Source organism: Alcanivorax hongdengensis A-11-3 (genome assembly GCF_000300995.1).
Lineage (GTDB): Bacteria > Pseudomonadota > Gammaproteobacteria > Pseudomonadales > Alcanivoracaceae > Alcanivorax > Alcanivorax hongdengensis.
The window spans coordinates 56,511-99,578 of record NZ_AMRJ01000013.1 but is presented as its reverse complement, the minus strand read 5'-3'; the positions used below and the strand labels follow the sequence as shown (position 1 = coordinate 99,578).

Genomic DNA, 43,068 nt, shown 5'->3' with positions numbered 1-43,068 from the left:
CAGATTCCCTCTAATCCGCGATGAACCTTTTTTTTGCCTGCTGTGCGGCGCAATGGGCTAACCTAAACGGTGACGGGTCGCTTCGGCATGCAGGGAGACGGTTGTTGCCGGGCAGGCTATCGACCAAACGGAATCAGCGAGACCAGGGAGAGAAGCATGAAAAGGGGTTGGATCGTTGCGGGGTTATGCGCGACCTGTCTGCCGGCCATGGCGGATCTGGGCAACAGTTACCGGGCCGAGCGGTGGGAAGGCAGCTTCCGCCTCAATGGCCTGCAAAGCGAATCCTTTGATGGCAAGAATGGCTCCAGCGCGGACATTGATGATGCGGTGGGCTTCGGTTTCGATTTTGCCTACAACCTGGATGAGAACCTGGCGCTGGGCATGGCGCTGGAATGGGTGGATACGGATTTCGAAACCACCAGCCGGGAAGTCGGCGGCAGCCAGAGCTATTCGGGCAAGGGGGATCTGGAAATGACCACCCTGAATGTGAACGGCACCTATTACTTTTTGCCCAAGGTGATTACCCCCTATGTGCATGCATCACTGGGCGCCACCTATCTGGATACGGATGTGCCCACCGGGCCGCCGGTACCGGTGTGCTGGTGGGACCCGTGGTGGGGCTACTACTGTGGCCTGGATACGCCGACCCTGTCGGAAAGCGCCTTCAGTTACGAAGTGGGCGCCGGGGTCCGCTGGGAAGTGAACGACGCCTTCTTTGTCCGTGGCGGCTACAGCCAGCAATGGCTGGACGTGGGCAAGGGCGCCGGCACCGTGGACGTGGGCCTGTACCGGCTGGGACTCGGCTTCTATTTCCAGTGATGCGTTAAACCGTTTATGAATTTCAAAAGCATGGCCTATGGTCATGCTTTTTTTTTGGATTTTCAGCGATGGCTATCAGTCGCTTCTGTCCTGCCAGCCGGGCTCTATGATGGACACCTTGCGTTGATCGTGCCTGAAGCGACGCCGGTCGGATGGGGGGCATTTTTCCTGCTTTGAGAGTTCATGAACAGAATTCGTCCTGATACAGTGATACAAAATAATAAACTTGTATCAAGGAGAGATGATGATGAAAAAAGCAGTCCTGTTCCCCGCTTGTGTTGGCCTGTTTTGGAGCTCCCAGTTGATGGCGTCAGGTTATGCGGTCAGCGAGCAGTCCACGTCGTCGCTGGGCAGTAGTTATGCGGGCTCAGCGGTGGTGGCAGAGAATGCCTCCAACCAGTGGTTCAACCCGGCAACCCTGGCGTCATTGCACGACAGGGAATTCAGTGTGGCGCTACATCAGGTTTTTGTGGATGTGACCTTCGATTCCGGTCAGCCCACGGGGCCTGGAAACTTCGAGGATTTCAACAGCACCATCGGTAGCCTTTACCTGGCGTTGCCGCTGAATGACACCATGACCTTCGGGCTGGGTTTCACCGCCCCCTACGGCACCAAGTTCGAATACGAAGAAAACTGGGGGAATGTGGCCAGTGATCCGCTGGCGCCTTTATCTCCGACCACCGGTGACCGTTACGCCACTTATTCGGAGTTGAAGGTGCTCAATCTTAATCCGGCACTGGGGATAGCCCTGACGGACAGGCTGAATCTGGGCCTGGGGGTCAGCTATGCCACCATCGAGACCGATATTCGTAGCTCTTTGCTGCGCATGGAAGGGGATGATGACGCCTACGGCTGGAACCTGGGCCTGACCTACCAGGCCGATGACAATAACCACTTCGGTCTGAGCTATCGTTCAGCGGTGCGCTACAAGGACATGGATACCAAGGTGACCATCAGCCAGGCCGGTTCCGCCGCGCTCAGCGCCGCCTTGATGCAGCCCATTGCGGCGGGTCACTACAAGACGTCCGCCAGCCTGGATACCCCCGCTTCCGCAACCCTCGGTTATGCCGGTGATCTGACCGACCGAACCCGCATCCTGCTCGGCGTGGAGTGGGTGGACTGGAGCACCCTGCAGACCCTGGATCTGAAGGGAGACAGTTTTACCCTGCCGGTGGAATTCGGCTGGCAGAACACCGTGCGCTATTCCTTGGGTGTGAACCACCGTCTGGCTAATGATGTGCTGTTGCGTGCTGGTCTGGCGAAGGAAGATTCCACCCAGAATTCGCAGAACCGGGCGCCGGCCTCGCCGGATGCCGAGCGCTACTGGCTGACCCTGGGCGCAGGTTTTTCACCGATGGACAACATGAATGTGGATCTGGGCTATGCGCACATCTTCGTCAAGGACGCGGATGTGAACCTCACTGATCGTGGCGTGCTTAATGGTAGCCTGGACAGTTCCCTGGATATCGTCGGTGCCCAGCTCAGCTATCGTTTTTGAGCCTTTGCGCAGACCTCGGTGGCCGCCCGGAGCGACCACCAAGGCCCTCCGCTTCAGTGTCTTTGAGACGTTGCCAGCCGCTGGCTAACGGCGGCGGCCAGGCAGCGGTAGCCTTCCGCGCTGGGATGATAGCCGTCCTCGGCCAGCAGGGCCGTGGCCCGCAAGGCCGGGTAGGCGAGATGGCGGATACGGCTGGGATGTTGCCGTGCCAGCCGTTGTATTTCCCGGTCGATCAGGCCGGCCCGGTGTCCCAGCAGGGCGCGTAACGGTTGTGGCAGGGCGGTGAAGTATTGCATTGGCGGTACGGCCATCAAATGCACCGGAATACCCGGATAACGATGGTCGAGTTGCGTTTGCAACTCGGTCAGTTGCTGGCGGAAGGCATGGCGACGGGTCAGTGCGGTGGTGTCGTTGACGCCGATACTGATGATCAGGGTGTCGATGCTGGCGGGTAGTGCCATGTCCGGCAGGGCCAGCAGCAGGTCGGCCAGCCGGGCGCCATTGATGCCACGGGTGTGCCAGGCCACGGTTTCATTATTGATGCGATGGCGCGAGCGGGCTAGCTGGCAGGCCAGGCCCTGCTGGTGGTCGGCAACGCCGACGCCGGCGGCCACGGAATCGCCCAGTACCAGCAGGCGCCGTTGGGCGGCGCCGCTGCCCCACTGGCCGTTGTCACTGCCGCAAGCCTCCGGCAGACGCAGGGCCGTGCGGCGGGTTCTTTTTGCCTGAGGCATGACTACCGGGCTCATGCAGGCAAGGCCGAACCAGAATGCGACGGACACGATTTCCCCTTTAACAGGATATTAAAAAACGCTGCGATGCTTTTTGTTCCGGGCCCCTTGCGGCAACCATGCGCAAGGATCGCCAGTCAGCAGCCGATTAACCCACAAAAATTTTCTTGGCCAGTGGCAGACCCTTCAAGCCGCTTACCGCAAGGGTTGTCAAAAGGCCGCCGATCATGGCGCCGACCACGCCGCAGGTCATGATGTCCTGGCCGGTCAGATACAGACCGGGAATGCGGGTTTTCGGACGTAGCCAGTCCTGCTCGAAGCGCTCTGGCGTGTGGTCCAGACCGTAGATTTCCCCCTTGCTGTAACGGCAGAAATAGTCCGTGGACAGCGGGGTGGACAGTTCGTAGTAATCCACCTTGCCGCGCAGGTGCGGCATTTTCTCGTAGAGCTTTTCCAGCAGCCGCAGGGCATAGGCGTCTTTTTTCGCCTGATAGTCCTCGCCGCGCTTGCCCCAGGGCTTGTCCGCCCAGTCGGCATACCATTCAAAGGGGCCGGGGGCGACGATTTCGATGGTGGCCCGGCCCGGGTAGCGCTCGGCAAAGCTGGGGTCCTTGGCGGACGGAAAGGAGATATAGGTAAGCGGGATGTCGTGCTGGTCCGGATTGGCCAGGAAAGCCTCCAGGCTGCTGCGGTAATCACTGTCCGGGTAGATCCAGAAGTTGGTTTTCGGCAGCTTCAGGTTTTCGGCGCTGTCCTGCAGGCCGATATAGAGGCAGACGCTGGCCATGGAGCGCTGTACCTGTTGTAGCTTGTCGGCGTAAAAGCGCTTGTGTGGCGCCTGTGCCGGCAGCAGCTGGCCAAAGGTGTTGAACACGCCGGCATTGCTGATCACCGCCGGGGCATGAATGTGCTGGCCGTCGGCCATGCGTACGCCCACCGCCTTGCCATTTTCGATCAGGATTTCCTGCACATCCGCATAGGTGAAGACCTCTCCGCCGCTCTGCTGAATCACCGGAATAATGGTTTTGGCCATTTCCGAGGCGCCGCCCACCGGGTAATAACCGCCATGGAGATAATGACGGGCGATCAGGGCGTGAATAATAAAGCTGGACTGATCCGGCGGCAGGCCGTTGTCGCCCCACTGGCCGGTGAGCGCGGCGATCAGCTCCTGATTGTCAGTCAGGGTTTCCAGTACGTCTTTGGTGGGGCGGTTGAGATAGTCCGGTGCACGTCGTTGGGTGAGCTTGCGCAGGGCACCGCTGGCCCAGCCTGGCACGATCTTGGCCAGGGTCACCCCGGGCATGGCTCGGGACACCTGGGCCAGATAATCCAGGTAGGTATCGATGGCCCGGGCCTCGTCGGGGAAGTGCTTTTTCAGTTCGTCAGCGAAGGCTTTCGGTCCGGCCACCAGGTCGATCTGGCGCCCGCCAATAAACAGCCTGTCGTAGTGATCATCCATGGGCGCCCAGCGCAGGCGTCCATCGGTGATGTAATCGAACAGGCGTTTGCCCATGGTGTGGTCGGCGCCCATGTCGCCGATGTAGTGCACCCCCACATCCCACTCGTAGCCGTTACGGTCGTAGCTGTGGGTGAAGCCGCCGGCGGTGTAGTGCTGTTCCAGCACCAGCACTTTCCTGCCCATCTTGCTCAGGCAGTCGGCGGTGGTCAGCCCGCCGATGCCGGAACCGATGACAATGGCATCATAGGGCCCTGCCAGCCGGTTGGCGCGGTAACGGCGGCCCACCCGGAGGGTGCTGGGTTGCAGATTGCTCATGGTGTCTCTCCTGTGGGGTGGGGGCGGCCGGTGTCAGGGCGGGTGTGGGTGCCGTCAATCAAAATGGCGCTCAGGGCGGTGGCCAGTTGCTCGTCCGGGTCGTCCAGGTGGCCGTCGATGATCAGTTGCGACAGGCCGTGGACCAGCGACCAGGCCGCGGCGGTGTAGACCGCCAGCGGCGCCGGTTTCAGATAGCCGTTCTGCTGGGCCCGGGCGACGGTGTTTTCCAGTACGCCGAAGGCGCCCAGGCCGGCGGCGTCCAGGCGCGGGTGACTGCCTTTTTCAAACAGGTGGCCACTGAACATCAGCCGGTAGAGGTTGGGCTCGTCGCGGGCAAAGCGTACATAGACCCGGCCGATGCCGATCAGGGCGTGGCGGTCGTTTCCCGTGGGCACGGCCAGCAACCTCTCGCGCAGCATCCGGAAGCCGTGGATGGCCAGCTCGGCGAGCAGGCTCTGCCGGTCAGTCACATGGCGATAGAGCGCGGTGGCGCTGACGCCCAGCTGGCTGGCCAGGGTGCGCAGGGTGATGGCGGCCTCCCCCTGCTCGCGCAGGGTGGCCAGCGCCCGCTGATGAATTTGCTGGGGGAGGTCACCATGATGATAGGCCGGTTTGGGCATGATGATTCCGCATTAAGTTAACGCCGTTAACATTGCACCTTAAAAAAGCGCCGGTCAAGCCGGCGCGGGGCTGGCGTGCGGCCGCTCAGGGCGCCGGGTAGGGGTAACGGGTATGAATGGCGTCCAGCGCCTTTTCCAGATCCCGGTCCCAGGGCAGCTGGATGCTCTCCAGGTTTTCCTGCAGCTGTGTGAGGTTGGTGGCGCCGATGATGTTGCTGGTCACAAAGGGGCGACGGGTGACGAACTGCAGGGCCAGCTGGGTGGGGCTGATGCCGCGTTCTTCCGCCAGCTGACAGTAGGCCTCGGTGGCGGCACTGGCCTGCTCGTTGGTATAGCGGGCAAAGTGCTTGAACAGGGTCAGGCGAGCCTTTTCCGGCCACTGGCCGTGGCGGTACTTGCCGCTGAGCATGCCGAAGGCCAGCGGGGAGTAGGCCAGCAGGCCGACCGCCTCACGATGGGCGATTTCCGCCAGGCCCACCTCGAAGCTGCGATTGAGCAGTGAGTAGGGGTTCTGGATGCTGGCCGGGGGTGCCAGGCCGATCTTCTCGGCTTCGCGCAGAAAGGTCATGGTGCCCCAGGGCGTCTCGTTGGACAGCCCCCAGTGGCGAATCTTGCCGGCATCCACCAGGGTTTTTATCGCTGCCACGGTCTCGCTGATGGCGATACCGTCCTCGCCGTCGCGGTGTTTGTAGCCCAGGCGGCCGAAATAGTTGGTGGTGCGTTCCGGCCAGTGCAGCTGGTACAGGTCGATGACATCGGTTTGCAGGCGCTTGAGGCTGCCTTCCACCGCTTGCTGCAGGTTGTTAGCATCGAAATGCGGGCCGCCGCGGATGTGCTTGACGTAATCACCGGGGCCGGCCGCCTTGGTGGCCAGGATCACCTTGTCGCGGTTGCCGGTACGGGCAAACCATTCGCCGATGATGGTTTCGGTCTTGAACGAGGTTTCCGGGCTGGCCGGCACCGCGTACATTTCCGCCGTGTCGAAGAAATTGACGCCGCGATCGAGGGCCATATCCATTTGGGCATGGCCTTCATCCCGGGTATTCTGGCTGCCCCAGGTCATGGTCCCCAGGCAGAGGGCGCTGACTTTCAAATCGGTACGTCCGAGTTGACGGTACTCCATTGCAGACTCCTGACGATGGAAGAATGCGGAAAAAGGCGCATAATGCGGCTCCGCAGCCGGGCAATCACACCATGAGCGCGGGCCGGGCTCAAGCCCGGCGGCCTGCTTCGCGGGGCCGGCGCTCAAATTAAGGCAGGCCGGCTCTTGTGTTATCTGGACTGCTTGGGTAGAATTCGCGCTCTCTTGCCCGGCGGACTGACGCCGGCGGGTTTTTGTTACCCGTAACGTATTGAATTTAGGGCAGAATTCCATGAAGACCTTCAGCGCAAAACCGGAAAGCGTAAAGCGCGACTGGTATGTGGTAGACGCCTCCGGCAAAACGCTGGGTCGGTTGGCTACAGAATTGGCCAGCCGTCTGCGCGGCAAACATAAGCCGGAGTACACTCCGCATGTTGATACCGGTGACTACATCGTTGTCGTGAATGCCGACAAGGTAGCTGTCACCGGCAACAAGACCGCCGACAAAATGTATTACCGTCACACCGGTTACCCGGGTGGCCTGAAAGAAGCCAATTTCGCCACGCTGCAGGCCGAGAAGCCTGAGCTGATCATCGAAAAGGCTGTCAAAGGCATGCTGCCGCGTACCCCGCTGGGTCGCGCCATGTTCCGCAAACTGAAAGTCTATGCCGGCACTGAGCATCCGCATACTGCTCAACAGCCGCAGCAGCTGGAAATCTAAAGGGGTTTGTCGATGGCAACTGTAGAAAACAACTACGGAACCGGTCGCCGCAAGACCTCTTCCGCTCGCGTTTTCCTGCGTCCGGGCAGCGGTAGCATTACCGTGAATGGCCGTCCGCTGGACGTATACTTCGGTCGTAAAACCAACCAGATGGTGGTTCGCCAGCCGCTGGAGCTGGTGGAAGCGACTGACAAGTTCGACGTTTATGTCACCGTCAGCGGCGGTGGTAACAACGGCCAGGCCGGTGCCATTCGCCACGGTATCACCCGTGCGCTGATGGAGTACGATGGTGAGCTGCGTGGTCAGCTGCGTCGTGCCGGTTACGTGACCCGTGACGCCCGTGAGGTGGAACGTAAGAAGATCGGTCTGCGTAAAGCCCGTCGTCGTCCGCAGTTCTCCAAGCGTTAATCACGTTTTACGTGGTTCGCCCGAAAAGCCCGGCTCCGCCGGGCTTTTTTGTGCCCGTCTGTTACCTAAGGGCCGTCTTCCGTAAGGCATAAAAACCGGTTACGGAATAACCGGTTGTCAGTTGTGGGCTTTTTCCTTTACCATTTTTTTCGCCACACTCCGCCCGTATCGAGAACGGAAAATTCCGTCTCGTACCACTCATTGTGGTCATGAAGGGGAGCATAATTAGATGAATAAAGACGGCGTAAACACCAGCCGCAGGACCTTTCTGATTGGCTTGACGTCGGCAATAGGAGCCGTGGGTGCGGTAGGCGCAGCAGTCCCTTTCGTCCAGTCCTGGCAGCCCAGTGCCAGAGCTCGCAATGCCGGGGCACCGGTAAAGATCGATATCAGCAAGCTGGATCTCGGCCAGCGTGTGGTCGAGGAATGGCGTGGCCAGCCGGTCTGGGTGGTGCGGCGCACCAACGACATGCTCAATGCCCTGCCCAAGCTCGATGGCACCCTCAAGGACCCGGATTCCAGCGTGGAGAGCCAGCAACCGGGCTATGCCCGTAACGAGTGGCGCTCCATCAAGAAGGAGTATCTGGTGCTGATCGGCACCTGTACCCACCTGGGCTGCTCCCCCAAATATGAAGAACAACCCACGGTTGACCTGAAGTTCGGCGGTTTCCTGTGTCCCTGCCACGGGTCCAAGTTCGATATGGCCGGCCGTGTCTACAAGGATGTGCCTGCGCCGACCAATCTGGTCGTGCCTCCACACTCCTACCTCAGTGACGCGGTGATCATCATCGGTTCGGAAGAAGGGGAGACCAAGGCATGATGGGAAGGGTGAATCGCTTGATCGACTGGGTGGATGCCCGCTTGCCGGTGGTGGATGCCTATCGCCGCCACATGTCCGAGTATTACGCCCCCAAGAACTTCAACTTCTGGTACTACTTCGGCGTGTTGTCGCTGGTGGTGCTGATCAATCAGCTGCTCACCGGCATCTGGTTGACCATGTTCTACACGCCCAGCGACGGTTTCGGTTCCGTTGCCTACATCATGAACGATGTGTCCTGGGGCTGGTTGATCCGTTACATGCATGCAGTGGGGGCTTCGGCGTTCTTCGCAGTGGTCTATATCCACATGTTCCGTGGCCTGATGTACGGCTCCTACAAGCCGCCCCGGGAGCTGGTGTGGGTGTTCGGCATGCTCATCTATCTGGCGCTGATGGCGGAAGGATTTCTGGGCTATGTGCTGCCCTGGGGCAACATGTCCTACTGGGGGGCCCAGGTGATTATTTCCCTGGCCGGTGCCATTCCCTTTGATGTGGTGCCTTTCATCAGTGCCAATGAAGCCAAGGAAATCGGTGATGCCCTGACCACCTGGGTGCGCGGGGACTACCTGCTGTCCACCGCTACCGTGAACAAGTTCTTTGCCCTGCATGTGGTGGCCATCCCCATTGTGCTGCTGGCGCTGGTGGTGCTGCATATCCTTGCCCTGCACGAGGTCGGCTCCAACAACCCGGATGGCGTCGACATCAAGGCCAACAAGGACGAAAACGGCATCCCCCGTGACGGCATTCCGTTCCATCCCTACTACACGGTCAAGGACCTGCCCGGTGTGATCGTCTTCCTGATGATCTTTGCGGTAGTGGTATTCTTCTTCCCGGATGGTGGTGGCTATTTGCTGGAAAAACCCAATTTCGAGCCGGCCAACGCGCTCAAGACCCCGGAGCATATTGCGCCGGTGTGGTACTACGGGCCCTATTACGCCATGTTGCGGGCCACCACCATCGAGTTTCTCGGTATGTCCTCCAAGGCCTGGGGGCTGATTGCCATGGCCGGAGCCATTGTGACGCTGTTCCTGCTGCCCTGGCTGGACCGTCATCCGGTGCGTTCGGTGCGTTACCGGGGCTGGCTGAGCAAGGCGTTCATGATGCTGTTCGCCGCGGATTTCCTGATGCTGGGCTGGCTCGGGACCGAGCCGGCGGAAGCCATCTACAAGACCATGGCCCAGTTCGGCACGGTCTATTACTTCGTTTATTTGTGGCTGATATTGCCACTGGTGCACCGTTTCGAGACATCCAGGCCGGTGCCTGAGCGGGTTACAGGGGGGCGCCACTGATGAGAAAATGGCTGCTTGTGTTTGCCTGTTGTCTGCCGGTACTGGCGCTGGCTTCCTCGGAGCAGGGCGAGCATTTGAAGGAGGCGCCGGTCAATCTGGAGGATACGGTCAGCCTGCAACGGGGAGCCCATCTGTTCGTCAACTACTGCATGGGCTGTCACAGCCTCAAGTATCTGCGGTACAATCGCATGGCCGCTGACCTTGAGATGCCGGAGGCGCTGGTGCAGAAGTATCTGAACTTCACCAGCGAGAAGCCCGGTGAGCCCATGCAGAATGGCCTGTCCCACGCGGACGGCAAGGCCTTCTTCGGCAAGGCACCGCCGGATCTCACCATGGAGACCCGGTTGCGGTCGCCGGACTGGGTCTACTCGTACCTGACCGGCTTCTACAAGGATGCCTCGCGACCCTTCGGATACAACAACCATGTGTACCCGAATGTCGGCATGCCCAACGTCATGGCCGGGCTGCAGGCGAGCATGAGCGAGGATGAGTTCCATCAGGCAATGGGTGATCTCACCAATTTCCTGACCTACTCGGCGGAACCGATTCGCCCGTTTCGCGAGCGGCTCGGTGTGTATGTGCTGGTGTTCCTGGGAATCTTGTTTGTCCCGGCCTACCTGCTCAAAAAGGAATACTGGAAAGACGTGCACTAGCGCGCCGTTTTCAGCCAAATTCAGCCATGAACAGGGTATCCGCCTGGCGGTTACCCTGTTTCTGTTATAGATCACTAGTGCGGGAGATAACTCGACAATGGGTGTGGTGACCAAGCGTTCCTCAATGACTTTCTTCTCTTCCCCGGAAGACCATTACAGCCACCGCGTGCGCATCGTGCTGGCGGAAAAAGGCGTGACGGTGGATATCGTTGATGTGGACGGCAACAACAAGCCGGAAGATCTGGCGTCGCTCAACCCGTACAACGAGGTGCCGACCCTGGTGGACCGCGAACTGACCCTGTATCAGTCCACCGTGATCATGGAGTACCTGGACGAGCGTTTTCCCCATCCACCGTTGCTGCCGGTATACCCGGTGGCCCGGGCCCAGAGCCGCCTGCTGATTCATCGTGTGGAGCGTGACTGGTGCGGCCATGTGGATGCCATCCTGGCCGGCGAAGAGAAAGAGGCCAGCCTCAACAAGCGTCGCAAGGAGCTGCGTGAGGCGATTATTGCCACGGCGCCGATCTTCAGCGAACTGCCGTATTTCATGAGCGAAGAGTTCACCCTGGTGGACTGCGTGGTGGCACCGATCCTGTGGCGGCTGCCGGCACTGGGCATTGAACTGCCGGCCAAGCAGGTCAAACCGCTGCTGGACTACGCCGAGCGTCTGTTCGACCGTGATGCCTTCCAGGCCAGCCTGACCGATGCCGAGCGCGAACTGCGCAACCCGCTGTAAGCCATGGCAGAGATGACATCCAACCGCCCCTACCTGATCCGGGCGACCCACGAGTGGATTTGCGATAACGGCCTGACCACGCATCTGGCCGTTAACGCCAACTACCCCGGGGTGGAAGTGCCGCAGGATTATGTGCAGGACGGGCAGATTGTTCTCAATATCGCGCCGCGGGCGGTGACCAATTTCGTGGCGGGCAACGAGGAGATTGTTTTCTCGGCCCGCTTTGGGGGTGTGCCGATGACCCTGCGGGTGCCGGTCAATGCGGTGGTTGCCGTGTTTGCCCGTGAAAACGGGCAGGGCATGGCGTTTGATCCCACCGAGCCGCCGGAACCGCCGACGCCGCCGGCGCCGGACAAGGCCGACAGCAAGGCCAAGGTCAGTCACCTGAAAGTGGTGAAATAAAAAAACCGGCGAAAGCCGGTTTTTTTATTGCCTGGTAAGTACCTTATCGCTGGCTGCAAGTGGCAGTGGGAGCGTGCTTGCACGCGAATCCGGCCTTGGCAGGTCGCGTTGACCGTTCAATCACGCTGGCCCCGGCTCGAGCGCCTGATGCCTCAGTCGATGTACTCGATGATCTTGACGATTTTCTGCACGCCGTAGACCTTCTGCACCTGGGCGACCACGGCATTCGCTTCTTCATGGGTCAGCAGCCCCATCAGATAGACCACGCCGTTTTCCGTGACGACCTTGGTGCGCCAGCCGGGGGCGTCGCCGTTGACCAGCAGGCGGCTTTTGACCTTGCTGGTCAGCCAGGTGTCGTTGGTGCGCGCCAGCATGGCGCTGTTGCCGGCCACATGCAGCTCGTTATGCACGTCGCGGACGTGGCGGATCTGGCGGGCAATGTTACCGGCCTGGCTTTTCAGATCATCACTGGCCACCTGGCCGGTGAGCAGAACAATGCCGTTGAAACTGACCACCACGATATGCGACTCGTCCAGCTCGGCGCTGGCGCGGGCCAGGTTGACGCTGATCTTGCGTTCGATCTGGCCGTCTTCCACAAAGGCACCGAAGGTGCGTGAACCGTGATCCTGGTCGGTGGGTTGCTCCGAGATCCCTTTCGAGAGCGATACACAGCCGCTGGTGAACAACAGCAGGCCCATCAGCAGTGCCGCAAACGCCTTTGCCATTTACTGGCCTCCAAACAGTTGCTGATCGATGTAATCACACAGGGCGTGGATGACCAGAAGATGCACTTCCTGGATACGTGCGGTGGAGCTTGCCGGCACGCGGATTTCGATATCCTGGGGCCCATAGAGGTTGACCATTTCGCCTCCTTCCTTGCCGGTCATGGCGACCACGCGCATGTCCCGGTCGTGGGCCGCCTGGATGGCCTGGATAACGTTGCCGGAGTTGCCGCTGGTAGAGATCGCCAGCAGGATGTCGCCACCGTTGCCCAGCGCACGTACCTGCTTGGAAAAGATCTCGTTATAGCTGTAGTCGTTGGCAATGGAGGTCAGCGTGGACGAATCCGTGGTCAGTGCCACCGCCGGCAGGGCCGGGCGCTCCATTTCAAAGCGGTTGAGCAGCTCCGAGGAGAAATGCTGCGCATCGCCGGCGGAACCGCCGTTGCCGCAGGTGAGGATCTTGCCGCCGTTGAGCAGGCACTCCACCATGGCCTGGCCGGCAGCTTCGATCACGGCGGGCAGGACTTCGCCGGCCTTGGCTTTGGTTTCAATGCTTTCGGCAAACAGTTGCCGGATGCGGTCCACGCTCATAAATAACCCCTTGGTCTTTTTTGGCCTGGCGGTGAGTTACTCGCCGTAAAAGGCATTCTGTATCCATTGATAGCGGACAGTGCCGCCATCATCCGGTTCCTGGCCCAGCACATCAAAACGGCAGGGGCGATGATGATGCTGGGGATGTCTGGCCAGGTAATGCTGGGCGGCCTTGATCAGCCGCTGTTGCTTGTGGTGATCCACCGAGGCCAGGGCGCCGCCAAAGTGGCGGCTGTTGCGCCAGCGTACCTCCACAAACACCAGGGTGTCCCGGTCCAGCATGACCAGATCGATTTCCCCCTGGCGGCACCGGAAGTTGCGGGTTTCCAGTGTCAGGCCCTGCTGGCAAAGCCACTGGCTGGCCCGCGCCTCCGCACGCTCGCCCCTATTATTGTTGATCCAGCGTCGCATGGTCGACCGCGGACGCGCTGATCGCACCGTCCGGTTGTTGCGCGACCTGCGGCAGGGCCCTGGCTTCGCCATTGACGAAGATGGCCCAGTTCAGGTGGCGGACAATACGGTGGTTATCCATGGTCAGGCGACCGGTGGCGCCGGGTAGCTCGCTGGTTGGCAGGGTGCTGAGCAGGTAAAGGCGCCCCTGCAGCCGGTAGGCATCGATGCCCATGGCGAACAGGCGCTCATACCTGGCATGGCCATCCGGCCACTGGGTGTCGGCGGCCTGGTGCAGCTCACTGTCGTGATCGCCAAGAATCCAGGGCATATCCACGAACCGCACGCCGTCCAGGTCATGGTCGCGGCGCGGGTTGGGTTCGCCGCTGTAAATCAGGGCGGTGGAGTAGACCGGCAGGTCTTTGGCGTAATGGAAGTTGAGGGCCGGCTTTACCTGACGGCCCTGATCCGGGTTGGCCACCAGGAACAGGAAGCCCATGTCCTGCCGGCGGCGTGGCTCGGCATCCACCTTCAGGTTGGTGAAGCGGCTGATTTCGCGGCCCCGGGCATCGCTCTGCGCCACCAGCAACATGTCTTTGACGGTTTCGCCGATGTCGGCGCCGTCGCCGTAGGCGCGGGTCACCGTGACGGTGCCGCCCTGGGATTGCCACTGCTGGGCGAAGGCCTCGCCGACGCGCTCGCCCCAGTCGCCTTCGGGATAGAGGATACCGGCCTGGGTATGGCCTTCCCGGGCGCCCTGGCGAGCCACCTGGCGGGCCTCATCTTCCGGGGCCAGGCCGAACTGGAAGAAGTTGTCCGGTACCGCGTCCATGTCGATGTAGTTGAGTGCCAGCGTGGTCACCGGCAGGGTGCCCTGGCTGGCCAGGACGGCGGCCTTGTCCTTGGCCAGGGGGCCCAGCACGAAGTCGGCTCCATCGCCAATGGCCCGCTGGTAGAGCGCCAGGATTTCATCGGTGTTGGAGTCGTAGAAGCGCAGCACCGGGGTGGTGCCACCTTTCTGCTGGCGCAGGGTGTAGGCGGTCATCATGCCTTCCTGCAGGGCCTGGCCGGCATTGCCCAGCGAACCGCTCAGGGGCAGCAGTACGGCAACCTGGCTGGGGCGATGTTTGGCCGCCTGGCGCAGGGCATCCATCATCGCCGGCACGTCACTGATGGCCGGGTGGGTACGCCACTGGGCGCTCCACTGATTGAGGCGCTGCACCTGGGCATCCAGGTCGGCCACCGGGTCACGGTAGAGCTGGGCCAGTGTCAGCCAGCCACGCAGATCACCGCTGCTGCCGTCAATGGCTTCGGCCAGTTTGGTGTTGGGCATCTGCATCAGCAACTGCCAGATCATGCGGTGATTGTATTGCTGGTCGTCCTTGTCCAGCAGTGGGTGGGCGGCCACCCGTTGCTGCAGGCTGGACAGGGTGTCGCCGTTCATGGCCAGGGCGTCGGCGCGCAACAGGTCCAGCCGTGCCTGTTGATCGGCGGGCAGGTTCTGGGTCTGTTGCTGATGCTGATCAAGCAGGTCCAGTGCCGGTTGCGGCTGTTGCTGGGCCAGCAGGGCGCGACCGCTGAGCAGCAGCCAGTCGAACAGTGACTGCGACTGCAGTGATGTTTGCGAGAGGGTATCCAGCAACTGGCTGGCATCCTTGGCGCGCCCGGCTTCCAGATAGTGAGAGGCCCAGTGCAGGGTGGTGGTGATGCGCGCCTGCCCCTGCAGATCGTTGAGCTGGGTGCGGGCGGCGGACAGGGCATTGGGTGCCTGGGTCGCCGCCGGTTTGCTGGGCTCGGCATAGGGGGTGTTGTGGGAGGTGGGGGTGCTGCTGCAACCGGCCAGTACTGCCACAGCGGTGATCACCGCACAACGAGCCTGTTTTCTCAGTGGTTCCCAAAATTCCATGGTGTGAGGTTCGTATTCCCGGAATGAAGCGGCTATTGTAGGCGCTTCATTGGGTCGTCACCAGCAGTGCCCGGAGAGCCAGGACACAAATATGAGCAGTGTTTTGTATGTGGTCAGTACCCCGATCGGCCATCTGGACGATATCAGTCGTCGTGCCATCGAGGTGCTGGGGAGTGTGGACTGGGTGGCCGCCGAGGACACGCGACACAGCCAGAGGCTGCTGGATCAGCTGGGTATCAAGGCGCGCCTGATCAGCTGCCATGACCACAATGAAGCCCAGCGCAGTGACGAGCTGGTCAGCCGATTGAAAAATGGTGAAAAAGGTGCGCTGATCAGCGATGCCGGTACCCCTCTGGTCAGCGATCCGGGCTATCGATTGGTGCGTGCCTGCCAGCAGGCCGACATTCAGGTGGTGCCCGTGCCGGGAGCCTCGGCGCTGCTGTCGGCGCTGGCGGTGGCGGGCCAACCCTCCGACCGCTTCCTTTTTGAGGGGTTTATCCCCGCCAAGGGCGCAGCGCGCCAGCAGGCCATCGAGCGTCTGGCTGGCGAATCAGTGACCACCATTGTCTACGAGGCTCCCCACCGGGTGCTGTCCTTTCTGCAGGCGTTGGCCGCTGTTGTGGACGCGGAGCGCGAGATTACCCTCTGCCGGGAACTGACCAAGCAGTTTGAAACCGTGCGGCGCGGCCCGGTGGCGCAGATGGCGGACTGGGTGGCTGCGGACAGCAACCAGCAGCGCGGTGAGCTGGTGCTGGTGCTATCTCCGGCGGCCCAGAGTGCCGGCTGGACAGATCGGGACCAGGCGTTGGCCCATTCCCTGCTCGCCGAATTGCCGGCCTCCCGGGCGGCCAAGATTCTGGCGGCCCATACCGGCATGAAGCGTCAGCAGGTGTATGCACTGCTGGAGGCAATGGCAAAGGCCAATTAAGAATTGATAGCTGCAGCAACACCGCACTGAACGAGACGACAAGGCATCCGGGCCCCAATGATCTCGAACAAGTAACGCCAGATTTTGCTCCCGTTCGCGCAGTTATCCATTATCCATTGGTGTTTCCCGTTGCCGAGCTCGCTGCATCTGCCTAGAATCGCCCCCGGACCGGTCAGACAGTCGCTGGCGACTCTTCTCCTTGAGAGGAACGCTGGAGGAAAGTCCGGGCTCCACAGGGCAGGGTGCCAGGTAACGCCTGGGGGCCTTACTGGTGACGGTAGGGTTACGGCGAGTGCCACAGAAAAGATACCGCCCGTTTCGCTTCGGCGTTGACGGGTAAGGGTGAAAAGGTGCGGTAAGAGCGCACCGCGCCGCTGGCAACAGTGGTGGCAGGGTAAACCCCACCCGGAGCAAGACCAAATAGGGATCCAATGGCGTGGCCCGCGCTGGATCCGGGTAGGTTGCTAGAGGCCGGTGGCGACGCCGGCCCCAGATGAATGACTGTCCACGACAGAACCCGGCTTATCGACCGGTCCACCTGTTCCATGACGCCACTTCCGTCGCTGCGGAAGTGGCGTTTTTATTTATGGAATATAAAACATGTTAGTGATAACTAATTTGTCTAACACTTAAAGTGCTTTCTCAGCTGGCGCGCTCAGCGTTCTGATTCACATGCAAAGTCCCCGTCACCATCTGTCTGAAATCGCCCCTTTGTCCTGCTAACAGGCTGATTTGTCTCGAAATTCTTTTACGTTTACCCCGGAATCGTCGCTTGACTTGCTCTTCGCGGTGGCCATAGAGTGTGGCATTGTGGAGAAAAGTGGGAAGAAGTGGGAAAATCCACATGCTCGGTGGAGCCGAGTGGGATGGAACCGTACAACTGAGAAAGGGGAAGCCCTGTGTTTAACGGGCGTAACGCGCTCAACCTGGATGCCAAAGGTCGGTTAACCGTACCGACCCGTTACCGCGAGTCACTCAATGACTCCTGCGGCGGCCGGGTAGTGCTTACGCAACACCCCTACGACACCTGTCTGGTGCTCTATCCCCTTCCCGCCTGGCAGGACATTGCCCGCCAGGTCGCCGGTCAGAGTGATGCCAACGCCAATGTGCGGGCACTGAAACGCCGCTTCCTGGGGCAGGCTGTGGAACTGGACATGGACGGCAGCGGCCGTCTGCTGGTGCCGCCGGAGTTGCGTTCGGTGATCGCACTGGAAAAACGGGCCATGTTGATTGGTCTCATGCACCGCTTCGAGATTTGGGCGGAAGACACCTGGATCGAGCTGGAACAACAGGAGCTTGATCAGGATGCCATGCCGGATAGCGTTCAGGCGCTGTCCTTCTAGGAGTGGTGATGAAAGAGCAGGCGCAGTACGAACACCAGCCGGTCATGCTGGAGGAGGTACTGGATATGTGGTTTGTCCGCAGCAACGGTTTTTACGTGGATGGCACCTTCGGGCGCGGTGGCCACAGCCGGGCTCTGCTCCGTCGGCTGGATGATCAGGGCCGGCTTGTCGGTGTTGACCGTGACCCCCAGGCGATTGCCGAGGGGCAGGCGCTGGCGGAACAGGATCACCGTTTTCATATAAAGGCCAGTCGCTTTGACTGCCTGCCGGAACTGGTGGCTGATGCCGGGCGTCCCATCGACGGCCTGCTGCTGGATCTGGGTGTGTCGTCGCCGCAGCTGGATGATGCCAGCCGCGGCTTCAGCTTCCTGCGTGACGGGCCGCTGGACATGCGCATGGACCCCACCCGTGGCGAAAGCGTGGCCCAGTGGTTGGCCCGTGCCGAGGAAAAAGAGATTGCCGATGTGCTCTATCGCTACGGCGAGGAGCGCAAGTCACGCCGCATTGCCCGGCGCATTTGCGAGGTGCGCGACGAACAGCCGATCACCCGCACCGCCGAGCTGGCCAGCCTGATTGAAGGTGTGCTGGGTCGCGCAGAGCCGGGCAAGCACCCGGCCACGCGCAGCTTTCAGGCGTTGAGGATACATATTAATGGCGAGCTGGAGGCACTGGAGAAAGTGCTCGAGCAAGCCCTGGAGACGCTCGCCATCGGCGGGCGTCTCGCCATTATCAGCTTCCATTCCCTGGAAGATCGGATGGTGAAGCTCTTTATCCGTGATCATTCCGGCCGGGCTCCGAAGGGGCGCGGCGGGTTGCCGTTGGGCGATGAACTGCCGCAGCGGCTGGAGCCGGTGGGCAAGGCCATTCGTGCCGGCAAGGCGGAGCTGAAAGTCAATGCGCGTTCACGCAGTGCGGTACTGCGGGTCGCGGAAAAGGTGGCCTGATGGCGACCTGGGCGGTGCGGGTGCTGCTGGTGCTGGTGGTGATGACGGCCATCGGCGTCAGCTACAGCGTTTATAAAGCCCGCCAGCTGACCGATGAGAGTCAGCGTCTGCAACGCCAGCAGACCCGCCTGGAAAGTGAATGGAGCCAGCTGTTGCTGGAACACAGCACCTGGGGCAGTTACGCCCGGGTGGAGCGCCTGGCCAGAGAGAAGCTGGGCATGACGTTACCGAAAACCGACCAGAGAGTATTGATCAAACCATGAGCCAGGCCCGTAAGACACGGCAACCCAACTCCCGACTGCGCTGGCGCTTTGTGCTGGCGTTCTGGGTGGTGTGTGCCAGTCTGCTGATCGGGCGGGCCTTTGATCTGCAGGTGCTGCAGCATGATTTCCTGGCGCACCAGGGGGATATCCGCAACCTGCGCACCGAGCCGCTGGCGGCCCATCGTGGCGTGATCCGTGACCGTTATGGTCGGCCGCTGGCGGTCAGCACCCCGGTGGTGACCCTGTGGGCCAATCCCCGCGAAGCCATGGAGCATCAGGAGCAGTGGGGCCGGCTGGCCGGCAACCCGGTGATCAACCTGAACGAATTCTCCCGCAAGGTGGAGCGTCACAAGAATCGCGAGTTCATCTATCTGGAGCGGGGGCTGGCGCCGGAGTCCGCCGAGAAGGTGCTGGCGGAAAAAATTCCCGGTCTCTACAAGCTCACCGAATATCGTCGTTATTATCCGGCCGGCGAAGTAACCAGCCAGGTGGTGGGCTTCACCAATATTGATGACAAGGGTCAGGAAGGCATCGAACTGGCCATGGATCCGTCCCTGGCTGGCCATTCCGGCAGCAAGAAGGTGGTGCGCGATCTGCTGGGCCGGGTGATCCAGGATATCGAGGTGGTCAAGCCGGCACGTCCGGGCAAGGATGTGACCCTGAGCATCGATCTGCGCCTGCAGTATCTGGCCTACCGCGAACTGCTGGGTGCGGTGCAGAAATTCCGTGCCAAGGGCGGTAGCGCCGTGGTACTGGACGCCCATACCGGTGAAGTGCTGGCCATGGTCAACCAGCCGTCCTACAACCCCAATAATCGGGAAAACCTGGATACCTCGGCCCTGCGCAACCGTGCCGTCACCGACCTGTTCGAGCCGGGCTCCACCATGAAGCCTTTCACCGTGGCCGCGGCCCTGGAAATGGGCATGGTGACCCCGTCCACCACCATCAACACTCACCCGGGCACCCTGCGGGTGGGTGACAAGACCATTCACGATCATCGCGATTACGGTGTCATTGATATCACCACCGTGCTGACCAAGAGCTCGAACGTGGGCGCCAGCAAGCTGGCCCTTGCCATGGACCCCATGGCATTGCCCGATTACCTGGAGCGTTTCGGTTTCGGTCAGTCCACCGCCATTGATTTTCCGGGTGAGAGCGACGGGGTGCTGCCGCTGCGCAGCCGCTGGCGGGATGTGGAGCGCGCCGCGCTGTCCTACGGCTATGGCCTGAGTGTTTCCACCGTGCAGCTGGCCCAGGCCTACTCCGTGATTGCCAATGATGGCGTGCGCCTGCCCCTGTCCCTGGAGAAGGTGGATAAAGTGCCCGAGGGCGAGCAGGTGATCGGCAAACATACCGCCCGCGAACTGGTGACCATGCTGGAAACCGTGGTCAGCCGCGTGGGTACCGCCAGCCGTGCCAAGGTGCCCGGTTACCTGGTGGCCGGCAAGACCGGCACCGTGCACAAGGTCATGGCCGGGGGGTATTCCGAAGATCACTACATCGGCCTGTTTGCCGGCCTGGCCCCGGCCAGTGATCCGCGCTATGTGGCCGTGGTGGTAATTGACGATCCGCGCAGTGATGCCTACTACGGCGGGTTGGTGGCGGCCCCGGCGTTTTCCAACATCATGGCCGGGGTGTTGCGCACCCTGCACGTGCCACCGGACAAGCCCGACGGCATTATCGCCAGCCTGGGCACGCAGGAGGACCCGTCATGATGAGCCTCCAGCAACTGCTTCCGGATGTGCGCCTGCCTGAAGAGCTGGCGCATTGTGGCGTTCAGGGCCTGCAACTGGACAGCCGTCGCGTGGCACGCGGCGATACCTTTATTGCCGTGCCCGGTATCAGTGGCGACGGTCGCCGCTTTGTGTCCCAGGCGATTGCCAGCGGTGCGCCGCTGGTGCTGTGCGAAGCCGATCAGGCGGGTCTGGAATGGCGTGATGGGGTGCCCTGTCTGCAATTGCCGGGCCTGAGTGAGCGGGTCGGCGAACTGGCGGCGCGCTGGTATGGCGAACCTTCCAGGGCCATGCAGGTTATTGGCGTCACCGGTACCAATGGCAAGACCAGCATCAGCTGGTTCCTGCGTGATGCCTTCAATGCCCTGGGCCACCGCTGTGCCCTGGTTGGCACCCTGGGCCTGGGACTGAAAGGCGAGGAGCAGGAAACCGGGCACACCACACCGGACCCGCTGACCCTGCAGGCGGGCCTGGCCCGGGTACGGGATGCCGGCGCTGACGCGGTGGCCATGGAAGTGTCTTCCCACGCTCTCGACCAGGGGCGTCTGGGCGAGACCCTGGTACGGGCGGCGGTGTTCAGCAATCTGAGCCGCGACCACCTGGATTACCACGGTGACATGGAGCGCTACCTGGCCGCCAAATCCGCCCTGTTTACCCGTCCGGGCGTGCAGCTGGCCGTGATCAACACCGATGACAATGCCGCCAGTACCCTGATCGGTCGACTGGATGACGGCGTGCGCTGTGTGACCTACGGCAGCCAGGCCGGCGCCACCGTGCGTTGTCGCGAGTATCACTGCAGTGAAGAGGGCCTGCAGATCACCCTGATGGTCGGCGGTGAGCCGGTGGCGTTGACCCTGCCCCTGTTCGGGCACTTCACCGTCAGCAACATCATGGCGGTGGCCGGTACCCTGCATGGCCTCAATGTCCGTGCTGAAGAGCTGGGGCCGGCCCTGATGGCCCTGACGCCGGTGCCCGGTCGCATGGAGCCGGTGCGTCAGTCCGGTGCGGCCACGGTGATCGTGGATTATGCGCACACGCCGGACGGTCTGGAGAAGGCTCTGCAGGCCTGCCGTGAGCACTTTAGCGGCCGCCTGCATTGTGTGGTCGGTTGTGGCGGTGACCGTGACAGCGGCAAACGCCCGCAAATGGCGGCGGTGGCCGAGCGGCTGGCAGATGTGCTGGTGCTGACCAGCGACAACCCGCGCAGTGAGGCGCCGCAGGCCATCATCGATGACATGCTGGCCGGCGTCAGTGACCCGCAGCGGGTTCACTGCCAGGTGGAGCGCCGTGTGGCCATCAATGAGGCGATACAGCGGGCGGCACCCGGCGATGTGGTGCTGCTGGCCGGCAAGGGCCACGAAACCTATCAGGAAATTGCCGGTGTCCGTCATCACAGCGATGACCGGGAACTGGCTCGCCAGGCGCTGCAGGCGCGGGGAGGGGCGCAATGATGCGACTTTCCCAGATCGCGCAGTGGACCGGCGGTCGCCAGCAGGGCGACGACCTGACCATCGAGGCGGTAGTGACCGATACCCGTGCCATGACTCCGGGCAGCCTGTTCGTGGCGCTCAAGGGTGAGCGTTTTGATGCCCACGCCTTTCTGGATCAGGCCCGGCGTGATGGTGCCGTGGCGGCGCTGGTCAGTCAGTCGCAGAGCACCTTTGAGCATGCCGTGCAGGTGGACGACACCCGCCAGGGCCTGGGACGTCTGGCCAGTGGCTATGCCGACCAGTTTCAGCCCCGCCGGCTGGCGGTGACCGGCAATGCCGGCAAGACCACGGTGAAGGAAATGGCCGCGGCCATGCTCGGTGAGCAGACCCTGGCCACCCGTGGCAACTTCAACAACGACATCGGCGTGCCACTGACACTGCTGCGCCTGCGCGCCGAACACCGCTATGCGGTGCTGGAGCTGGGTGCCAATGCGCCGGGCGAGATCGCCTGGACCAGCTCCCTGGTGAAACCGGAAGTGGCGTTGATCACCAACGTTACTGGCGCCCATCTGGAAGGCTTTGGCTCCATGCAGGGGATCGCCGATGCCAAGTCGGAAATTTTTCGCGGCTGCCAGTCCGGCGGCCGCGCCATCGTCAATAACGATGACAGCTTTGCCGATTTCTTTGCCGGCCAGGCCGAGGCCGTCGGGCTTGAGGTGATTCGCGTCAGCAGTCAGGGCAAGGCGCACTGGTATGCCGAAAACATCGAGCTGGATCAGGCCAGCGTGCGCTTCCTGCTGCAACCGGCGGGCGTGCCGGTGTGCGTGCCGCTGGCTGGCGCTCACCAGGTCAGCAACGCGCTGATGGCGATTGCCGCCGTGGCGGCGCTGGGGCTGGACCCGGCCGAGGTCGTGCCACGCCTGGCCGGGCTCGCGCCAGTGCCCGGGCGTATGAATATACAGGCCTGCGCCGGTGGCGTACTGGTCGACGATACCTACAACGCCAACCCGGGCTCCGTGCGGGTGGCGATCGACTGGCTGGCCGCCCAGCCGGCGCCCCGTCAGCTGGTGCTGGGGGCCATGGGCGAACTGGGCCCCAGTGCCGATCAGTTGCTGTTCGAATTGGGCGAGTATGCCCGCCGGGCGGGGCTGGATGGCCTGGTGGTGATGAGCGGCGCCAGCGCCGTGGCGCAGGGCTACGGTGCCGGCGCCCATGTTGTGGATGATTATCAGACGGCGGTGAGCAGGAGTGCTCCGGTGCTGGCCGAGGGCGGCACCGTACTGGTGAAAGGGTCGCGTTCTGCCGGCATGGAAGCGGTGGTGCAGCGGCTGACACTGGGCGAGAGCCCGCAATCGAAGGGGACACACTGATGCTGCTCTGGCTCGGCGAATATCTGGCGCAATACTACAGCGGCTTTCTGGTCGTTCAGTACCTGACCCTGCGCGCCATTCTCAGTGTGCTCACCGCCCTGTTCCTGGCGTTCTGGGTCGGCCCGATCATGATCCGCAAGCTGCAGGAAAAGCAGGTGGGTCAGGCGATCCGCAGTGATGGCCCGCAGAGTCATTTGAGCAAGGCTGGCACGCCGACCATGGGTGGCGCCCTGATCCTGGTGGCCATTGTCGCTTCCACGCTGTTGTGGGGCGACCTGGAGAACCGTTTTGTGTGGATCACCCTGGGCGTGCTGGTGGTTTTCGGTGCCGTGGGCTGGGTGGATGACTGGCGCAAGGTGGTGGAGAAGAATCCCCGTGGCCTGCCGGCCCGCTGGAAATACCTGTGGTTGTCCGCCGGTGCCCTGGGCGCCGGCGTGGCACTTTACTCCACGGCCCAGAGCCCGGTGGAGACCCAGTTGATCGTGCCGTTCTTCAAGAGCGTGGCGATCAACATGGGCTGGTTCTACATCGTACTGACCTATTTCGTGATCAACGGGACCAGCAATGCGGTCAACCTCACCGATGGCCTGGATGGCCTGGCCATCATGCCCACCGTGCTGGTGGGGGGCGCGCTGGGTATCTTCGCCTACGTGGGTGGGCACGCGGAATTTGCCAGCTACCTGAAAATTCCCTACGTGGCCGGTGCCGGCGAGCTGACCATTATCGCCTCGGCCCTGTGTGGCGCGGGGCTGGGTTTCCTCTGGTTCAACGCCTACCCGGCGCAGGTCTTCATGGGCGATGTGGGCGCCCTGGCTCTGGGTGCGGTGCTGGGCGTGATGGCGGTGATCGTCCGTCAGGAAATCGTGCTTTTCATCATGGGCGGCGTGTTCGTGATGGAGACCGTTTCGGTGATGTTGCAGGTGGGCTCGTTCAAGCTCACTGGCCGGCGCATTTTCAGAATGGCGCCGATTCATCACCACTTTGAACTGAAAGGGTGGCCGGAGCCGAAGATCATTGTGCGGTTCTGGATCATCACCGTGATTCTTGTACTGGTGGGTCTGTCGACCCTGAAGATTCGCTAAGGGAGATCGGCGTTGAAAGACGGCTTTGATCTGGTTATTGGCCTGGGCCTTTCCGGGCGCTCCGTGATTCGTTACCTGACGGATCAGGAGATGCCTGTGCGCGCGCTGGATACCCGCGATGCGCCGGCCGGCCTGGACCAGCTGCGTGCCGATTTCCCGAATCTGAAGATTCATACCGGCGGCTTCAAGAAAGGCTGGCTGGAAAAGGCTCGCCGACTGATTGTCAGCCCGGGCGTGGCGATTTCCACCCCGGCCATCGCCGAGCAGGTAGTGGCCGGCAAGGAAGTGATTGGTGATATCGAGCTGTTTGCCCGCGCGGCCAGTGAGCCGGTGGTGGCAATCACCGGGTCCAATGCCAAGAGCACCGTGACCACCCTGCTGGGACAGGTCGCCGAGGCCTGCAGCATGTCGCCGGGTATCGGCGGCAACCTGGGCGTGCCGGCGCTGGAGCTGCTGGACGACCGGGCCCGGCTTTATGTCCTGGAGCTGTCCAGCTTCCAGCTGGAAACCACTTACAGCCTGAGCGCTGATGTGGCCACCATTCTCAATGTGTCCCAGGATCACCTGGACCGTTATGCCAGCTTCGCCGATTACGTGGCCGCCAAGCAGCGCATCTATGACGGCTGCCAGGTGGCGGTGTGGAACCGCGATGACCTGGCCACCCGGCCGTCAGTGGCGGTGCCACGGCAGATCAGCTTCGGCACCCATCCGGAGTCCGATTATCGCCTGGATGGTGACAACGGCCTGCTGCTGTGCCGGGGAGAGCCTCTGCTGCGACTCGACGAGCTGGCGCTGACCGGCCGTCACAACGCCATGAACATTCTCGCCGTGATGGCCATGAGTGATGCCCTGGGCCTGAACCGGGACAAGGCACTGGCCACGGTGAAGGCCTTCACCGGTCTGCCGCATCGCTGCCAGATGGTGGCCGAAGCCGGCGGGGTGCGCTGGTTCAATGATTCCAAGGCCACCAATGTGGGCGCCACCCTGGCGGCGCTCACCGGTATCGGTGAAAGCATTGACGGCAAGGTCATCCTGGTGGCCGGTGGCCAGGGCAAGGGGCAGGATTTTTCTCCGCTGGCCGAACCCGCTCGCCAGTATCTGCGCGCCGCCCTGTTGATGGGCGAGGATCGCCAGGCCCTGGCCGAGGGCATGTCCGCAGCGCCCTGCGAACTGGTGACGGACATGGCCGCCGCCGTGGCCCGCGCCCACGCGCTGGCCCAGCCCGGCGATGCGGTGCTGCTGTCGCCGGCGTGCGCCTCTTTTGACATGTACAGCGGCTTTGCCGCCCGTGGCGATGATTTCACTACCCGGGCCCGGGAGGTGTGTGATGGCTGATCGCATGATCCTGCGCCTGGACAACCGGGGCCTGGACAAACCGTTGCTGTGGACCACGATCGTGCTCTGTCTGGCCGGTCTGGTGATGGTCACCTCCGCCAGTTTGCAGATTGCCGAAACCAATCTGGGCGATCCTTTCTATTACGCCACCCGCCACGGGGCCTACCTGTTACTGGGCCTGCTGGTGGGCGGCGTGGTCTATTACGGCGTGCCGCTGGCCCTGCTGGAGCGGCTGCGTTTTGTCATGTTGCCGGTGGCGCTGGCGGCACTGGTGCTGGTGTTTGTGCCGGGGCTGAGCCGCACGGTAAACGGTTCCACCCGCTGGATTGCGCTGCCGGGCCTGACAGTACAGGCCTCGGAAATCGTCAAGCTCTGCTTCGTGCTTTATCTGGCCGGCTACATCGCCGAGCGCAAGGGCGCGCTGGAAACCCAGTGGAAGGCTTTCCTGATGCCCCTGGGGTTGCTGGGCGTGCTGATGGTGTTCCTGTTGCTGGAGCCGGACTTCGGTGCCGTGGTGGTGCTGGGTATCACCGCCATGGGCATGCTGTTCCTGTCCGGCGTGCCGACCCTGCGCTTCCTGCTGATTGGCCTGGTTGCAGTGGGCCTGGCCGGCCTGATTGCCGTGGCGGAACCCTACCGGGTGGCCCGTCTGATGGCCTTTACCGACCCCTGGGCGGACCAGTTTGGTTCCGGTTACCAGCTCACCCAGAGCCTGATCGCCTTTGGCCGTGGTCACTGGTTCGGCGTGGGCCTGGGCAACAGCGTGCAGAAGCTGTTCTACCTGCCGGAAGCGCATACCGATTTTGTCTATGCGGTGATGGGAGAAGAACTGGGTTTGCTGGGCAATGTGGCGCTGATCGGCGGTTTTATCCTGCTCGGCTGGCGGGTGTTCCGCCTGGGGCACAGCCTGGAAGAGCGAGGTCTGCTGTATCACGCCTACCTGGTCTATGGCTGTGCCTTCGTGTTCTGCTCCCAGGCCTTTATCAACCTGGGCGTGAATATGGGGCTGTTGCCCACCAAGGGGCTGACCCTGCCATTCATCAGCTACGGCGGTTCTTCGCTGCTGATTTCGGCGGCCATGATTGGCCTGGTGTTGCGTGCCGGCGCGGAAGCCGAGCACCTGAAAGCCAGGGGGAGGGCGCGTAAATGAGTGCCACCATATTGATCATGGCCGGCGGCACCGGCGGCCACGTGTTTCCTGCCCTGGCCGTGGCGGACCAGCTCAAGGCCCGCGGCTACCGGATCCTCTGGCTGGGTGCTCAACACGGCATGGAAGGCAAGCTGGTGCGCCAGTATGGCTATGAAATCGCCGAGCTGGCGGTGTCCCGCCTGCGTGGTGGCGGCATTCAGCGCAAGCTGACCGCGCCGATCAATCTGCTGCGGGCCGTAATGCAGGCGCGCCGCCTGATTGGTGAGCGTCGACCTGTGCTGGCCGTGGGCTTCGGCGGCTTTGCCAGTGGGCCTGGTGGCCTGGCGGCGCGGCTGTGCGGCGTGCCGGTGGTGGTCCACGAACAGAATGCGGTACCGGGGCTTACCAACCGGCTGCTGTCGCGGTTGGCCACGGTGACCCTGGAAGGTTTCTCCGGTGCCTTTGACAGCCGCAAGGCCTGTTGGGTGGGCAACCCGGTGCGCCCGGAAATCGCCGATCTTGAAGAGCCCAGTCGTCGCTATGCCCAGCACCAGGGCGCCATGCGGGTGTTGGTACTGGGCGGTAGCCAGGGCGCCCTGGCCCTGAACCGGGATCTGCCGGAACTGCTGCTGGCGGTGTTGGGGGCGGATATCCAGATCCGTCACCAATGTGGTGCCAATCGTCAGGACGAGGCGGCGCCGATTTACCAGGCCCTGCACATGCAGGCCCAGGTAACGGAATTCATTGACGACATGGCCGAGGCCTACGGCTGGGCGGATCTGGTGATCTGCCGGGCCGGCGCCCTGACCGTGGCAGAAGTGGCCGCCGCTGGTGTGGCGGCCCTGTTCATTCCGCTGCCCACGGCGGTGGATGACCACCAGACATTGAATGCCCGCTGGCTGGTTGACCGGGGCGCCGCCCTGTTGCTGGACCAGCGGCAGCTGAGCGCGGCGGCCCTGGCTGCCGCCCTGAAACCCGTTGCAGACCGGGCCTCGCTGGCGCAGATCGCCATCAAGGCACGGGAGCAGGCGATGGCCGATAGCGCCGAGCGCGCGGCCACGCTCTGTGAGGAGGTGGCCAATGGCCGATAACGACATCATTCATACCGTGCCGGAAATGCGCCGTATCCGCGGTATCCACTTTGTGGGTATTGGCGGCGTGGGCATGTGCGGCATCGCCGAGGTGCTGGCCAATCAGGGCTATGCCATCAGCGGCAGCGATATCAAGGAATCCGCGGTGGTGGAGCGCCTGCGTAGCCAGGGCGTGCGGGTGGAGATCGGTCACCGGGCAGAAAACATCGACGGGGCCGATGTGGTGGTGACCTCCACGGCGGTGAATACCGACAACGTGGAAGTGGCCGCCGCCCATGAGCAGCGTATTCCGGTGGTGCCACGGGCACAGATGCTGGCGGAGCTGATGCGCTTCCGCCACGGCATTGCCGTGGCCGGTACCCATGGCAAGACCACCACCACCTCCATGACCGCCGCCATCATGGCCGAGGCAGGTATGGACCCGACCTTCGTGATTGGCGGGCGCCTCAACAGTGCCGGCACCAATGCCCGTCTGGGACAGAGCCGCTACCTGGTGGCCGAAGCCGACGAGTCCGATGCCAGCTTCCTGCATCTGCAGCCGATGAGCGCCATTGTCACCAACATTGAAGCCGACCATATGCATACCTATGGCGGTGATTTCGCGCGGCTGGAAAACACCTTTATCGAATTTCTGCACAACCTGCCGTTCTACGGGGTGGCGGTGATGTGCGTGGATGATCCGGTGGTGCGCCGTCTGCTGCCACGGGTCAATCGCCAGGTGATCCGCTATGGCTTCAGCGACGATGCGGACCTGCGTGCCGAAAATGTGCAGCAAAAAGGCATGAGCACCCGTTTTAGGGTGATTCGCAAGGAAGGTGCGCCGCTGGATATCACCCTGAACATGCCCGGCCGACACAATGTACTCAATGCCCTGGCAGCCATCGCCGTGGCCGCCGACGAGGGGGCTGATGACGAGGCCATCGTCCGTGGTCTGAACCACTTTACCGGCGTTGGCCGGCGCTTTGATGTGCAGGGTGAATATCACTTTGCCGGTGGCAGCGCCACGCTGGTGGATGACTACGGTCATCACCCCAGCGAAGTGGCGGTAACCATCGACGCGATCCGGGCCGGCTGGCCGGGGCGTCGGCTGGCCATGCTGTTCCAGCCGCACCGTTATACCCGGACCCAGGATCTCTACGAGGATTTCGTGGAAGTGCTGTCCGGCGTCGATGTGCTGCTGATGCTGGAGGTTTATGGTGCCGGCGAGGACCCGATTCCCGGTGCCGATGCCCGGGCTCTGTGCCGCAGCATCCGCAAGCGTGGCCGGGTGGAACCGGTGTTTGTGGATGATCCGGCCAAGCTGGCCGAGATCCTGGAAACCCAGCTGCAGGATGGTGATCTGCTGGTCACCCAGGGTGCCGGCAATGTCGGTGCCATTGCCAGGGAACTGGCCGAACAGGGAGGCGCCAAGCGTGGATAGCGTACTGCTGAAACAGAAGCTGGCCCAGGTAGGGCGAGTGGCGGTACTGGCCGGTGGCAAGTCCGCCGAGCGCCCGGTGTCTCTCAAGAGCGGTGCCGCCGTGCACCAGGGGCTGCGCAATCTGGGCCTGATTGCCGAGCTGGTAGACCCGGCCGACAAGAGCATCGATACCCTCAAGGGCTTCGATATCGCCTTTATTGCCCTGCACGGGCGCGGTGGTGAGGACGGCGTGATCCAGGGTGTGCTGGAGCATCTGGGTATCCCCTACACCGGCTCCGGCGTGATGGCCTCCGCCATCGGCATGGACAAGGTGCGTACCAAGCAATTGTGGAAGGGGGCGGGCCTGCCGACGCCGGCCTTTTACGTGGCCGGCCGTGACGATACCGACCTGGGCTTTCCGCTGATGATCAAACCGGCCCATGAGGGCTCGTCCATCGGCATGGCCAAGGCCGATAACGCCGATGAGTTGGCGGCGGCGCTGGTGGCGGCCAAACAGTTTGATGCGGATGTGCTGGTGGAAGCCTGGGTCAACGGCCCGGAGTACACCGTGGCCATTCTCGGCGATGAGGCACTGCCGGCCATTCGCCTGAAAACGCCCAACGCTTTTTATGACTACGAGGCCAAGTACCAGTCCAACAGCACCGAATACCTTTGCCCGGCCGGGCTCGACGAGGCCGATGAGCAGGCCCTGAGGACGCTGGCGCTGAATGCCTTCCGGGTGGTCGGTTGTCGGGGCTGGGGCCGGGTGGATGTGATGCGTGACGAGCAGGGTCGCTGGCAGCTGCTGGAAGTGAACACTGTGCCGGGCATGACCGACCATTCCCTGGTGCCGATGGCAGCCAGGGCGGCCGGGCGGGATTTCGACACCCTGGTGGGTGAAATCCTGCTGCGGGCCTGGGAGCAAGGGCGTGGCCAGGGCTAGCAAGGCGCCCGCCCGCGGTGCGGCGCCGCGGCGGCCGGCCAGAAAGGCCGGTGTGCCGTTGCGCCAGCGGTTGTCCGCCGCTGTGCCGTGGATGCTGGTCAGCGGTGTGGCGGTATTGCTGCTGACATTGGTGATTTACCTGCCGGCCATGCTGGATGCCTATCCGGTTCGCCAGGTAGGCGTGAAAGGCGTCACCGATGCCCGTCGCCAGCAACAGCTGGAAACGGCGCTGGCGGCCCTGGTGCGCGATGAAAACTATTTCACCGTGCCGCTGGAGAAAATCTACCGGCAGGCACGGGCACTGAGTTGGGTGCGTGACGTTTCGGTACGTCGCCAGTGGCCTGACAAGGTGGTGCTGGCGGTGACCGAGCGCAAACCGCTGGCGGTATGGAACGGCTCGGTGCTGGTGTCCGACAGCGGCGAACCGTTCAAGGCGCTCAAGCAGTACGACCTGCAGGGCCTGCCGCGTTTGAGCGGCCCGCCCCAGCGTCTGGATGAGGTAATGGGCTTCTACCACAGCATGGGCAAATTGCTGGCGGATGTGGGCCTGACCATAAAAAGCATGGAAGTGAATGCCCGGCTGACCGCCCGGCTGACACTGAACAATGGACTGCAACTGGTGGTGGATCGCGAGCATTACGCCACCAAGCTTCGCCGCTTCGTGCGGCTTTATCGCGGCGTGTTGAGCACAGACAGCCGCCAGGCAGCCCGGGTCGACCTGCGCTATGCGGACGGCATGGCAGTGACCTGGCAGCAGAGTTAGGAGAAACGGTGACATGGCAAACGCAACGGAAAACATGATTGTCGGCCTCGACATTGGCACCTCCAAGGTGGTGGCCATCGTCGGTCAGGCAAACGCCGATGGCACCATGGAAATTGTCGGAATCGGCTCACAGCCCTCACGTGGCATGAAAAAGGGCGTGGTCGTGGATATCGAAGCCACGGTGCGCTCCATCCAGCGCGCGGTGGAGGAGGCCGAGCTGATGGCCGGCTGCCATATCCATACCGTCTATGCAGGGATTGCCGGCTCCCATGTGCGCAGCCTCAACTCCCACGGCATTGTTGCCATTCGCGACCGGGAAGTGGCCCAGGCGGACATCGACCGGGTGATCGATGCGGCCCAGGCCGTGGCGATTCCCGCTGACCAGAAAACCCTGCATGTGCTGCCGCAGGAGTATGTGGTGGACAACCAGGAAGGGGTGCGTGAGCCGGTGGGCATGAGTGGTGTGCGGCTGGAGGCCAAGGTGCACCTGGTGACCTGCGCAGTGAACGCGGCCCAGAACATCGAGAAATGCGTGCGCCGCTGCAACCTGGAAGTGGATGACATCATCCTCGAGCAGCTGGCCAGCGCCTACGCGGTGCTGACCGAAGACGAGCGCGAGCTGGGTGTCTGCATTGTCGATATCGGCGGTGGCACCACGGATATTGCCATCTTCACCGAAGGTGCGATTCGCCATACCGCCAATATTCCCATTGCCGGTGACCAGGTGACCAACGACATCGCCATGGCCCTGCGCACGCCCAAGCAGCATGCCGAAGAAATCAAGATGAAGTATGCCTGCGCCCTGACTCAGCTGGCCGGCGCGGATGAAACCATCAAGGTGCCCAGCGTTGGCGATCGGCCGCCGCGCACCCTCAGCCGACAGAACCTGGCGGAGGTAGTGGAGCCCCGTTACGACGAGCTGTTCACCCTGGTGCAGGCGGAGATCCGCCGCTCCGGTTTCGAGGACCTGATTCCCGGCGGCATCGTGCTCACCGGTGGCTCCTCAAAGATCGAGGGCGCGGTGGACCTGGCCGAAGAAATTTTCCACATGCCGGTGCGTCTGGGCATGCCGCAGGGCATTTCCGGGCTCACCGATGTGGTGAAAAACCCCATTTACGCCACCTCCGTGGGGCTGCTGCTGTATGGCCAGCGCATGGAGAAAGATGGTACCAGTGCCCGCGCCCAGGCCGGCGGCGGGCCGGTGAACTGGCTGGAACGGTTCAAGAGCTGGTTCCAGGGCAATTTCTAGTTTTCGCACAAGCGGCAGTTCCGGGCCGTGCAGTTTTACCGGGACACAACCAGAGCTCCGGCTCTACAGGGAAGCAATAAACGGGAGATCAACCATGCAATTCAAACTGGAAGACAGCGTACCGCATGGCGCGGTCATTAAAGTGGTGGGCGTCGGTGGTGGCGGCGGTAACGCCGTGGACCACATGGTTCGCTCAGGAGTGGAAGGTGTGGATTTCATCTGCGCCAATACTGATGCCCAGGCACTGCGTAACGCCTCGGCCAAGACCGTGATTCAGCTGGGCAGCCAGGTCACCAAGGGCCTGGGCGCCGGCGCCAATCCGGATATCGGCCGTCAGTCGGCCCTGGAAGACCGGGATCGCATCGCCGAGCTGCTGGACGGTGCCGACATGGTGTTCGTGACCGCCGGTATGGGCGGTGGCACCGGTACCGGCGCCGCGCCGGTGGTCGCCGAGATCGCCAAGGAGCTGGGTATCCTGACCGTGGCGGTGGTGACCAAGCCGTTCCCCTTCGAGGGCAAGAAGCGCATGCGCTCCGCCCAGGAAGGCATCGAGGCGCTCAAGGAGCATGTCCACTCCCTGATCACCATCCCCAACGAGAAGCTGCAGGCCGTTCTGGGTGGTTCCACCAGTCTGCTGGACGCTTTCAAGGCGGCCAACGAAGTGCTGCAGGGCGCGGTGAAGGGGATCGCCGACCTGATCGTGCGTCCGGGCATGATCAACGTGGATTTCGCCGACGTGCGTACCGTGATGAGTGAAATGGGCACGGCCATGATGGGAACCGGCACCGCCAGCGGCGAAGGTCGGGCGGCAGAAGCGGCCCAGGCCGCCATTTCCAGCCCGCTGCTGGAAGACGTGGACCTGCGTGGCGCCCGCGGCATCCTGATCAACATCACCGCCAACGAATCCATCGCACTGGATGAGTTCTCCGAGGTGGGCGATATCGTCAGCGAGCTGGCCAGCGAAGATGCCAACGTGATCATCGGTACCGCCATCGACCCGGATATGGGCGATAACATCAGCGTCACCGTGGTGGCCACCGGCCTGGGTGCGGCTGCCCAGGAACTTAAAGTGGTGCGCGGCCGTCAGACGTCTGTCGCCGCCGATGGCCGGGTGGATTACGCCGACCTGGATCGTCCCGCTGTGGAGCGCAAACGCGCCGCCCAGCAGGCAGCCAGCGGGCGTGGCCAGCAGGCGGTCAACACCGCGGAAGATCTGGATTTCATTGATATTCCGACCTTCCTCCGCCGTCAGGCCGATTAACGGTCTGGCGGTAAGGGTGAAAATAGGGGGCATTCCGGTATAATCCGGCCCTTATTTTGTGTTGAGGATAGCGGTATCCTTCAGGATACCCGCAGCTGTGTGACAGACTGATGATCAGACAACGAACGCTGAAAAACGTGATCCGCGCTACCGGCGTGGGGCTGCACACCGGCGAAAAGGTCTATATGACCGTGCGTCCGGCACCGGTGGATACCGGTATCGTGTTCCGCCGTGTGGACCTGGACCCGGTGGTGGAAATCAAGGCCTCCGCCGGCGCCGTGGGCGAAACCACCCTGTCATCCACCCTGGTTCAGGACGGTGTTAAGGTGGGTACCGTGGAGCATTTCCTGTCTGCCATGGCGGGCCTGGGCATCGACAACGCCTTCGTGGAGCTGTCGGCCCCGGAAATGCCGATCATGGATGGCAGTGCCGGCCCGTTCGTGTTCCTGCTGCAGTCCGCAGGGATCAAGGAGCAGGAAGCGGCCAAGAAGTTCATCCGCATCAAGAAGGATGTGACGGTGCGAGAGGGCGACAAGTCCGCCACCTTCGTGCCCTTCGATGGCTTCAAGGTGACCTTCTCCATCGAGTTTGATCACCCGGTGTTTGAAGACCGTAACCAGCTGGCGAGCATCGACTTTTCCACCACCTCTTTTGTCAAGGAAGTGGCCCGGGCGCGGACGTTTGGTTTCATGCGGGACATCGAGTTCCTGCGCAGCCAGAACCTGGCCCTGGGCGGCAGTGTCGATAATGCCATCGTGGTGGATGAGTACCGTATCCTCAACGAGGACGGTCTTCGCTACGAGGACGAGTTCGTCAAGCACAAGATGCTGGATGCCATTGGCGACCTGTATCTGCTGGGTCACAGCCTGATCGGCGAGTTTATCGGTCACAAGTCCGGTCACGCGCTCAACAATGCCCTGTTGCGGGAAGTGCTCCGTCAGGAGGATTCCTACGAGGTGGTGACCTTCGAGGATGCTACCGATGCGCCAGTGTCCTACATGCGTCCGGTGCTGGCCGCAGAGTAAGCCCGCATTACATGCAGTACCCTGTAACCCCCTGACTGTTCTCCCGCAGTCAGGGGGTGTTGTCCTCGCCACGGCTGGCTAGCCGTTTCAGGGACGCTTTCAGCCCCTCATCATCAATATCCTCCGCCAGGGCACGAATCTGCCGGGCACTTTCGCCATCCAGTCGCGGTTTGTCTTGCAGATTGGCATGTGAATTGCTTTGAACATTGACGCGTTTGCCGCCCACCACAATCTTGATCTGCTGGCCGGGCAGGGCCTGTTGCAGCTTGGGCAGGTGGAAGCGCAGCAATTGGGCGGTGGCACTGGTTTCCGCCATGGCCAGCCAGCGTTCCGGTGTCTCCACCAGGGTGACACGCTCACGCAGGGCCGGTGGTAGCACACTCAACGGGTCGTTTTGTGGCTGCCCGGACGGCGGCGGTGCCTGCCTGGCCAGGGAGGCCAGCCTGGAGTGACCACTCAGCAGGGATTGCAGGGCTTTGGGCGAAGTTGTCTTGCTCATGGGATTTACTTAGACTAGCCTGCAAATTGTAAAAAACCGATAAAGATTAATATTCAAATTATTGATTCTAAACGTTTTTCATTTGATGCGCTGCGAACCATATGAACATCATAGTCCTTAACAGTCAGCGCGGCCATTCGCGTACGATTCCGGTGCCCCGTTACTGGCCCTGGCTTCTGGCCGCCGTCCTTTTCGTGATCCCCGTGCTGGTGGGTGGCGGCGCCTACTGGCTCAGCTATCAGGTGGGCAAGAGCGGTTATACCCCGTTGGTTACCGAACGTTTTGCCGATCAACTGGCCGAACAGAAGCAACAGGTGCAGGCACTGAATCGCCAGAGCCAGGAAGAATTCCGCGCCATGACCCTGAAACTGGCCCAGGCCCAGGCCCGCCTGATGCGCCTGGATGCCCTGGGTGAGCGTCTGGTGGATGTGGCCGATATCGGCAGCGACGAGTTCGATTTCAACAGTGACCCGGGGCTGGGTGGCCCGGATGTCCCCGGTGACAGCGTCAGTTTTGCGCCGCCGTCCTTCATGGATGCCCTCAATGACATGACCGCCACTCTGGAGCGCCGGGAGCGACAGCTGGATATCCTCGATGATCTGCTGTCCGATCAGGAGCTCAAGAAGCAGACCTACCTGTCAGGCCGTCCGGTGAAGAAGGGCTGGATGTCCAGCCGCTTCGGCCGCCGTGCTGATCCCTTCAGTGGCAAGATTGCCTTCCACCGCGGCATGGATTTCGCGGCCAAGATGGGGACCCCGATCATCGCCACCGGTTCCGGGGTGGTGACCTATGCGGGCCCGCGTTCCGGTTATGGGGAACTGGTGCAGATCAATCATGGTGGCGGCCTGGCCACTCGCTATGGCCATGCCGAGAAGATTCTGGTGAAGCCGGGCGACATCGTGCGTACCGGCGATGTGATTGCGCTGGTGGGTAATGAAGGGCGCTCCACCGGCCCCCATGTGCACTACGAGGTGCTCAAGAACGGCCGCCAGATCAATCCTCAACCCTATATTTACCGCGCCCGGCGTTAGTCCGGCTCAAAAAGGGCTCCTCGCGGAGCCTTTTTTGTGCGCCTGGCCTTGAATGCCCGCAGGCCTGCCCTATCTCTACAGGATTGGAATCGCGAACCCTGATGCCCCATGGTGATGGTGGAATTCGCCGCCACCTGGCAGCCTGCCGGGAACTTCAGCGTGTTTTCCGGTTCCCTGTTACTGGCCGGAAACGGCATTCGGGGCCGGGATCGGTCATCTGACCGCAATCCCGTCAGGGCATCATGCGCGCCCGTGGGCGTTTGCTGATACCGCTATGGCGACAGTACTCAGTTTTTTTCCAGCAGCCTGCTAGAATGGCTGACTTTGCAAGGGGCCGCGTGCTCCGGCGACTGGCCTGGGCTGTCGTTTACACCACATTATAAAGACCGGAAGTTTTATGCTGGCTACGATTGCGAAAAAAGTCTTCGGCACCAAGAACGATCGCGAACTCAAGCGAATGGGCCGTCTGGTGGAAGTCATTAATGGCCTGGGGGAATCCCTGTCACAACTGAGTGACAGCGAGTTGCAGAACAAGACCGTCGAGCTCAAGCAGGCTTATCAGGGCGGCAAAACCCTGGATGAGCTGCTGCCCGAAGCGTTTGCGGTGGTGCGTGAAGCCTCCACCCGGGTCATGGGTATGCGCCACTTTGACGTGCAGATGCTTGGCGGTATGTCCCTGCATGAGGGGCGCATTGCCGAAATGCGTACAGGTGAAGGTAAAACCCTGACCGCGACCTTGCCCGCCTATCTCAATGCCCTGTCCGGCGAAGGCGTGCATGTGGTAACCGTCAATGATTACCTGGCCGAGCGGGATGCCAACTGGATGCGCCCGCTGTATGAGTTTCTGGGCCTGACGGTGGGTGTCATCCTCTCCCAGCAACCCGCCGAGATGAAGCGCGAGGCCTACAACGCCGACATTACCTACGGCACCAACAACGAATTCGGTTTCGACTACCTGCGCGACAACATGGCGTTCCGTCTGGATGACCGTGTCCAGCGCGGCCTTAATTACGCCATTGTTGATGAGGTGGACTCCATCCTGATTGACGAGGCCCGCACCCCGTTGATCATCTCCGGCCCGGCGGCGGATTCCTCCGAGCTGTATCAGGCCGTCAACAAGCTGATGCCACAGCTGCAGCCTCAGCCCAAGGATGAAGAGGGCGGCCACTATTTCGTCGACGAAAAACAGCGTCAGGTGGAACTCACCGAGGAAGGCCACCAGCTGATCGAATCCCTGCTGGTCAGTAATGGTCTGCTGGAAGAGGGTGAGAGCCTCTATGCTGCGCACAATTTGGCGCTGCTGCACCACGTTCATGCTGCCCTGAAGGCCCATGCCCTGTTCCACAAGGACCGGGACTACATTGTCCAGGGCGGGCAGATTGTGATCGTGGACGAGCATACCGGCCGTACCATGCCTGGCCGGCGCTGGTCGGAAGGCATTCACCAGGCGGTGGAAGCCAAGGAGGGTGTCAATATCCAGCAGGAGAACCAGACGCTGGCCTCTACCACCTTCCAGAATTATTTCCGCCTCTACAACAAGCTGGCCGGTATGACCGGTACCGCCGATACCGAAGCGGCGGAATTCCGCCAGATCTACGGCATGGATGTGGTGGTGGTGCCCACCAACCGGCCCATGGTGCGTGTTGACGCCAACGACCAGGTGTACCTGTCGTTGCAGGAAAAGTTCGATGCTATTGCCGGCGAGATCAAGGGCATTGTCGAGAAGGGGGCGCCGGTGCTGGTGGGTACCGCCACCATCGAGGCGTCCGAGTATCTGTCCCAGCGTCTCAAGAAGGACAAGATTCCCCACGAAGTGCTGAACGCCAAGTTCCACGAGCGCGAAGCGCAGATCATTGCCCAGGCCGGTCGCCCCGGCGCGGTGACCATTGCCACCAACATGGCCGGCCGGGGGACCGACATCATGCTTGGCGGTAACCCGGAAGAGCAGATCAAGCACATGGATAATCCGTCCGAGGGCGAGGCGGAGAAAATCCGGGCCGAATGGCAGGCCAACCATGATCAGGTGCTGGAGGCCGGTGGTCTGCACATCATTGGTACCGAGCGTCATGAGTCACGCCGCATTGATAATCAGCTGCGCGGCCGTGCCGGTCGTCAGGGGGACCCGGGTTACACCCGTTTCTTCCTGTCCATGGAAGATGACCTGATGCGCATCTTCGCTTCTGACAAGATTCGCAATCTGATGCGTTCGCTGGGCCTGGAAAACGGCGAGGCCATCGAGCACCGCTGGGTGACCCGCGCCATCGAGAATGCCCAGCGCAAGGTGGAAGGGCGCAACTTCGATATCCGCAAGAACCTGCTGGAATACGATGATGTGGCCAATGATCAGCGCCGTGTGATCTACAGTCAGCGTGACCAGATTCTGGAAGCGGAGAGTCTGGCCAGTTCCATTGCCAGCATCCGCGAAGATGTGGTCGAGGAGCTGGTGCACAACTACATGCAGCCGGGTACGGTGGAAGACCAGTGGGATGTGCCGGGCCTGGAGAAAACCCTGGATGCGGAATTCCAGTGCAAGGCTCCGGTGGGGCAGTGGCTGAATGAAAACAGCCAGATGCATATCCAGGATGTGGTGGAGAAGCTCAGCGAGAGCCTGGCCCAGCAGTACCAGGAGAAGGAAGCACAGATCGGCGAGGACACCCTGCGCCAGATCGAGAAACACCTGATGCTGCAGATCCTGGATCGTCACTGGAAAGAGCACCTGGCGAGCATGGATCACCTGCGCCAGGGCATTCATCTGCGCGGTTACGCCCAGAAGAACCCCAAGCAGGAATACAAGAAGGAAGCCTTCACGCTGTTCCAGGAAATGCTCAACCAGATTCAACATGAGCTGATCCGCATTCTGCACAGCTTCGAAATGCGCCGTGATGACGAAGTGGAACGCCTGGAGCGTCAGCGCCAGGAGGAAGCGCGTATCCAGGCCGAGAAAATGAAGATGCAGGCCGCCCCCGAGCCGGGTACCGACGGTACCGCAGAGCAGGGCGAGGCGCCCAAGACCGTGGTCCGTGAAGGCCGCAAGATCGGCCGCAACGAACCGTGCCCCTGTGGCTCCGGCAAGAAATACAAACAGTGTCACGGCAAGCTGGAAAGCTGATAGTGAAGCGGGGCTGCCCGCGAAAGCGTAAAGAGTGAGACAAGGCCGGCAAAAGCCTAATGCTGTTCACTTAAGCGGTGCAAATCTGGCTCAACCCTTTTCAGGCAGGTCCCCTCTCCCCTTGCGGGAGAGGGACAGGGAGAGGGTGCGTGCAAATTTCAATGACTTACCATTGATCTGGCTGTCACGTCCCCCTCTCCCCAACCCCTCTCCCGCAAGGGGAGAGGGGCTTAAAAGCTTAAGTGAACAGCATTACGGCAAAAGCCGGCCTTTCGCTTGCAAGGCAAGCTCCCGCGTCGTTGTTGCAAAGGAAAAGATATGACACAGACAGAGTGGTTGCCGGTTCCCGGCGTGCGGCTTGCCGCCGTGGAAGCGGGTATCAAGAAGGCCAATCGCAAGGACCTGGTGGTGCTGGAGCTGGCGCCGGGCAGTCGCGTCAGTGGCGTTTTCACGCTTAACCGTTTTTGTGCGGCGCCGGTGCAGGTTGCCAGGGCTCATCTGGGCAAGGCGCGTCCCCGTTTTCTGATGATCAACACCGGCTATGCCAATGCCGGTACCGGTGAAAAGGGCATGGCCAACTGTCTGGCGACCTGTGATCTGCTGGCCGCGGAGGCTGGCTGTGAGGCCGCCGAGATTCTGCCGTTTTCCACCGGCGTTATCGGCGAACAGTTCCCGCTGACTGCCTTTGAGCGGGGCCTGCCGAAGGCGCTTGCGGCACTGGATGGCCACCAGTGGGGCAATGCGGCTGAAGGCATCATGACCACCGATACCCGCCCCAAGGTGACCAGTCGCCGGGTGGAGCTCAATGGCGTGCCGATTACTGTCACCGGCATGGCCAAGGGCTCGGGCATGATCAAGCCGAACATGGCCACCATGCTGGGCTTTATCGCCACCGATGCGCCCATTGCCCAGCCATTGCTGGACCGTTGGGTGAAAGCTCTTGCTGATTGCTCCTTCAACCGCGTCACCGTGGATGGCGATACGTCTACCAATGATGCCTGCATGCTGGTAAGTACCGCCCAGGCAGAGATGGCAGAGATCACCGAACTGACCGAGCAGAATGCGCTGCTCTACCAGGCGCTGGAGGACGTGTTCGTGGAGCTTGCCCAGGCGCTGGTGCGCGATGGCGAAGGGGCGACCAAGTTTGTGGAAATCCAGGTGCAGGGGGCGGCCGGCGACGCGGATGCTCGCGTGGTGGCGGAGACCATTGCCCATTCACCCCTGGTGAAAACCGCCCTTTTTGCTTCCGATCCGAACTGGGGGCGAATTCTGGCCGCCATTGGTCGAGCCCCCATTGCCGAGTTGGATGTAAGCCGGGTCAACGTCTGGCTGGATCAGGTGGCTCTGGTGGAAAACGGCGGAGTGGCTGACGGCTACCAGGAAGCACAGGGTGCGGCTGTAATGGCACAGCAAGACATCCTTATTCGTGCGGATCTGGGCGCCGGTGATGGGCAATGTACGGTGTGGACCTGTGACTTCAGCTACGACTATGTGAAGATCAATGCCGAATACCGCACCTAATTAAACGCAACATAAACGCGTGCTGGCGCTTGCTTGCAAGCGAACCCAGGTGATTCAGGCTGAACAAGCGCAGGGCGGAAATCGGCGTAGCCGATCTCCGCCGGTCAGGCGTTTCATGGCGGAGATTTTCTTTGCAAATTTCCGCCCTACGAAAGGCGTTGTGATATGACTACACCCGCCATCATTGTCGTTGCCGCCATTATCCGTGGTAAGGACGGTCGCATTTGTCTTGGCAAGCGCCCGGATGACAAGCATCAGGGCGGTCACTGGGAATTCCCCGGTGGCAAGGTAGAGCCAGGCGAGTCCCTGGCTGCCGCCCTGGCCCGCGAGCTGCATGAAGAACTGGCCATGGAGCAATCAGAATCCGCCCCGTTCATGACCATCGTCCACCAGTATTCAGACCTGCACGTAACACTGCATTTTCGTGAAGTGTTCGCCTGGCAGGGTGAGCCCCATGGCAGGGAAGGGCAGCCTGTGGCCTGGTTTGAAAACAGCGAATTACCCGGGCTGTCTTTTCCCGCGGCCAATCGGCCGGTGGTGACGGCCCTGACACTGCCGCCTTCGCTGGCGATTGCGCCGCCGGACCAGTCACTGACGTCGTTATTGCAGGCCATCGGTGAGCTGGATGCCACCCAAACCGGTATTTATCTTCGTCACTGGAGCCAGCATGAGGCCTTGCCCGAGATTGCGTCTTGTTGTCGTTATCATGGCATCCGGTTCTGGCTGCGCATGGTAAGCGAAGAGGATGCCGCGATTGCCCAACAGGAGGGCGCCTTTGGGTTGCATCTGCCCGCAGCGGTGCTGGCGGGCTGTGACCAACGTCCGGATTTTGCCGGGGTAGTCTCTGCTGCCTGCCATGACCGGGCGGAAATGGAAAAGATAGTCTCGCTATCGCTGGATATGGCGATGGTGTCACCGGTAGAGAAAACGCCCAGCCATCCCGGCGCCTCTCCACTGGGTTGGCCACAGGCCGCTGCCCTGATGATTGGCCAGCCGCTGGCCTGTTTCGCGCTGGGTGGGTTGACGCCGGATCATCTGCCCCTGGCCCGTGAACACGGGGCCGTGGGCGTGGCCGGCATCCGCGCATTCTGGTCTTAGTCGCTAGTCCTGAAAATCGTCGCCGGGCGCTTCCGGGTCGCCGGGAATGGCATGTCGCTCCGAGGCCCAGTCGCCCAGATCAATCAGTTTGCAGCGTTCACTGCAGAACGGGCGCCAGGGGTTGTTGTCCCATCGCGTCAGCGTGCGACATTGTGGGCAGGGGTAGGTTCGGGTTGGCTTGTCGTTGCTCATTGTGCCTGCTCCAGATAAAAGCGATGCAGACGATCCAGTTGCTGGTGAAACTGCTCCAGACTGCCGTGGTTTTCCACCACATCATCCGCCTGGTCCAGACGCCTATCCCGTTGCATCTGGGCTTTCATGATTGCGGCCACCTGGGCTTCCGGCACGTGATCTCGGGCCATGGTTCGCTCCACCTGTAATGTGGCGGGGGCATCAATGACCAGGATGCGATCGACCAGATCCTTCTGACTGGTTTCCAGCAGTAGCGGCGATACCAGAATAGTGTAGGGGGAGTGACTGGCCCGAATCTGGCGGTGCAGCTCATCGCCGATGGCCGGGTGGGTAATGCCCTCCAGCACTTTCAGTGCGTCGGCATCGGCGAATACGATCTCGCGTAATGCGCGCCGGTCCAGCGAGCCATCTTCGGCGATCACGCCTTTGCCGAAATGATCGGCGATGGCGGCCAGCGCCGGCTGGCCCGGCTCTACCACCACCCGGGACGCCAGGTCCGCATCGACAATGGTAATGCCCTGCTGGGCCAGATAATCCGTGGCGGCGGTCTTGCCGCTGCCAATGCCGCCGGTCAGGCCTACTACGTACATGAAGGAACTCCGAATTCAACACAGGCTTTGATGCCATAGCCTATTGGGGGAAGTGCTGACCGTTGATAGTGAATAGTTGACAGCGAAAGCTCAAACCCGTCCAAGTTAGGTTTTGCTTTTGGCTGTCAATTATCAATTGTCCACGGTCAACTGAGCTTAAACAGCCCCAGATAGGAACTGACGATGGTTTCCCCCCAGAGAAGGGCAATCCAGCCAGCGGTGGCCAGATAGGGGCCAAAGGGGATGCCCTGGTCGCGCTTTACGCTGCCACTAACCATCATGATGATGGCAAACACCAGACCAACCACCGACGATAGCAGGATGATCAAGGGGAGATACTGCCAGCCCACCCAGGCGCCCAGGGCGGCAAGCAGTTTGAAATCGCCATAGCCCATGCCTTCCTTGCCGGTCAGCAGCTTGAACAGCCAGTAGATGCTCCATAGTGATAGATAACCGGCCATGGCACCGATCACGGCATCCTGTAGGCCAACGGGGGAGATGCCGATGACCGCTGCCAGCAGGCCTGCCCACAGCAGAAGATAATTCAGGCTATCGGGGAGCAGTGAGGTGTCGAAGTCGATC

Annotated in this window: 42 protein-coding genes and 1 other RNA gene (1 of these 43 cut by a window edge); 31 read left to right on the top strand and 12 right to left on the bottom strand. The window is 61.8% G+C overall.

Features of this window, described 5'->3' with window-relative positions; all coding sequences use genetic code 11:
* The first annotated feature begins 156 nt into the window (after positions 1-156).
* Positions 157-819 carry an outer membrane protein gene (locus A11A3_RS09835; RefSeq protein ID WP_040297003.1) on the top strand — a complete coding sequence of 221 codons (663 nt, stop codon included), beginning with the start codon at positions 157-159 and terminating at the stop codon, positions 817-819.
* Between the two features lie 247 nt (positions 820-1,066).
* On the top strand, positions 1,067-2,317 hold the full coding sequence (locus tag A11A3_RS09830; RefSeq protein WP_008929144.1) for an OmpP1/FadL family transporter: 1,251 nt from the start codon (positions 1,067-1,069) through the stop codon (positions 2,315-2,317).
* Positions 2,318-2,370: 53 nt separating this feature from the next.
* On the opposite strand, the gene A11A3_RS09825 is transcribed toward A11A3_RS09830, so the two are convergent.
* The 4 genes from A11A3_RS09825 to A11A3_RS09810 form a co-directional block, all read right to left on the bottom strand.
* Positions 2,371-3,099, bottom strand: a complete 729-nt coding sequence (locus A11A3_RS09825; protein WP_040297001.1) for an SGNH/GDSL hydrolase family protein — start codon at positions 3,097-3,099, stop codon at positions 2,371-2,373.
* Positions 3,100-3,196: 97 nt separating this feature from the next.
* Positions 3,197-4,822 (bottom strand): phytoene desaturase family protein, encoded by a 1,626-nt coding sequence (locus tag A11A3_RS09820; RefSeq protein ID WP_008929142.1) that lies wholly within the window; start codon positions 4,820-4,822, stop codon positions 3,197-3,199.
* Entirely contained in the window at positions 4,819-5,442 is a 624-nt protein-coding gene (locus A11A3_RS09815; protein WP_008929141.1) for a TetR/AcrR family transcriptional regulator, read from the bottom strand. Before A11A3_RS09815 ends, A11A3_RS09820 begins: the two co-directional genes overlap by 4 nt.
* Before the next feature lie 85 nt (positions 5,443-5,527).
* Positions 5,528-6,565, bottom strand: a complete 1,038-nt coding sequence (locus A11A3_RS09810) for an aldo/keto reductase (protein ID WP_008929140.1) — start codon at positions 6,563-6,565, stop codon at positions 5,528-5,530.
* 250 nt (positions 6,566-6,815) lie between these two features.
* Between A11A3_RS09810 and rplM the strand changes: the two genes are divergently transcribed.
* The 7 genes from rplM (at position 6,816) to A11A3_RS09775 (ending at position 11,549) form a co-directional block, all read left to right on the top strand.
* Entirely contained in the window at positions 6,816-7,244 is a 429-nt protein-coding gene (rplM, locus tag A11A3_RS09805; protein ID WP_008929139.1) for a 50S ribosomal protein L13, read from the top strand.
* Positions 7,245-7,256: 12 nt separating this feature from the next.
* Positions 7,257-7,652, top strand: coding sequence for a 30S ribosomal protein S9 (gene rpsI, locus A11A3_RS09800; protein WP_008929138.1), 396 nt, complete (start codon positions 7,257-7,259; stop codon positions 7,650-7,652).
* 229 nt (positions 7,653-7,881) lie between these two features.
* Entirely contained in the window at positions 7,882-8,472 is a 591-nt protein-coding gene (gene petA, locus A11A3_RS09795) for a ubiquinol-cytochrome c reductase iron-sulfur subunit (RefSeq protein ID WP_008929137.1), read from the top strand.
* Positions 8,469-9,758, top strand: coding sequence for a cytochrome b (locus A11A3_RS09790; RefSeq protein ID WP_083851733.1), 1,290 nt, complete (start codon positions 8,469-8,471; stop codon positions 9,756-9,758). The genes petA and A11A3_RS09790 overlap by 4 nt, the downstream gene beginning before the upstream one ends.
* Positions 9,758-10,411 carry a cytochrome c1 gene (locus A11A3_RS09785; RefSeq protein ID WP_008929135.1) on the top strand — a complete coding sequence of 218 codons (654 nt, stop codon included), beginning with the start codon at positions 9,758-9,760 and terminating at the stop codon, positions 10,409-10,411. Before A11A3_RS09790 ends, A11A3_RS09785 begins: the two co-directional genes overlap by 1 nt.
* A 97-nt stretch (positions 10,412-10,508) precedes the next feature.
* Positions 10,509-11,147, top strand: a complete 639-nt coding sequence (sspA, locus tag A11A3_RS09780) for a stringent starvation protein SspA (RefSeq protein WP_008929134.1) — start codon at positions 10,509-10,511, stop codon at positions 11,145-11,147.
* 3 nt (positions 11,148-11,150) lie between these two features.
* Positions 11,151-11,549 carry a ClpXP protease specificity-enhancing factor gene (locus A11A3_RS09775; protein ID WP_040296998.1) on the top strand — a complete coding sequence of 133 codons (399 nt, stop codon included), beginning with the start codon at positions 11,151-11,153 and terminating at the stop codon, positions 11,547-11,549.
* 152 nt (positions 11,550-11,701) lie between these two features.
* Here the strand turns inward: A11A3_RS09775 and A11A3_RS09770 are convergent, their stop codons facing one another.
* From A11A3_RS09770 to A11A3_RS09755, 4 genes are read right to left on the bottom strand one after another with little or no spacing between them, the layout of a single operon-like run.
* Positions 11,702-12,274: a BON domain-containing protein gene (locus tag A11A3_RS09770; protein ID WP_008929132.1), complete on the bottom strand. Its 573-nt coding sequence runs from the start codon at positions 12,272-12,274 to the stop codon at positions 11,702-11,704.
* Entirely contained in the window at positions 12,275-12,862 is a 588-nt protein-coding gene (locus A11A3_RS09765; RefSeq protein ID WP_008929131.1) for a phosphoheptose isomerase, read from the bottom strand.
* Positions 12,863-12,898: 36 nt separating this feature from the next.
* Positions 12,899-13,273 carry a YraN family protein gene (locus A11A3_RS09760; RefSeq protein WP_008929130.1) on the bottom strand — a complete coding sequence of 125 codons (375 nt, stop codon included), beginning with the start codon at positions 13,271-13,273 and terminating at the stop codon, positions 12,899-12,901.
* The gene (locus tag A11A3_RS09755) at positions 13,251-15,158 is read right to left on the bottom strand and encodes a penicillin-binding protein activator (protein ID WP_040296997.1); all 1,908 of its coding nucleotides are present in this window, start codon (positions 15,156-15,158) and stop codon (positions 13,251-13,253) included. The genes A11A3_RS09760 and A11A3_RS09755 overlap by 23 nt, the downstream gene beginning before the upstream one ends.
* 91 nt (positions 15,159-15,249) lie before the next feature.
* Between A11A3_RS09755 and rsmI the strand changes: the two genes are divergently transcribed.
* From rsmI to lpxC, 18 genes are all read left to right on the top strand, one after another.
* The gene (gene rsmI / locus A11A3_RS09750) at positions 15,250-16,086 is read left to right on the top strand and encodes a 16S rRNA (cytidine(1402)-2'-O)-methyltransferase (protein ID WP_008929128.1); all 837 of its coding nucleotides are present in this window, start codon (positions 15,250-15,252) and stop codon (positions 16,084-16,086) included.
* 164 nt (positions 16,087-16,250) lie between these two features.
* Positions 16,251-16,627, top strand: an RNA gene (rnpB, locus tag A11A3_RS17260) — RNase P RNA component class A.
* A 358-nt stretch (positions 16,628-16,985) separates the two neighbouring features.
* Positions 16,986-17,429: a division/cell wall cluster transcriptional repressor MraZ gene (mraZ, locus tag A11A3_RS09745; RefSeq protein ID WP_008929127.1), complete on the top strand. Its 444-nt coding sequence runs from the start codon at positions 16,986-16,988 to the stop codon at positions 17,427-17,429.
* An 8-nt stretch (positions 17,430-17,437) separates the two neighbouring features.
* Positions 17,438-18,373: a 16S rRNA (cytosine(1402)-N(4))-methyltransferase RsmH gene (gene rsmH / locus A11A3_RS09740; RefSeq protein ID WP_008929126.1), complete on the top strand. Its 936-nt coding sequence runs from the start codon at positions 17,438-17,440 to the stop codon at positions 18,371-18,373.
* A complete protein-coding gene (gene ftsL, locus A11A3_RS09735; protein ID WP_008929125.1) occupies positions 18,373-18,636 on the top strand; it encodes a cell division protein FtsL in 264 nt (87 codons plus the stop codon). The genes rsmH and ftsL overlap by 1 nt, the downstream gene beginning before the upstream one ends.
* Positions 18,633-20,351, top strand: coding sequence for a peptidoglycan D,D-transpeptidase FtsI family protein (locus A11A3_RS09730; RefSeq protein WP_008929124.1), 1,719 nt, complete (start codon positions 18,633-18,635; stop codon positions 20,349-20,351). The genes ftsL and A11A3_RS09730 overlap by 4 nt, the downstream gene beginning before the upstream one ends.
* Complete coding sequence (locus A11A3_RS09725) at positions 20,348-21,820, top strand: UDP-N-acetylmuramoyl-L-alanyl-D-glutamate--2,6-diaminopimelate ligase (protein WP_008929123.1); 1,473 nt, start codon at positions 20,348-20,350, stop codon at positions 21,818-21,820. Before A11A3_RS09730 ends, A11A3_RS09725 begins: the two co-directional genes overlap by 4 nt.
* Positions 21,817-23,169, top strand: coding sequence for a UDP-N-acetylmuramoyl-tripeptide--D-alanyl-D-alanine ligase (locus tag A11A3_RS09720; RefSeq protein WP_008929122.1), 1,353 nt, complete (start codon positions 21,817-21,819; stop codon positions 23,167-23,169). Before A11A3_RS09725 ends, A11A3_RS09720 begins: the two co-directional genes overlap by 4 nt.
* A complete protein-coding gene (mraY, locus tag A11A3_RS09715) occupies positions 23,169-24,251 on the top strand; it encodes a phospho-N-acetylmuramoyl-pentapeptide-transferase (protein ID WP_008929121.1) in 1,083 nt (360 codons plus the stop codon). Before A11A3_RS09720 ends, mraY begins: the two co-directional genes overlap by 1 nt.
* A 12-nt stretch (positions 24,252-24,263) precedes the next feature.
* A complete protein-coding gene (gene murD / locus A11A3_RS09710) occupies positions 24,264-25,586 on the top strand; it encodes a UDP-N-acetylmuramoyl-L-alanine--D-glutamate ligase (RefSeq protein ID WP_008929120.1) in 1,323 nt (440 codons plus the stop codon).
* Positions 25,579-26,736, top strand: a complete 1,158-nt coding sequence (gene ftsW, locus A11A3_RS09705; protein WP_008929119.1) for a putative lipid II flippase FtsW — start codon at positions 25,579-25,581, stop codon at positions 26,734-26,736. Before murD ends, ftsW begins: the two co-directional genes overlap by 8 nt.
* Positions 26,733-27,806: an undecaprenyldiphospho-muramoylpentapeptide beta-N-acetylglucosaminyltransferase gene (gene murG, locus A11A3_RS09700; RefSeq protein WP_008929118.1), complete on the top strand. Its 1,074-nt coding sequence runs from the start codon at positions 26,733-26,735 to the stop codon at positions 27,804-27,806. The genes ftsW and murG overlap by 4 nt, the downstream gene beginning before the upstream one ends.
* On the top strand, positions 27,796-29,226 hold the full coding sequence (murC, locus tag A11A3_RS09695; RefSeq protein WP_008929117.1) for a UDP-N-acetylmuramate--L-alanine ligase: 1,431 nt from the start codon (positions 27,796-27,798) through the stop codon (positions 29,224-29,226). The genes murG and murC overlap by 11 nt, the downstream gene beginning before the upstream one ends.
* On the top strand, positions 29,219-30,148 hold the full coding sequence (locus tag A11A3_RS09690) for a D-alanine--D-alanine ligase (protein WP_008929116.1): 930 nt from the start codon (positions 29,219-29,221) through the stop codon (positions 30,146-30,148). Before murC ends, A11A3_RS09690 begins: the two co-directional genes overlap by 8 nt.
* Positions 30,135-30,911 carry a cell division protein FtsQ/DivIB gene (locus A11A3_RS09685; protein ID WP_008929115.1) on the top strand — a complete coding sequence of 259 codons (777 nt, stop codon included), beginning with the start codon at positions 30,135-30,137 and terminating at the stop codon, positions 30,909-30,911. The genes A11A3_RS09690 and A11A3_RS09685 overlap by 14 nt, the downstream gene beginning before the upstream one ends.
* A 13-nt stretch (positions 30,912-30,924) precedes the next feature.
* Positions 30,925-32,160, top strand: coding sequence for a cell division protein FtsA (gene ftsA, locus A11A3_RS09680; RefSeq protein WP_008929114.1), 1,236 nt, complete (start codon positions 30,925-30,927; stop codon positions 32,158-32,160).
* A gap of 94 nt (positions 32,161-32,254) precedes the next feature.
* Complete coding sequence (ftsZ, locus tag A11A3_RS09675) at positions 32,255-33,421, top strand: cell division protein FtsZ (RefSeq protein ID WP_008929113.1); 1,167 nt, start codon at positions 32,255-32,257, stop codon at positions 33,419-33,421.
* A gap of 110 nt (positions 33,422-33,531) precedes the next feature.
* The gene (gene lpxC / locus A11A3_RS09670) at positions 33,532-34,446 is read left to right on the top strand and encodes a UDP-3-O-acyl-N-acetylglucosamine deacetylase (RefSeq protein WP_008929112.1); all 915 of its coding nucleotides are present in this window, start codon (positions 33,532-33,534) and stop codon (positions 34,444-34,446) included.
* Positions 34,447-34,495: 49 nt separating this feature from the next.
* On the opposite strand, the gene A11A3_RS09665 is transcribed toward lpxC, so the two are convergent.
* The gene (locus A11A3_RS09665) at positions 34,496-34,945 is read right to left on the bottom strand and encodes a hypothetical protein (protein WP_008929111.1); all 450 of its coding nucleotides are present in this window, start codon (positions 34,943-34,945) and stop codon (positions 34,496-34,498) included.
* A 101-nt stretch (positions 34,946-35,046) separates the two neighbouring features.
* Between A11A3_RS09665 and A11A3_RS09660 the strand changes: the two genes are divergently transcribed.
* The 4 genes from A11A3_RS09660 (at position 35,047) to A11A3_RS09645 (ending at position 41,704) form a co-directional block, all read left to right on the top strand.
* Positions 35,047-35,976: a M23 family metallopeptidase gene (locus A11A3_RS09660; protein WP_008929110.1), complete on the top strand. Its 930-nt coding sequence runs from the start codon at positions 35,047-35,049 to the stop codon at positions 35,974-35,976.
* A 397-nt stretch (positions 35,977-36,373) separates the two neighbouring features.
* The gene (secA, locus tag A11A3_RS09655; protein ID WP_008929109.1) at positions 36,374-39,085 is read left to right on the top strand and encodes a preprotein translocase subunit SecA; all 2,712 of its coding nucleotides are present in this window, start codon (positions 36,374-36,376) and stop codon (positions 39,083-39,085) included.
* Between the two features lie 318 nt (positions 39,086-39,403).
* Entirely contained in the window at positions 39,404-40,606 is a 1,203-nt protein-coding gene (gene argJ, locus A11A3_RS09650) for a bifunctional glutamate N-acetyltransferase/amino-acid acetyltransferase ArgJ (RefSeq protein ID WP_008929108.1), read from the top strand.
* 165 nt (positions 40,607-40,771) lie between these two features.
* Positions 40,772-41,704, top strand: coding sequence for a Nudix family hydrolase (locus tag A11A3_RS09645; RefSeq protein ID WP_008929107.1), 933 nt, complete (start codon positions 40,772-40,774; stop codon positions 41,702-41,704).
* 3 nt (positions 41,705-41,707) lie between these two features.
* Here A11A3_RS09645 and A11A3_RS09640 read toward each other — a convergent pair whose 3' ends face one another.
* The 3 genes from A11A3_RS09640 to A11A3_RS09630 all read right to left on the bottom strand — a co-directional run.
* Entirely contained in the window at positions 41,708-41,896 is a 189-nt protein-coding gene (locus tag A11A3_RS09640) for a DNA gyrase inhibitor YacG (RefSeq protein ID WP_008929106.1), read from the bottom strand.
* Positions 41,893-42,486, bottom strand: a complete 594-nt coding sequence (gene coaE, locus A11A3_RS09635) for a dephospho-CoA kinase (protein ID WP_008929105.1) — start codon at positions 42,484-42,486, stop codon at positions 41,893-41,895. Before coaE ends, A11A3_RS09640 begins: the two co-directional genes overlap by 4 nt.
* Positions 42,487-42,632: 146 nt before the next feature.
* Positions 42,633-43,068 carry the end of a prepilin peptidase gene (locus tag A11A3_RS09630; RefSeq protein ID WP_040296994.1) on the bottom strand. The gene runs 443 nt beyond the window's last position, so the window shows 436 of its 879 coding nt (coding positions 444-879); the start codon falls outside the window, past its right edge; it ends in the stop codon at positions 42,633-42,635.

What these genes read in the sequence shown, in the direction of transcription:
- A11A3_RS09835 (WP_040297003.1), top strand. Translation starts at nt 157, where the DNA reads ATGAAAAGGGGTTGGATCGTTGCGGGGTTATGCGCGACCTGTCTGCCG.
- A11A3_RS09830 (WP_008929144.1), top strand. Translation starts at nt 1,067, where the DNA reads ATGAAAAAAGCAGTCCTGTTCCCCGCTTGTGTTGGCCTGTTTTGGAGC.
- A11A3_RS09820 (WP_008929142.1), bottom strand. Translation starts at nt 4,822, where the DNA reads ATGAGCAATCTGCAACCCAGCACCCTCCGGGTGGGCCGCCGTTACCGC.
- A11A3_RS09815 (WP_008929141.1), bottom strand. Translation starts at nt 5,442, where the DNA reads ATGCCCAAACCGGCCTATCATCATGGTGACCTCCCCCAGCAAATTCAT.
- A11A3_RS09810 (WP_008929140.1), bottom strand. Translation starts at nt 6,565, where the DNA reads ATGGAGTACCGTCAACTCGGACGTACCGATTTGAAAGTCAGCGCCCTC.
- rplM (WP_008929139.1), top strand. Translation starts at nt 6,816, where the DNA reads ATGAAGACCTTCAGCGCAAAACCGGAAAGCGTAAAGCGCGACTGGTAT.
- rpsI (WP_008929138.1), top strand. Translation starts at nt 7,257, where the DNA reads ATGGCAACTGTAGAAAACAACTACGGAACCGGTCGCCGCAAGACCTCT.
- petA (WP_008929137.1), top strand. Translation starts at nt 7,882, where the DNA reads ATGAATAAAGACGGCGTAAACACCAGCCGCAGGACCTTTCTGATTGGC.
- A11A3_RS09790 (WP_083851733.1), top strand. Translation starts at nt 8,469, where the DNA reads ATGATGGGAAGGGTGAATCGCTTGATCGACTGGGTGGATGCCCGCTTG.
- A11A3_RS09785 (WP_008929135.1), top strand. Translation starts at nt 9,758, where the DNA reads ATGAGAAAATGGCTGCTTGTGTTTGCCTGTTGTCTGCCGGTACTGGCG.
- sspA (WP_008929134.1), top strand. Translation starts at nt 10,509, where the DNA reads ATGGGTGTGGTGACCAAGCGTTCCTCAATGACTTTCTTCTCTTCCCCG.
- A11A3_RS09775 (WP_040296998.1), top strand. Translation starts at nt 11,151, where the DNA reads ATGGCAGAGATGACATCCAACCGCCCCTACCTGATCCGGGCGACCCAC.
- A11A3_RS09770 (WP_008929132.1), bottom strand. Translation starts at nt 12,274, where the DNA reads ATGGCAAAGGCGTTTGCGGCACTGCTGATGGGCCTGCTGTTGTTCACC.
- A11A3_RS09765 (WP_008929131.1), bottom strand. Translation starts at nt 12,862, where the DNA reads ATGAGCGTGGACCGCATCCGGCAACTGTTTGCCGAAAGCATTGAAACC.
- A11A3_RS09760 (WP_008929130.1), bottom strand. Translation starts at nt 13,273, where the DNA reads ATGCGACGCTGGATCAACAATAATAGGGGCGAGCGTGCGGAGGCGCGG.
- A11A3_RS09755 (WP_040296997.1), bottom strand. Translation starts at nt 15,158, where the DNA reads ATGGAATTTTGGGAACCACTGAGAAAACAGGCTCGTTGTGCGGTGATC.
- rsmI (WP_008929128.1), top strand. Translation starts at nt 15,250, where the DNA reads ATGAGCAGTGTTTTGTATGTGGTCAGTACCCCGATCGGCCATCTGGAC.
- rsmH (WP_008929126.1), top strand. Translation starts at nt 17,438, where the DNA reads ATGAAAGAGCAGGCGCAGTACGAACACCAGCCGGTCATGCTGGAGGAG.
- ftsL (WP_008929125.1), top strand. Translation starts at nt 18,373, where the DNA reads ATGGCGACCTGGGCGGTGCGGGTGCTGCTGGTGCTGGTGGTGATGACG.
- A11A3_RS09730 (WP_008929124.1), top strand. Translation starts at nt 18,633, where the DNA reads ATGAGCCAGGCCCGTAAGACACGGCAACCCAACTCCCGACTGCGCTGG.
- A11A3_RS09725 (WP_008929123.1), top strand. Translation starts at nt 20,348, where the DNA reads ATGATGAGCCTCCAGCAACTGCTTCCGGATGTGCGCCTGCCTGAAGAG.
- A11A3_RS09720 (WP_008929122.1), top strand. Translation starts at nt 21,817, where the DNA reads ATGATGCGACTTTCCCAGATCGCGCAGTGGACCGGCGGTCGCCAGCAG.
- mraY (WP_008929121.1), top strand. Translation starts at nt 23,169, where the DNA reads ATGCTGCTCTGGCTCGGCGAATATCTGGCGCAATACTACAGCGGCTTT.
- ftsW (WP_008929119.1), top strand. Translation starts at nt 25,579, where the DNA reads ATGGCTGATCGCATGATCCTGCGCCTGGACAACCGGGGCCTGGACAAA.
- murG (WP_008929118.1), top strand. Translation starts at nt 26,733, where the DNA reads ATGAGTGCCACCATATTGATCATGGCCGGCGGCACCGGCGGCCACGTG.
- murC (WP_008929117.1), top strand. Translation starts at nt 27,796, where the DNA reads ATGGCCGATAACGACATCATTCATACCGTGCCGGAAATGCGCCGTATC.
- ftsA (WP_008929114.1), top strand. Translation starts at nt 30,925, where the DNA reads ATGGCAAACGCAACGGAAAACATGATTGTCGGCCTCGACATTGGCACC.
- ftsZ (WP_008929113.1), top strand. Translation starts at nt 32,255, where the DNA reads ATGCAATTCAAACTGGAAGACAGCGTACCGCATGGCGCGGTCATTAAA.
- lpxC (WP_008929112.1), top strand. Translation starts at nt 33,532, where the DNA reads ATGATCAGACAACGAACGCTGAAAAACGTGATCCGCGCTACCGGCGTG.
- A11A3_RS09665 (WP_008929111.1), bottom strand. Translation starts at nt 34,945, where the DNA reads ATGAGCAAGACAACTTCGCCCAAAGCCCTGCAATCCCTGCTGAGTGGT.
- A11A3_RS09660 (WP_008929110.1), top strand. Translation starts at nt 35,047, where the DNA reads ATGAACATCATAGTCCTTAACAGTCAGCGCGGCCATTCGCGTACGATT.
- secA (WP_008929109.1), top strand. Translation starts at nt 36,374, where the DNA reads ATGCTGGCTACGATTGCGAAAAAAGTCTTCGGCACCAAGAACGATCGC.
- argJ (WP_008929108.1), top strand. Translation starts at nt 39,404, where the DNA reads ATGACACAGACAGAGTGGTTGCCGGTTCCCGGCGTGCGGCTTGCCGCC.
- A11A3_RS09645 (WP_008929107.1), top strand. Translation starts at nt 40,772, where the DNA reads ATGACTACACCCGCCATCATTGTCGTTGCCGCCATTATCCGTGGTAAG.
- A11A3_RS09640 (WP_008929106.1), bottom strand. Translation starts at nt 41,896, where the DNA reads ATGAGCAACGACAAGCCAACCCGAACCTACCCCTGCCCACAATGTCGC.
- coaE (WP_008929105.1), bottom strand. Translation starts at nt 42,486, where the DNA reads ATGTACGTAGTAGGCCTGACCGGCGGCATTGGCAGCGGCAAGACCGCC.